Origin of the sequence: Proteus sp. FME41 (assembly GCF_014897315.1) — a bacterium.
GTDB lineage: Bacteria > Pseudomonadota > Gammaproteobacteria > Enterobacterales > Enterobacteriaceae > Proteus.
Genome location: NZ_JABUYL010000002.1, coordinates 1 through 57,671 on the forward strand (window position 1 = coordinate 1; position 57,671 = coordinate 57,671).

The window sequence follows — 57,671 nt, forward strand, 5'->3', positions numbered from 1 at the left end:
TCAAGTAAAACATCACACCCTTGTACAGTAAGATGATAGCGATTGTGTCCATTAAGTAGAGTCTGAGTTGTTTTTTTTAAGTTCATAGCTGAGTTATACAAACACATCCCGTTTGTTTATTATTAACAAACTTTCGGTGTTTATCCTTGTGAAGGAGTTTTAATTGATATAATAACGTTTAATAATTGTAGATATTATTTTTCAATAATTACTTGTAAATCTTGCATAGTATTATTTAATTCTTCTTTTTTTTGTTGCTTAATAAGTTCTGATATTTGATCAACTAAATAATATGTTGGAGGGGGAAATTTAGCTATATCTATAGGAGCTTCTTTTCCTGTCGATAAATCTACAAATATAATTCCATATAAAGGTTTATATGCTATACCTAGTAGTATTATTGTATCTAAATAACTAGATGTTCCTTCAGGTTGCATAATTAATTGCATAGATTTATTTGATTTATGACCAAAGTAGATCATTCTTGATAAAAAATAACTGCTAAAAGGTTCTCGAAGTCCACTCTCTGAGTGCATAAACCATGCACGGGAATCATGTATTTGATCATCAAGCAAACTAATAACATTTTTAAGGTCTACATCTTGAGTTATTTTTCTCATTGATAAAGACATTATTTTTCTAAATATGGTACTGCTAATCGCTTTTAAACTTAGATATTCTTGTCTTTCATCTTGAGTTGTCGCTATGTAGACATACTTATTAGCAGATTGTAATGCGTTTAGTAAATTTGCTTGAGATATAACATCAGATGGAAAAGTAACTTCAGGATCATTTTTACAGTTTTCTAAATGTGTTTGATATATTGATGATCCTTCACCATGCACTTTTTTAAACCATTGTGCTTCTTGTTGACATTCTACTTTTGATTTTTGGTTTATTTTTATTAGAGGCGTAGGTCTGGATACTCCTTTTAAATCTTCTAATTCAAATTTAAATTCTAAAGATGCCTCCCATAACTGACCTCTAGCATTTGTTGCATCAAAAAGTGGTGGCCCTATATTTTTATCACTTGGTTTCCAATTAGAAAGGCCAGTTATTGTCTTTTTTTCTTTATCTCTGAGTGATGTTTTCTCAGCGATATCTTTTGCTTTTTTCTCATATTCTAGAGCTAACACCGCTGTAGCTTGTCTTGAAAATTTAGCATCATAAGGTTCGACTGAAATGTCAGGGTGTTGCGGTGCATTTGTAAAAAATGGTTGATACGTTAAATTAATTTTTTCACTTTGTTTTGTACCATAGCGGCCAATTCTCCAGGCTGTGATTAAAATAAGCTGAATTTCCATAGCATATTCTAAAGTACTCGTTACAAAACGTGGAGGTATAAAACATAAGGTTTCATTACTAGTAGCAGTAATATGATTAGATAAAGCAGGCTGTTCAGGTAAAGTATAGTTTCGCCAAGAATTGAATTTATTAACTAAATCTTCTGATATTGAAAATTCCTCTAGTGTTTCTGTAGATATTGTCCGAAAAAAATATTCATTTTTAATTTCTGGTAATTGTATAAGAATGTCTTCTCTAATCGCTAATGGTGCCCCGGCATCAATTGCTGCGGCATACATATCATGTAATGTTATTTGTGATAATAACTCTTCACTGCCATTTATTGCTTTACCTTGATCACCTGGCGGATAACCTCCACCAATATCAGAGTGTACTCCTGGGTAAATGACTTCAACAGAATTCAAGGGATAATGGCCTTCAGGTGTTCTAATTGAGTCAACAGTAAAACATTGTCTTTGTTCATGGGCAGCAACAAGATGACAAATATTTTTGACAAGTGATGACTTTGGCAACTGTTGTGTACCACTTGCCCAACCATTATGCCCTGTAGCACCAGGAACAACATTAGCTAATCCCACCGCAGCAACAGTGTCAAATAAACCTAGAAACTCAACGGAAACAGGTAAGCTATAAATGGTTCCCAAAGGACACGGCTTTTTCCATGCATGAGGTAACTCTTCAAAATGATAATTTAAAAATTGATTAAGCCAGTAAACAAAAGTGCGAGCCTCTGCTGCACCTCGAGAAAATCCATAAGCGTAAATTTTTAAAGCGACAATATGCGGTTTTACTTTAGATATTTTCCATTTTAGCGGTTTAAGTAAATCGTTTAACGGTTTGACGGGATTATAGGTTTTATTAAATTTACTATATGCGGAACCAACGATTAACCCTAGACTACCCATAGCGACGGCTCCAGTCACGCCATAAAAAATATCCGTAGAGTCTAGATCGGTATTTATCATTGATTCAAAATTTAAATCTGTACTCATTTCTTTAAGTAGGTCTCGTTTATCTGCTAAAGAGAGGCCATCACCTGTTACTGCATGGTAAATTGCATCACAAACTTGAATTAATCCCCAACTTATTCGAGCTTCGCCACCAGTTGCAAAAATCAATCCATCAGAATAGTACTCATCTGTACCGATATCTGGAAAAGGGGTACCAACACCAGGAATATAATAACTATAGAAACCCTTATTCTTAACTTCATTCTTTTCAGGAGAAGAGGCATGATAAAGCTTAGCAACATTAGAGGGATGAGGTGGAGTTGACGCCTCAGTATCATTATAATTATTATTATTAGTACCATCAAAAAATAAACTCACGTGTAATGTTTTACAACATAACGCTTTTTTTTGTTTTTTAGCGTTTTGATAATATTCTTTTTCTTTATTTGTTAGTTTTTCATGATTAGTGCGAATTTGTTCTTTTGTGAGCGCTAAACGCCCTTTTTTAGGAAATAGAGGTGGAGCCCAACAAGGATCACCTTGTGATCTTATGGTTAAAATATCTTCAGTGGCTTCTTTTTCTTCTATCGTTTTAATAAAAATGGAGTTTAATTGTTTGGGCATATTGCAGGCTCCTCCATCTTTGTTGGAACCGAAATAGGGTAATTAGGGTGTCCTGGGGAATAACAAGATAATGTGATCCGAACCTCTTGGCAGGGAAGAAAATGCACTTTAACATCGCAAGGATCGTCATACTCAGGAATTTCTACCATTTTGCTATAATGACGGTAATTGGCTTTATGTAACCTCATATATTCTTTGTAGTAAGGATCATTAAATTCAGGAATATCACCAGGGTAAGCATTGGGATCGACCTCCCATTCCACTTTGACCCATTGATTCGGCGTCCACTTGGCGGGCACGACAATACAACAGGTTCCGCCACCCCCTTTGCCATAATAGCCATTGACCATAAACCAATTTACAGAGGTACCTTTGACATGGTTAAACCCGTGTAAATTCCCAGCAAGGTAGTCATCTTGTGGTTTTTTCTTGGGGAAAAACAGTGAGCTCACGGCAACAATGACAAGAATAACACCAATGACAATAACTTTTTTACGGGTTATTTTTTCGAGCATATTGCAGGCTCCTCCATATCATCGGGTTCATTGACTGGATAGTCAGGGTGTCCCCATGACTTACAAGACAAGGTGATCTTGACTTCTTGGCAGGGAAGAAAATGCACTTTCACATCACAGGGGTCGTTATATTCGGGAATTTCTACCATTTTGCTATAACGACGGTAATTGGCTTTATGTAACCTCATATATTCTTTGTAGTAAGGATCATTAAATTCAGGAATATCACCAGGGTAAGCATCGGGATCGACCTCCCATTCCACTTTGACCCATTGATTCGGCGTCCATTTGGCGGGCACGACAATACAACAGGTTCCGCCACCCCCTTTGCCATAGTAGCCATTGACCATAAACCAATTTACAGAGGTACCTTTGACATGGTTAAACCCGTGTAAATTCCCAGCAAGGTAGTCATCTTGTGGTTTTTTCTTGGGGAAAAACAGTGAGCCCACGGCAACAATGGCAAGAATAACACCAACGACAATAACTTTTTTGCGGGTTAATTTTGGGGACATACTTAGATTTCTCTATTCCTTAATGATATGCATTAATCAATGTGGCAACTCATCACTAAAACTCAACGTAATACCTTCTTCTTCATTAAAATCTAAAATGACATATTGTGATTTTTCAGCATTGGCTTGGCGTAAAAGGAGTTGCTGGCTAAGAATAGGGAGAATTTGTTGATTAAGCAGGCTATCGATATTTCGCGCACCTGTATCGGGTAATAAACAGGCATCTACAATGGTGTCGTAGAGGGTTTCTTCAACAATACCTGTTAATCGATAGTGAGTGTAAAGTCGCTTGATCACATTTTTTAATTTCATCTCAACAATAATACGTAGTGCCGTTGCATCAAGAGGACGGTAAATTAATGTTTGGAAACGAGCCAGTAGTGCGGGTTGAAAATGGTCACGTAAAATAGGGCGAAGCGTTTCTTGTAAATCGCTATCTGTACTTAATGGTGACTCTTCCAGTTGTTGCATTAAATCATCACTGCCTAAATTTGCAGTCATTAAAATAACGGTATTACGAAAATCAATTTCACGGCCTTCACCATCACGCATAAAGCCTCTATCAAATACTTGATAGAAAAGATTGAGCACATCGCGATGTGCTTTTTCAACTTCATCTAATAACACAATGCTATAAGGCCGTTTTCTTACGGCTTCAGTTAATACGCCACCTTGACCGTATCCGACATAACCTGGAGGCGAGCCTTTTAATTGGCTGACAGTATGTGCTTCTTGATATTCAGACATATTAATAGTGATTAGGGATTTTTGACCGCCAAACAGACATTCTGCCAGCGCAATGGCAGATTCTGTTTTACCTACACCACTTGGACCCACTAATAAAAATACCCCTTGAGGGCCGTTTTCAGACACTAATCCTGTTCTCGATGCACGCAGACGTTGTGCTAACGCGAGTAAAGCACTGTCTTGTCCAACAACATATTTTGATAAGTTACTTTCTAGCTCTAATAGGCCGATTTGTTCATCTTTAAGAAGACTTGAAAGTGGAACACCTGTCCAATCAGCGATAACCGTTGCTACTGTGCGAACGTCTACATCAGGGTTTAAAAGTGGTGCATCTTGTTGTAAGTGTGAGAGTTGTTGCTGTAGCCGTGCTGATGTTGCGGTATTTTCGGGATCTTGTCTGCTTTCAATTAGCTGACAGATAATCTCTTTTTCTTGCTCAAAACGCTGTTCTAAGGCTTCAAGTTGAAGTGCTAATTGGGCATCTTGAGAAGATAAATCAGATAACTTGGTTTGATTGGTTAAATTACCAATAGTGATGTCATCAAGTATCGCTTTTTGTTCTAGTTCAAGTGCATAGCGCTTGGCTTTAATGCGAGTGAGTTCTTCAGGTAAGGTGTCTAAACTCATTCGAATACGCGCACTGGCAGTATCAAGTAAATCCACCGCTTTATCAGGAAGTTGGCGACCTGTTAAATAACGGCGAGATAATGTGACGGCTGCTTTTACGGCATCATCAGTGATGTGTACGCCATGATATTTGGCATAACGAGATTTTAATCCTCGTAACATTAAAAAGGCTTTTTCATCATCAGGCTCGTCAACTTTAACGATTTGAAAACGACGTTCTAATGCAGCATCACGTTCAAAATATTGTTTGTATTCTGACCAAGTGGTTGCTGCGATAGTCCGTAATTCACCGCGAGCCAATGCGGGTTTTAATAAGTTAGCGGCATCAGCACCACCAGCTTGATTACCTGCACCAATAATGGTATGCGCTTCATCGATAAAAAGTAGAATTGGTGTGGGTGATTGTTGAACGGCATCGATAACGTTTTTTAACCGCTGTTCAAATTCACCTTTTACTCCCGCCCCCGCTTGTAATAGACCTAAATCTAGAGTGCGTAATGAGGTAGTTTGTAAACTGATAGGAACATTTTTTTCAGCAATACGTAATGCTAATCCTTCAACAAGTGCGGTTTTACCTACACCAGGCTCTCCAACAAGAATAGGGTTGTTTTTACGACGACGAGAGAGAATATCGACCATTTGACGAATTTCGTCATCTCGACCAAAGACAGGATCAATTTCACCCAGCCGTGCTTTTTCTGTCACATCAAGAGTGAATTTATTTAATACTGCTTGTAATGCATCACTAAGAGTGTGACCAATAATGGCGTTATCTGTCGTTGAGGATGGAGTATTGGTTTCATTATGTTGAGTAAGAGGGGCTTCAGGTAAATGATTATGTGAAGCTAACTGCTGAATTTCTGGTCTTTCATCAGATTGAGCATCAAGTAGAGGTCTTAATCGTTGTAGTTGTGTCTCACCTAATGTCATTAAAGGCCAAAGTGCATCGAGTGGAACTAATGCTGGTTGTTTAGTCATCGTATGCAATAAGTGTACACTGCGGATTTGTTCGATATCTTCATCAAGAGAAGCAATGACCCATGCATTTTTAATTAATTCTAATAAGGGTTTGGATAATTGAGGTCGGCTATGTACAGAGCGGGGCAATTTATCAATTGCATCAAGTAAGCTTTGCCAAAGTGCAGATAAATCCCATTCGTAGCGACGTGCTAATACAGTGATATCACTTTCACCAAGTTCTAGAATTTTTAATAGCCAGTGTTCAATAGTGACTTCTGCGTGGGCACGGGTTTGGCATAATGAGGCCGCCGCTTCCAGCGCTTTTGCGCAATAAGGATTTAAGCGACGTAATAAAATGACAGATTGATTTTCCATATTTTCTCCCAGTAATGAAGTCCCTATTGAGGGAATTTAGGTACGCTACCGCCCTTAGCCGTAGACCGAGGCTCATAAGGTATACTCGTCATATTTCAAGTTGTAGCGTTGTTGACTGCACTCACTCGTACTAGTCACATACTTTTGTATGCTCCTAGCAACTCATTCATTTGTCGCCTAGCTACATCTCGAACTATTTAGAGTATTTGCTCGTTGTGCTTTAAATAGTGATCTTGCTATGCCTTGAACTATTTAGAGTATTTATTTGTTAAATTTTGAGTTGTGGTGCTTTACAATAATTGGTAGTTAAAACAGGCGGTTAACCGCCTGTTTATTTTGGTTTTACGCAGTAGCGCGTTCATTCCATGAATCTGAATGAATGATATTTCCGTCTTTGTATGTCCAAGTGATTTTTTCGTAACGCAATTCAACTTCTTCAAGGTGATTGTGTTTTTCTTTAGTCGGATCTTTGATGTTGTGCATCTTAGGAGCCACTTTGACTACCTTGACGTTTTCAAGCGTAGTGTTGAAATATTCAACTTCTTGGCCTGCATCATCGATGCGATACCACTTAAACTCTGCTTTTTTCAACGTTTGCCCAGTTGTAACTGCCTTATATAAATACGGGCTAGAAGCATCAATTTCTTTTACGAAAATAAATGGAGTATGGATACGTGTACCGGTTAATTTTCCGGTATTGTTATCTGTCGGAATATACAAGTTGTGATCCTGTGCGACGACTTCAATGCTGCCTTCACGATCTTGAACATTAACAGAACCTTTGATGTCCGCATTACCGTCGTCTTTCAACCAGAGGTATACAGGAATAGCCATAATTACATCTCCTTTCTAAGGTTTAGTTGCCACCATCCTTCAGTGGCGTAAGGTCATCAGCTAATACCTGACAAGCATCGGCTTGAGGTATCAGGCGAATTTCAACTCGACGATTACGAGCACGACCATCGAGTGTTGAGTTATCTGCAACAGGTTGGTGGTGACCATATCCTTGCACTGCAAAGCAAGATGGCGCGATATCACTGGTTTTAATCATCCAATCACGCACTGCTTCAGCACGTTTAAGCGACAATTTTTGGTTTAAATCAGGATTACCTGTGTTGTCGGTGTATCCTGAAATGACAATTAACCAACCCGGCTTCGCTTTGATATTGATAAGGGCATCAACAAGTATTTTGGTAGCTTCATTTTTTAATTCATATTGACCAGAAGCGAAAAGGGCAAGGCTATCTAATGTCACTATTTCAGGGACTTCTTGCACGATAATGGGGGCTGGTGGCAGTGGTGGTGCCCATGAACTTAATAAGGCATGTAAGTAAGGCAATATGTTATTACCTTGATATAGCGCTAAAGAGTAACGAGCTGGAATACCTTCTCGTTGCCAATGAGAGAGAAAGGCCGCGTCTGAAAGTAGTTGTTGATAAGCCACTTTTTTAGGTTCTATATTTTCATCTGTAATACTTTTAAAGTGGTGAATATCATTGGCTGTATCATAAATTAGTTGTTTATTATGATGATAACTACCTGACAATGCCCCAATAAGAAATAGCCCACAGATCATGCCTACGACACCAAAGGTCGTTTCTATTTGCAGTAAATTGACATCGTGAGTGAGCTTATTAATGAGAACATCTGGTAGTGGTAATTCTTCGTTATTAATTGGTTCTTTAATAACAGCAGGGAAGAGTGTGGTTTTATGATGAATAAATTGAGCCCAGGCGTTATTTGATTTCGTTGGCACAGCAGTAAACTGCATGGCCCAAGCCATAGGAATAAGACTAGGGGCTCCTGATTGTGCAACTGTAAGCTGGGGGATAAACTCGTTTTTAGCCAAAGCAGTAATTGGTCAATCCAAAGTGCCATTGTAAGTTGATTTTCAACGTGATCGGTATTTTGTGATAACCATGTTGAAATAGGCTGTGTTGCTAAATTATCAGAAATAACACGTAATTCTTGCTGATCTTTTAAGTAGGTTATCCACGGTGTTGTGTCATCAAAATGTGAATTCAGATAATTAACTGGAGAATTAAGATAAAGCGTTATCCAAAAAGGCAGTAATTTTCCTACTTTTTTATTGCTCTCATTAATTGCTCTGCGCCAATTAAGTATTTCTTGAGTCACGTCCTCTTGTTGTAAAAGTTGTTCGGGTAATAAAGCATATAGCAGTGATAAACGGCTTAACTGTAGGGGGGCGACATCAACGATATATTGCGTGATATTGATCAAATCAAGAGGTGATGACGCACAAATATACCAGCCTTTAGCTGTTTCCCGATAAATTTGATTTTCTTTAAAAAGAGCGTGTGATTGCCCACAAACAATAACAACCGCACCTTGGTAATTATCAGGAGGGAGTTGATTTGTCAGGGTATCTTTAAGATAAGGTGTATTTTTCTGTTGACGAAAAAGCCAAATACATAAAGTGAGTGTGATGACGCAAATAAAGGCCGTCAGAAAAAAGGAGATCTCTTTACCAAAAGACCAAAACCCCCAAATTAACCACAATAATAAGCTTGCTGAAAACAATGTAATACACTGTTTTATCTTATTTTTTTGCATCACTTTCCTTGGGCTACCCATTGTTGAAGTAAATGTTCTAATGACACAGAAAAACCCCACCACAATGCAGCAATCACGACAAATCCCCCTAACCATCCAAGCCAATACAGATGACGACGATTCATTCGATACTTAGGTTTCATCACTAAAGGTAAATCACTGGTTAGTGCATAAGAGGGAAGTTGAGTATTGAGTAACTCAATAATTTGTTCTCGCTCAGGAGCGTCGATTTGGCGATATTTGCCGACAAAACCGAGTGTAACTACACGATGAAAACAGATAAGCACATCATGGTTTGGCGCAGGTTCATTTAAGAGATTACGCAACCTATCCCAAAGTTTATCGCCCGCTTCTAACGTATTGAAATATTTGGCTTGTAATGGAGATTGTATCCATTGTAAGTATCCATCATCACGTGCAGTTCGATTCATCACGCTTTCATCAATTAAAGCGCATTGCGCATAGAGCATATTTTCAATAGCAGATTGCGAGTAACCTTTTTCTGTGAGGTGCTGGCGTGTTTTATCGATATGTTGACAAACACGACGATAAAACGCTTTGCCATCAGCGATTTCAGCGCCTTGGCGTAACTGACACACCATTAACCAAGTATCAGCAAAAAGGCTATCAATCAGATTATTTTTAGCTATTTTTGTGTTAGTTATCATGAGCGAAGTACCGCAAAAAGTTCGAGTTGAATTTCACCTAATGTTCCCGGTACATAAAAGGCACAATGGCCTGAAGCTAACATGGCTTGGCCTGCTGGATTATTGAGCTCAAGTGCAAAATAGTGGTTCTCTAGACGTAAAGGAATAGCGGCGGGAACATGCGTTAATGGTTGTAGTGGGATACCGTTAAGTGCCACATTAACCACACTAGCAACATCGTCATTACTGCCTGCTTTACAAAGTAACGGGAATTGAGTGATCAATAGGTGTGCAGGCAATGCTGAACGCACTGAAAGATAGAAATCAGCATCTTCACGCAGACGAGGATCATGTAATTCTCCACGCCAGAAAGGCCCTTCTTTATCAAGCGCAATGCTAATCACACGAGAAGGTAAGCTTGCTTCTAACAAGGTGTTAAGTAAATTGAATAACGGTGGAAAAACCAGTTCCGGAAAAGTGTGTTGATAAAGAGGGATATCACTATTTTCATGGTCGAGTGAAAATGTTAGCAGAGCGCCCGCTAAACGAACTAATTCACGATAAAGTAATTCAGGGTGACGCCCCATTGATGACAATAATTCACTTAATACAGGCTCGGCACTATTGATGGCATTTAATAACCAAAAGAGTGATACATCAGCAACAGCAAAATCCGCCATTTGCTCATTATTTTCTCTGCGCATCGTCATTAAGCGACGACGTTTCGCGACTAAACGATGCATAAACTCTGAAAATAATGTAGTTAATTCAGCACTTGCATTACAACTGAGCAATGGAGGTATGAAGTGTTGATCGAGTTCCCATGCGCCTTGAGTGTTACGAATTAATCGAGCAACAGGGCAGGTCATATAGGCACTGTTTTCTTCATGAGCATAACGCAACGTCATACTGTGGCGTAGTACGGCAATATCCGTTTGTTCTTGCCCAATCAAATCTTGTACTTTCATCCATTCTTGATAGAACTGTTGTGGTCTATCTGAACGGCCTTCTTGCATAAGATTGCCACCATTGGCTTGCAATAGAGGTAATGCCAAGACGATATCAAGTGTTTGATGTTGAGAATAATGGCTGAGCTCATTAACGGGAGGAAGATTATCGGCCAGCGCTGTATCAATGAGTGTTCCATCAGGGAAGCGCACAATTAATTTTTGTGCGCTAAGGCGTGAAATAGTTAATGCACTTTCATCAAATTCAGCACAAATCACGCCCCATGTTGATGCAATCGTCATATTGGCGATGGTGCTAATGAGATAGCTGTCCCATCTCGCTTGTTGTTGGAATTGCTGAGGAGCCAAAAAGGCCCCATCACTCCAGAGGGGGCGGTATATTTTCATCCTTGCTTCACCTTATGCTTTCGCTTTTGGCATTTGTGATACTAACGAGAGATCCACATCCATACCTTCCACTTGGAAGTGCGGAACGGCATACAATTTCACTCTGAAAAACCCTGGATTATCTTCAATATCTTCCACCACGACTTTGGCATCACGAAGTGGGTGAGAGGCTTGTAAATCATCACTTGGATCTGTCATTTCAGTGACTAAACCACGAACCCAATTATTTAATTCGAGTTCTAATAAGCGACGATCTTTCGTGGTACCAATATTTTCGCGCTGAATTAATTTTAGATAATGAGCAATACGTGAAAGGAGGAAAATATACGGTAAACGGGCATTGATACGGCTATTTGCTGTTGCATCTGCCGTTTCATAAATAGCAGGTTTTTGTGCAGAGTTTGCAGAGAAGAAACAAGAGTAATCACGGTTTTTATAGTAAGACAATGGAATAAAGCCGAGATTAGCAAATTCAAATTCTCGTGTTTCAGGGATCATCACTTCAGATGGAATTTTAACCTGACTTCCTGTTCCTAAATCATAAAGATGAATAGGTAAATCTTTTACAGCACCGCCAGCCTGAGGACCACGGATTTGTACGCACCAACCATTATTAATAAAGCTTTTAACCATATTGGCAGCAAAAGCAAAGGTCGCATTTGTCCACAAGTATTTCTCATGGTCTGGGCCTTTTACTTCTTCAATATAGTTAAAACTGCGTACAGGAACAGTTTCTGGACCATAAGGAAGGCGGCCTAAAACGCGAGGCATGGTTAAACCAATATAACGGGCATCATCAGAATCACGGAAGGATTTCCATTTAATGTATTCAGCGCGATCAAAGTAGTTGCTGATATCTTTAATTGCCGCGACTTCTTCCATGGAGTCTTTACCAAAGAAGGCTGGACCAACAGAGCCAACAAATGGCATGTGAGCAGAGGCTGAAATTTTTGCAATATTACGTAATAGTGCAATATCTTGTGGGCTACGATCAAACTCATAGTTAGAGACAATGGCCGCAATCGGTTCGCCACCTGGCGTGTCATATTCTTCAATATAAGTGTGGTGATAAAGGCCACTTTGAATGGTTTCAGGGCAATCTTCAAAATCTTGGCGTAAATCGTCTTTGGCAATATCAAGTAATTCAATTTTTACATTTTGACGAAAATCAGTGCGATCAACTAAGAATTTTAATCCACGCCATGCAGATTCAATTTTTTGAAAATCAGCGTGATGCATGACTTCATCTAGTTGTTCACTAATTTGTCTATCGAGATCAGCAATATGATGATCGAGAAGATTCCTATCTAAACGTTCAACTTTTTGACCTGATGATTTTAAGCGGTCGAGAAAAACTTGAACAGCAACAGTGACACGTTCGTTTGTTGTTGTATCGGCCAGAGCACTATTGTCTTGAAAGACATTAATATCACTTATTTGTGAAACTGGAGTGAGGTTAATCTTCTCAAACAGTGAGGTATAAACACCGCTATTGGCGGGCTCATCAAGTACCGTGGTGGTACTTTTTGAAGCATTTTCGCTATTAACTGACATAAGCATAATCCTGTAATGATAAAACCCAATTAGTCTTTTTTCGGTGCGAGTTGAGAGAGCTCTTCGCGTAATTCATCACTTAATGCGGGATCTTTAAGAATATTTTCGAGTTCACGACGAAAAGTGATGTTATCAAGGAGGTTTGATTTCAAATCGCGTAAGAGATTACGCATGGCTAACATGGCTCGTAATTGAGGAATTTGGCGAGCAACTTGCTCTGGTTCAAAATCTGCCATCTCTTTAAATGACAAGTTGATGCCTTCTTCACTTCCATCATTTGCTAATGTGTTTTTTACGGTAAGGTTGACTGAAGGGGATAATTCGGCGAGAACACTATTAAAGTTATTTTTATTAATATTGACTTTTTCTCGTTCAGAAAGAACACGTTTATCCTTTCCATTACTGTAATCACCAATGGCCAATAGTTTTAAAGGCAACTCTACTTTTTTCTGCGCGCCACCTGTGTGTAAGTCGAGTTTTATATTTACCCGAGCTTTAGGCACTTCATTTTGAAAACTATCTGACATAATAAAATCCTTGTATTAAAACGAATAAAGGATCTCTTGAGAGTGGTAATAATAAGTAAATTCACTACCAAGAAATTTAACTTAAGGTGTGATTACTTATATTAAATAATTTTAAATAAATCAATTTATCTTAATGATTTTAAGAAGTATCTCTAAAAATAAAATGTAACAACTAAAATGAGTAAATAATTTATTAGTTTTATATTTCTGTATTTATTTATATTTTGAGTATTTATATAATAATTACAATTTAAATGTTTATATTATTCTGTTATGGGTTGTAAAAAAGATCCTTACTCAGTATTTGTACATAGAACATATCTTTAATAATCAACCTTAGATACTATAACTTTTTTTCTAGTTTATCTGGGTAAGTAATTAAGAGTAAAGAATAAAGAAATAAGAATGTCAGTTAAATAATGAAGAGATATGAGCGTAAATCACTTTGAATCTAATGAGTCAGACATTAATGAGTAATGAAAAAAATATTGGGGGAGTGATAACTACGCGTATGTCGATAATGATATTCAATGGGATATTGCGGATAATGACAACATATTACATGGTATTTAACTGTTTTCTGTTTATGGGCGCTATTACTAAACAGAAGAAAAAATACGTGAAGGAAAAGTCTAGACAATAATGGGGTTCAAGATTATTTATCGCTAAATCTATGACAAAAGTATTAAACAGATAAAACTGTTTTTTTTTGAGATCAACCCCAATAACAGAGGCTAGTTATTATTGGGGAGATTTTTTGGGAATAATAGTTATCGTTTACGACGATAAATGCGATGCTCAATCATCGTGCCAATGATCATTAATGGCGTATTTTCACTGCTAATTGTTGGATAATCACTATTTAATGGTACAAGTTCAAAATGTTCATTACTATTTGCATCAATGCGAGTGGGTCTGTATTTTTTAAATGTTGCCTCTCTTTCATGATTAGCAGCAACAATAAATTCACCCGGATGTGGTTTTATCTCAGGATCGACAATGATTACATCTCCTGATTTAAAATCAGGTTCCATTGAGTCTCCTTCTATTTTTAATGCAAAAGCACTTTGTGAAAGTTCTTGATCTGTCAGAATATATTCAAACTCGCCATCACAGTCTGTAATAGGAACGCTATGTGCTAAATTTCCAGCTTGAACGTAACTTATCAAGGGCAACTTTCTCGTATTGATATCATGAATAGACTGAATATTATCACCCATCATTAGCCAACCCGCATCACACTCTAACGCTCTTGCAATACTAATAATATTACGAGGTTTTTTTGTTGAGCCATCTTCTATTGAGGCCCATGACTGCTGTCGGATGCCTGCTTTTTCTGCGGCTTCAGCCTGAGTAAGCCCTAAGGCATCTCTTCTGGATTTAACTCTATTTGCAAGACTCATGTTTCCTCCTGCTAAAAATAATACAGGTAAAACTGTATTTGAAAAACAGACAAACCTGTTATTTAATACAGCTATACCTGTTAAATAATATATTTAAAAGAAAACAAGCTGATAAATGATAATTTATAAGGAGTCATTTATAGATCAATAAATATAGATTTAACTATTTTTATAGTTTGATAATAACAATTATTTATTATCACATTACTATTCTAAATAAGAATTGTTTTATTATTAATGATACCTAAAATATAAGGTATTGGTCTTTTTTATTTTTAATGAAAAAAGAAGTGAGTAAGTATTATGTAGAAATGATTAAAATTATATCAAATTATCATATGTCTGATAAATCATGTTTTTATGGGAATTAAAACATTTTATCTATATTAATTGAAAAGCTAATTATTTAAATATTTATTTAAATAACATGGCCTTCCTGTTTATAAAATAAAGGAATATTATGAAACTTATTGATGGATTAAAAACAGAATTAAAAGGTTTCTTCAATGAAACATCAGAAAATAACTATGTGAAGATTTTTGACACGCCTCATGTATGGGGAATGCCATTTGGTAAAGAAATTATGCCAAAAGCGATAGAGCGTGAGGCTGAGTTTGAACAGGCTATTACATCTATCTTAGATAAAATGTTGTATCGCTGTGATATTTCATCACTTAATGCCCCTGATGAAGAGTGGCGTAAAATTATTCTTGCTGCAATTGATAAATCTTTTTCTGAAAAGAAAGGGCGTAAAGAACGCACGCAAATTCGATTTTTATTTGCACAAACACCAACAGTTTTATTAAACGGTGTAAAATATTATTTTAGTGGAACACCCGAATATTTAGCATTGAAAAAAGATCTTATTGAATTGATTAAAGAGCGTGGGAAATATTGGGAATGTATTCCAGATATTTGGATTGGTCGCTTTTACCGTATTATTGATGGTTTAAAAGTTTCTTTAGAAAAAAAAGTATTACCTGAAGACTTTATTTCTGAATTAGATACTCGAATGACATGGAATCATACTAAAATTATTGCTGTTGATGGTTGCGAAGCTTTTGTTGGTGGTCATAATTTAAATATGGATCTTTTTAAAAGCTATCCACCAGTGCATGATGTATCTGTTAAAGTGGTTGGTGAATCAGCACTTCATTCCCAATTATTTTTAAATAATATGTGGGATGTAGGTAAAGATTTAATCACAAAAGAATATTTTGATAGTAAAAAAAATGAATGGGTTGACAAAAAAGCAAATTATAAAATTGCTGACCCATTAACGAAGAAAAGTATTCTGAAAGAAATTAAAAAGATAAATGAAGAAAACTTAGCTAAATCGCCGGATGAAGGCTTTTTCAAAACAGATCGTATTTTCTCTGTAGGAAAGTATTGGGAAGGCGCTGATATGCGGGTTGATTATAAGAAAGGTTCCGAAAAGATGAAGGAATATCTTATAAAAAATGCGAAGAAAAAAATCCGTATGTCTCAGCAAGATGTTGTAAGCGCATGGAAGAAAAAATGGAAAGATCACCCAGTCTGTCATTGGATCATTGAAGCGTTATTGAAAAATCCAGAGTTAGAAGTTGAAATTGTGGTTTCACCTTTAGATGCCGCAGCGGGTGCTAACGGTGACCAATATTCATTTGGTTCTGGTGCTCAAAGAACCTTTGAGTTATTTAAATATTACCTAACACATGACATTGATACAGACACAATTATTCCCGATCCCGATAAAATTCGTGAGTCAGCGTTGCGTCGTATTAAAATTGCGCCATTCTTTTTTACCGATAAAGTACCAAAAGCACGACAACTCGAAGGTAAAACTTATAAATGGCCTGATGCAGATGAATCATCTTATACAGCCACACTAAAAGAAGCGCCACTGAGTGAAGATCCCCCTAAAAAAGGTGATATTGGACATCCGTTCTGGTCATTAGTTAATGCGAGTGGTATTTATCCTAAAGTCGCTCCTGCACCAGGGAATCACGCAAAAGTGACTATTATCGATGATGAATTGTATATTGTTGGTTCAGATAATATGTACCCAGGGTATTTATCAGAATTTAACTATCTTGTTGAAGGTGAAGAAGCAGTAAGTACTTTTATTAAAGAGTATTGGGATAAATTGTGGCACTATTCTGAGCCTCATGCATTTAAACATAAATAATTTCGGTATATTGATTTATCGTTATTTAATATGAAAATATAAAGGGGAGCTAATCCCCTTTATATCGCTATTCATAAATAACTAATTTAGCTATTTTAGGTAGTCTAATGGCCAGTGTTTGAAATAAATATGATTAGCTTGCCAATCGACTTTTTCTGTATTGTCGCTTAATAAATGACGAGCCACCGTAAAGGCAAATTCAAAACTTACCCCTAATCCTTTTGCACTGATAAATTTTCCATCGACAACGACATCTTGATCAAGATAATGACCATCATCATATTTGTCCGCCAGTTTATCGCCAGTACTGTAATTACGGCCTTCAAGGAGATGATGTGCCGCTAATACTTTGGCTCCAGAAGAGCACAGCGCGCAAATATATTTATCTTCAGCAATATGGCGTTTGATAAAGCTAATCACTTGTTGGCTAGCACATAAACGATCGGTGCCCTTAGGGCCGCCCGGCATCATTATTGCGTCATAACTGTGTGTCAGCTTTTCAGTTAATAGAAAATCAGCACTGATTTTAGTTTCAAAATAGGTATTTAATGCCAAGGTATCCATACAAGAAAGCACATCAACATGAATATCAAGGCGACGCATGATATCAATAAAAACAACGGCTTCGCCTTCTTCAAACCCATCTGCTAATAAAACGGCAACCTGTTTCATTTTGTTTATCCCTTATTTGCTTTTAGTAATGAGTGGATACTTTGAATATGATTAGCAATAGCCTCTTTATCTTGCTTATCAATCGCCTCTGCTGTGGCGATCCAACTTCCGCCACAAGCGATCACTTGTGGGATAGCAAGATAATCACTGACGTTATTTAAGCTAATGCCACCGGTTGGCATAAACTGAACCTGAGCATAAGGTGCAGCGAGTGCTTTTAGCATTTTTATGCCGCCAGAGGCTTCTGCAGGGAAGAATTTAAGTAAGGTTAGGCCTCTTTCAAGTGCAACTTCAACTTGGCTTGGGTTATTAATACCCGGCACAATATCAATGCCGTTATTAAGGCAGTAATCAACGGTACTTGGGTTGTAGCCTGGAGAAATAACAAAGCTTGCACCCGCTTCTTTTGCCATATCTGCTTGTTGTGTCGTTAATACTGTGCCCGCACATAAAATCAATTCAGGAAAGTGTGTATGCATTAACTTAATGGCTTTAGCTGCCGCTGGCGTGCGAAAGGTAATTTCAGCAACAGGGAGCTGATTTTGGGTTAGTAGTTCACCCAGCCAGATTGCATCTTCAGCGCGATTAATTTGGATCACGGGGATCACTTTCAGTGAGGAAAGTGTATCAACAATTGACTGCGTCATGGTTATCCTTGATATGTGTGTAGAATGAATCGGTGACTTCATGAGGAATAATGGCGCCGTGGTGTTGAATAACGAGCCCAGCTAATGTATTTCCCCATAAACAGCAGGTTGATAAGCTGTGGTTTTGTAACCAAGCAGCAATAAAGCCAGCATTAAATGAGTCGCCTGCTGCGGTGGTATCAATAACTGGCTTAATCGGTTTTGGTGAAATATAACCCATATTTTTGCTATCAGACCAAAAAGCACCATTAGCCCCCAGTTTGACAATCACATTCTGATTACCCCACTGGTGGAGGTGTTGTGCAATGTCTTGTTCTGTCAAAGTAGGTTGTTGCCACAACATCTGTTCATCATCGCCCGTAACTAAAGCGATATCGCTAAGTCTGTACAGTTTTTCAAACCACGCTTGTGCATGAGGTATTGAATCCCATAAACGCGGCCGATAATTTGAATCCACAATTAAGGTGATCCCACGTTGTTTAAGGTGGGTTAATTGTGTGAGTAGAGCCTCTTTCCCTTCAGGCGTTAAAATAGCAAGAGAAATCCCGCTGAGGTAAATCACACTATGCTCAGGCAGTGCATTTAGATGGGCTGAAAATTGGCTATTTGTCGCCATATAACGTGCAGCTGAATTATTACGCCAATAATGGAAACTTCGCTCTCCATTAGCATCAATTTCAATGGCATATAGACCTGGAAGCTTTTCGGGAATAGTAATAACAGATTGGCAATTTATTCCTTCATTTTCCCACGCTTTTTGCATTAAGACACTGTAAGTATCAGTGCCTAAACTTGTCATATAGCGTGGATGCAATGTAGGAATAAGTCGAGATAAATACAGCGCGGTATTTAGCGTATCACCGCCAAAACGCTGTTGTTGTGGCAAAAAAGGTTGGCCACTCAGCTCTATCATACATTCGCCAATAATGGCGACAGTTCTCTTTGTTTTCACAGTTTCCCATCACTTTTACAGACACGAATTTTATCTGCAACCACGGCTTTCATTGCGGCTTTGCCCGGCACAAGGTAATGACGAGGATCACTTGCGTCAGGGTTATCCAAGAAGTACTGTTTAATTGCATTTGAGAAAGCAATTTTAAGTTCGGTTGCAACGTTGACTTTGCAAATACCTAAATCGATACAACGGCGAACATCTGCATCAGGGATACCTGATGCGCCGTGAAGCACTAAAGGAATATCAGTTTTTTGGCGAATAATCTCTAAACGATCAAAATCAAGATGAGGTTCATGTTTATACATGCCATGCGCTGTACCGATTGCAACAGCCAATGAATCAATGCCCGTTGCTTTGATAAATTGTACTGCTGAATCAGGATCGGTGAATAGGGCATCTTTAGCATCAACGATTAAATCGTCTTCCTGTCCACCTAAGCGACCTAATTCAGCTTCTACAGTGCAATCCCAGTGATGACAGAAATTAACCACTTCTTTAACAATACGAATATTTTCTTCAAACTGAAAATGAGAAGCATCGATCATGGCAGATCGCACACCTGAAATAACTTTATGGCAAATATCAGGAATATCTTCATGGTGATCTAAATGTAGAGCAACGGGAATGCGGTATTGTTCTGCAGCCTGCCGACAAATAGAGATCAAATAATCACTGCCGGCATAAGCAAATGTGCTTGGTGTACCCGCTAAGATAACAGGAGATGCCATCTCAGCGGCTGTTTCCATCACAACTTGAATGGTTTCCAAGTTATGAATATTAAAAGCAGGCACAGCATAATTTTCACGCTGTGCTTTATTGAGCATATTACGAGTAGAAACCAGATACATATTTGCCTCTCATCTTTCGTTTAATTACGAATTATAATAAACGAAAGAAATAGAAAGGTAAAAGATCTAAATCACATTTTTATCCCCTTCGCACTGAAAGTAAATGAAAGGTGATTAGAAAAAATGCGCCATTTTAGAACTATAACTGGTGATCCCTTTGCGTAATAAATTATTCTTAGGTCGTCTTGACTGGCCTATCATGGTTTCAGTGACTTTTTGTACTACAGTTTGTTTTTCTAAACGGCGAGTTAATGGCGTTTGCTGAGTGGTATAATCTTCGCAAAAAATAACGGTTACCTCTTGCGTTGCTTTTACTCCAGTGACTAAAGCTTGAATCGCAGGAATTTCGAAACGAAAGTTATCTTTTTCTATGGGTAAAGGAAGCGAAGGTGTTTGCCATAAATTGATACGATCGGCACAATAAAGCGCGATAATGACGGCACGTAATGACCAAAAACTGCTGGCAGGGCCGCTGTAGTTATCCACCAAACGAGGATCGTACGTAAACAATCCTTGTGTTGGTGCACCATTTTTTAATGCACCTTGAGAAATAAAATAACGCAAACTGCTTTCAAAGGCACGCTTGGCTTCACCGACTTTTACTGAAGGGCAATGTAAATCGACACCAGCCAATAATGGCGCTGAAACAGCAAGCCGATAACAGGCACTACGACCAAAAAAAGGAATACCTTTTGGGGTCATAAAATAAAGGTAATGTTGATTAAAAGTATTAAGTGATTGAGTAATAAATGCCGTATCAAATTGAGGATCAATTTGCGCTAACCAATACAATGAATAGTAAAAACCCCACGCATTGTAGTAATCATAATTACCTTTTGCTCCATCACGAAACCATCCATCACCAACATAAAACTCTTTTAATCGTTCATAACGCCAATGGGCAATGGTGTCTTTTCCTGTGAGTGATTTAATAACAAATTGAACGGTAAGAGGAAAGAAATGCCAATTATTATCAACAATTTCACAGTGATTAACTTGTTCAAACCAAGCAATAATTTGTTGTTGTATTGCGGGTGTTAATGTATCCCAAACCCATTCACGGCTTATCCAAAGAGTCAGTGCTAAATCTGCTGCCTCACAAATTCGCTGATCGTAATTTTCAAGTTTTCCCCAATATCCTTTATGAAGCGGATCAGTGCCATGAATAAAGCTTTGTTTGATCATTAAGGGCAAATTAAATACTTGCTGGTTTAAACCCATCAAGGTGCTTTTTTTGCTACTGACAATCCATGCTGCCAATAAAGGAAGAACTCGACTCACTCCTTCAAGGGCATCTGTTCTGACGGTTTGTTGTCCAGGGCTACCAGGATAATAAGCATGGGAGTAACCCCAGACTTGATAATGATGAAAAGCCTGAGTGACATACTGTGTCAACATTTCGCATAAAGAGAAAAGCGACTGATTTTCATCATTAAAAAAATCAGTGATCGTTTTATCATAGCGACGATAAGCCGATTTTCTGACTAATCGTCGAATAATGTTTTCCTTAAATAAGCGTTGGTAGATTTCTACGTTTGGGTGCTCATAAGGGAGTTTGGGACGTGCTGAAGATGCAATTTTAATAGCCATTTTCGTATCTCAGAAAAAAGACGCGTCCTTGCGAAACAAAACGGAAGTTGAATATTAAGGTTTTGCAGAATCCACTAATATTTGATAGTGATCTTGTCCCCAAAGAACGGGCTTTGGCTTATCTTTGATCCACTGGTAATATGCATTTTTTAGCTCTGTCACTTTTTGTGGATTTTGTTTGGCAAGATCAATTGATTCAGCCGGATCGTTTTTATCGTTAAAAAGTTGAGGCTGATTTTTCCCATCATCATAAAAATAAAGTGCCCATTCACCGTCACGTACAGCCCAAGCACCTTTAGAGAGTTTTTCTAAATTGGGATTTGTAGGCGGTGTTTTACGTTGATAGGTTATCCATTGATGATATCCATGCCAAAACTCTTGGTTTTCTTCACTGTAATGTTTAGTGCCAGGACCTGCCCAATAAAGATAATGATGAGGAGATTTTGTTGTTTCACCTTTGAGTAAAGGCATGATGTTTTTCCCTTCAACATTTAGATTGTCAGGAACAGTAATACCTGCTGTTTGTAGTGCAGTTGGTAAAATATCAAGTGCGGAGATCATCTCATCACTTTTTGTACCTGCTGGAATAGTGCCGGGTTGATAGGCAATAAAAGGTACTCTGACCCCACCATTAAACATTTGTCCTTTAAAACCTCTGTCCATCGCATTCATTGGCATTGGTGATTCATTAACTGCGCCATTATCTGATAAGAAAAAGATAAGTGTATTTTCTAGCTCACCGTTTGCTTTTAGTTTCGCAAGAATTTGACCAATCCCTTCATCGGCGGCATTTAAAGCAGCAAAGTATTTATCTGCTTCAACATTACCTGTATTAAATTTTTCCATATATTTAGCAGGTGAAGCTTGCTCCAACGGAATATGGGGAACGCTATAGGAGAGGTTAATAAAGAATGGTTTATCTTTATGTTCATCAATAAACTTTAATGTTTCATCTGTTAAAAGATGTGTCGTGTAGCCCGGCGCTGGAACATTGACCCCATTACGCCAAAATGCAGGTGAATTCCATAACGCTACACCTGATGCATAATAGCTAAAGTCGTAATCGAAACCACGTTCATGGGGGGCATAGCCCGCTTCTGGTGTTGAGATCATATTGTCGTGATAATCGCGAGTTTGCTTACTTTCATTAATTTTCGGTTTGCGGATCACCTTTGCATTATGCCATTTTCCAATACTAGCAGTGGCATAGCCATTTTCTTGGAAAAGTGCAGGCAATAGCTTGATATCTTGTGGGATCCCTAAGATGGCATCATCATTACTGTAAGTACCAAAGCTTGCAGGAGAACGCCCCGTAAAAATACCGGCTCGAGAAGGGCCACAAACAGGATGAGCAACAAATGCATTAGTCATTTTGGCACCATTTATTGCCATTTCACTGACATTTGGCATTGCAATGCGTGCGGCTTCAACCATTTTATTGATGTCGCCTTCATAACGTGGCGGTGTAGGTCTTTGTGCTAATGCATCAACATCTAAAGTATCCAGTACAAAATCAAGTTGCCCTGTTCCTAAATCATCCATCACTATGAGTAAAATATTTGGCTTTTCAGGTGTGCCACCTGCATTGGCAGAGATTGGGATACTTAAGCAGGACGTAGCAATTAGCCCCGCGAATAAGCTTTTTTTAACAAAAGGTAAGGTCACGGATTGTCTCCAGAATAAATAAGATAAAATAAAAATCAGGTTATTTTTGATAATTTCTTTTCATCGCAGGAAGCGCATCACTGGCGAGTCCTCCTTGCGAAATCGCTTGTTGCATTAATTGCATGCCTATCGCGGTATGATGAAATATTTTTTTATAAGAGCGACAGAGATAGTTATGACGATGTTTTTCGCCTTCAATAGCAACAATGCGATGTTTTGGGCAACCGCCATAACATAAGCTTTGTACTTCACACTGTTTACAAAGATTGGTTTGTTTATCGTATTTATTTTGACCAAAGCGTTGTTGTTGTTTTGACGTCACTAAACGCGCGAGACTATTTTGGTGGATATTGCCTAAATTATTAGCAGGGTAAACATAGTGATCACAAGAATAAACATCGCCATTGGCTTCAATGATCAATGCCTGACCACAAGTTTTAGATTGAATACAGGTTGATGCGGGATAGCCCATCCATGTGCCTAATAAACTATCAAATAAGCGAATATAGATTTTCCCGATATCGCCTTGTCGTACCCATTCATCAAATACTTCAGCCATAAATTGTCCGTAGCCTTCAGCTGGAACAGAAAATGGTGCTAATTGTGCATTGGGGCCTGGCGCGTAATGTCCACCGTGAGTATGAGGAAAGCGCCTATCGACTTCAACAATGGGAATAAATTGAAAGAAGGTTGAACCTAACGCTTTTAAGGCTTGATAAGTCTCTTTTCCTTTATTCCAGTTTTGGTCGTTAACAACGGTGAGTGTATTAAATTCGACACCATATTCATTGAGTAGCTTAATTGCTCGTTTCACTCTTTCAAAAGTAGGACTTCCATTGACGGAAATACGATATTTATCGTGAACCGCTTCAATACCATCAATTGAAACCCCTAATAGGAAATGATTATCAGCAAAGAATTTCGCCCATTGGCGATTAATGGCTATCGCATTAGTTTGTACACTGTTTGTAATTGTCTTACCGTTAGCAAACAACTTTTGATATTTGACGACTTGTTCAAAGAAAGCTAATCCTGCAAGCGTTGGCTCTCCGCCTTGCCAAGAAAAATCAATCTGATCGCCACTGTGTGACTGGATATAGTCTTTAATATAACGACGAAGCACTCCATCAGGCATTACGGTATGGCCTGCTTCTTTAACGTCATCTTGAAAAATATTTTCTTTTTCCAGATAAAAACAGTATTCACACTTAATATTACAGTGGTAGCTTGTGGGTTTTGCCATTATATGAAAATAAGCAGGTTGATTTAACGCCATTAGTCATTTCCTGAGTTTCTTTTTTATCCTGTTACATTACGTAAATTTTATCAAAACAAAAGAGATTAAAATCACAAATACGAAATAACGAAAGTAAATGAAAGGTTTTATCGAAAGACTAGAGCTTGAATCTTCGATTAAAATACTTTCGATTTGATACTATTTCATATTCTATTGACTATTTGAGCTATTTTTTTTATTTGTTTTTCGAAAAGAAATGAATGTGGTGAAGCTTTAGTCTGTGTTTTCTTAAATATAGTAGAGTTAAATCTAGATTATGGTGTTTTATCTAGCTATATATGGTGTAATCATAAGTATAGCATTGCGTTATATCATTTTATTTATTGGAAACTGATAGCCTCAAGGCTATGATTGAAATGACACGAAAATAATCGTAAGCAATCGACAATGATTCGAAACTTTGTGAAAGAGATCAAAAGTTTTGTTTTTTTGCATTGTCGGTTAAAATTAGCGTAGTAAACTACATTCGAAATCAAACGAAAGTTATTCTTTTGGTTTCGTAAGGAGACGAAAGTGAAAGCGGCAGTTGAGAGGCGTATGGAAATCTTCGATATGGTAAGCCAACAAGGTAAAGCCAGAGTCGAAGATCTCGCTGAATTATTTAAAGTCTCAAGTGTCACTATCCGCAGCGATCTAAGTTTTCTTGAGAAAAATGGTTATATCGTTCGCTCTCATGGTGCAGCAATTCCGAATACGGGATTTATTGCTGAAATGAGTATCCACGAAAAACGTGGACAAAATGCGGGCATAAAAACATTAATTGGGAAAGCTGCCGCAACGCTGATAAAGGATGGAGACACCGTCATTCTTGACTCGGGGACTACTACTCGCGAAATCGCGACGCATTTAAAGTCGCGTGAAAATGTAGTGGTCATGACTAACGGTCTGGATGTCGCAATGGAGTTAGCAAATACCTCAGGTGTTGAAGTATTAATGACCGGCGGTGTATTGCGAAAAAGTGCGTTGTCTTTTTCAGGCTCTCAAGCTGAAAATAGCCTTAGAAATTATCGTTTTGATAAGGTTTTTCTGGGGGTTGACGGATTCGATTTACGTGTTGGTATCACTACACATAATGAACAGGAAGCCAGTCTTAACCGTTTAATGTGTGATATCTCAGAAACGATTATTGCGGTTGCAGATTCTACGAAATTCAGTAAGCGCAGTTGTCATATGATCAGAGAATTTGGTGATATTGATATATTAGTGACCGATTCGGGTATTCCTGAAGAGTATATTCAGGAACTGAAAGATCACAAAATCGAACTTATTATCGTTGACGATAAGGCATCGTAATTTACTAACTCCATTAGCAGCACCGCCGGTGTTGATTGTGGAGTTAGTATTTAAATGCATCCTTTAGAAAAGATTGTTCAGCAACATAAATCAGGCAAACAGAATGGTATTTATTCTGTTTGTTCTGCCCACCCTTTAGTAATAGAAGCAGCTCTATTGCAGGCGCTGGATAATGATTCCTTTCTGCTGATTGAAGCCACCTCTAACCAGGTTGATCAGTTTGGTGGTTATACGGGAATGACTCCCGCTGACTTTTACCAATATGTCACTGAACAAGCTGAAAATATCGGTTTTCCTGTTGAAAAACTAATCCTTGGCGGAGACCATTTAGGGCCAAATCGTTGGCAGCATCTTAACGCTAAAGAGGCGATGGCCAATGCAGATGTGTTAATTGCGCATTATGTTGCCGCCGGTTTCAAAAAGATCCATCTAGATTGCAGTATGTCTTGTGCTGACGATCCCTCCCCGTTAACTGATGAGATTGTTGCATCTCGTGCAGCACGCCTTGCAGTGATCGCAGAAAATACCGCAAAAGAAACATTTGATATAAGTGATATTGTCTATGTTGTTGGTACGGAAGTGCCTGTACCCGGCGGTGCAGCTGAAGAGCTTGATACTGTTGAAGTGACTTCGCCAGATGCCGCGCGTAAAACATTAGAATGTCATCGCCAAGCTTTTCAACAGGCGGGTGTCGCGGACTGTTGGGAGCGGGTCATTGGCTTAGTTGTTCAACCCGGTGTTGAATTTGATCATACCGGTATCATTGATTACCAATCTGAAGAAGCACAAGCATTAAGCCAAGTGGTTAATGATTACCCTCATATTATCTTTGAAGCACACTCTACGGATTATCAAACTAAAGAGGCTTATCAACAATTAGTTCATGACCACTTTGCTATTTTAAAAGTTGGGCCTGCGCTCACATTTGCTATGCGTGAAGGTTTATATGCACTTTGCGCAATTGAAGAGACATTATTTCCGCAAGAACAGTGTTCTAAATTGCGTGAAAAAATGGAACAACTGATGTGTCGTGAACCGGGCTTTTGGCAAAAATACTATCATGGTGATGAACGTCAACAAGCCTTTGCTCGTGTATATAGTTTTAGTGATCGTATTCGCTATTACTGGCCTGATGCTGAAATTAATGCCGCTATCGACATACTAATGGATAACTTATCCGCTAAACCTATTCCATTACCGTTATTGAGCCAATACCTGCCTTATCAATTTACCCAATTTAGAGAAGGTATGATTGACGGCTCTCCTGAATCTTTTGTTATTGCGAAAATTCGTGATGTGTTATCGGTGTATGCCGATGCGTGCTATGTCCATTAATTGAGGGAAACCATGGAATATTTAAGCTATCAGACCGCTGAATTAGAGCAACTGAATGCATTTTGGACTGCGAAAGAAATTGAGCAACAACCCGAATGCTGGAAGAAAACATGGCTGTCAGTGAAAGAAAAACGTGCTGAAATTGATGCCTTTTTAGATAAAGCACTTGCAGTGCCTCATGCCCGAATTATTCTGACGGGGGCGGGGACCTCTGCTTTTGCTGGAAAGGCATTAGCCCCAATTTTAAGTGGCCATACAAAACGTCGAGTGGATGCGATTGCAACAACCGATTTAGTGGCTGATCCACAAGAATATTTGGCTGAAGATATCCCGACATTATTAATCTCTTTCGCACGTTCGGGCAATAGCCCGGAAAGTGTGGCGGCGCTAGATGTTGCGACCGAATGTTTATCACAGTGCTATCACTTGGTGCTGACGTGTAATCCCAATGGCAAGCTTTATGAATATTGTCAAAAAAACAGCAGTGCATTGGCGTTATTGATGCCTGAAGAGTCAAATGACCGTTCTTTAGCGATGACCTCTAGCTTTTCATCCATGATGATGGCGGCGGTAACCCTCTTTTTAGGTGAAAACGTATTTAGTGAATCTATCGCTCCCTTCTTTAGTGACTATAAAGCGCAGTTTGATAAAGCTAATCAGGTTATTCGTGATAAATACGCCGGTAAATTTAAACGGGTAATTTATCTTGGAAGTGGTGGATTACAAGGGCTGGCACAAGAAGCAGCATTAAAAATGTTAGAGCTAACCGCAGGTAAAGTGGTTGCGAGCTTTGATACCCCATTAGGTTTTCGACATGGACCTAAGTCTATCGTCAATAAAGAAACGTTAGTGGTAATGTTTTTCTCTAATGACCCTTATACACGTCAATACGAGACTGACTTATTACGAGAGGTTATTCACGATAATGCATCAGGTAAGGTGATCGCGATCACCGCACGAAATGATAACGCTTTCTCACCAGAGAGTTTTGTTTATATTCCTGCGTTAGAGAGCTGTTCCGATGTGGCGCTATTGTTCCCCTACTTGATGTTGGCGCAATCATTCGCATTTCACAGTTCCATTGCACTAGGGAATACGCCTGATAACCCGTCTCCGACAGGAGAAATCAATCGTGTTGTACAAGGCGTCACAATTTATCCGTTCTCATACAAAAAAGACGACACACAGTCTGCTTTAAATTAATAAAATATAATAAGAGAGCTAATCATGAACACACCGAATATTGTCTGGACCCGCATTGATGAACGTTTACTCCATGGTCAAATCCGCATTACCTGGGGTAAACATACTGAAGCAAACCTGATTTTAGTGGCTAATGATGACGCAGCAGAAGGCCCTAATGCCGCATTCATGCAAGCTGGAATGAAAGCATCAGCAGGTGGTGAATATGCTGTTCGCTTTTTCTCTATTCAAAAAACGATTGATGTAATTAGTAAAGCCGCTCCTCGCCAGAAAATTTTTGTTTTGTGTAATAACCCGACAGATGTTGCTCGTTTAGTGGAAGGCGGCGTGCCTATTACCCACTGTAATGTAGGCAATATGCATTTTCATGAAGGGAAACGCCAAATCGCAAAAACCGTATCGGTCAATGATACGGATATTGATGCATTTAAAAGCCTTGTAGCAAACGGCGTGACTTGCACAATTCAAAATACCCCCGATCAGACACCTGTTGATGTGCTAGCACTCGCATCAGCTTGATGGTTCCCTGAGCAAAAAAACCTGCATTAGCAGGTTTGAGGATTATTTATGATTTTTGAAGCTTCTTTAGTGGCTTTATGGGCCTTCTTTTGCGGTATCGATAAGTATGATGTCGCGTTAAATATTCACCGACCATTAATTACTGGGCCTGTTGTTGGCCTGATTATGGGGGATATGCAAGTTGGTTTAATTGCGGGGGCAACATTAGAACTTGCTTGGTTAGGCCTTGTGCCTAACGCAGGTGCTCAGCCACCTGATGTGACATTAGGTACGATAGCTGCGGTGGCTTTTGCCGTGATGACAAATCAATCACCAGAAGTTGCAATGGGAATTGGTATGCCTATTGCAGTGTTAATGCAAATGTTGGTGATTGGTTTCTTTGCAATGACCGCTTTCACTATGGGGAAAGCCGATAGATACGCAGAAAGAGCCGATGCGGGTGGTGTTTCACGGTTATTGATTATCACAATTATAGTTCGTTCATTACTCTATGCATTAGTTGCTTTTGTCACAGTTTATTTTGGTGAACATGCTGCTCAGTGGATTGATGACAATACACCAAAAGTCTTGCTTGAAGGCTTAGGTATCGGTGCGAAGATGGTGCCAGCTATTGGCTTCGCCATGTTGTTAAAAATTATGTGGTCAAAAGAAGTTGCAGGTGTGTTCTTTATTGGTTTCGTTATGACAACCTACTTAAAGCTTCCAATTATGGCTGTTGCTATTTTAGGGGCGTCCGCCGCCGCACTTTACTTCTTCTTTAGTGGTAACAACAAAAATACAAGTCAGCAGAATGAGGATTTCGAAGATGGTATCTGATAACAACACCGCATTGAAAACGCAGGATAAACCAGAAACGGGTTCTTTGATTGATGGCATTGATGAGTATCAAGATGCTACCGTCAGAAAAGTAATCACTAAGGGTGATCTTTGGAAGTGTGCATTTCGTGGCTTGTTTATGGAAGGTAACTTTAACTTCGAACGTATGCAAGGAGGAGGATTTGCCTTCTCGATTATCCCAGCATTAAAGAAAATTCACGGGAATAATAAACGCGACTATGCGACATCACTGAAAAACCATCTGCAATTTTTTAATGCCAGTCCAAAGCTGTTTACCTTCCTGTTAGGAACAGCCGTTGCAATGGAAGAAAACAAAGAAAAGCCATCCACTGTTAACGTGATGAAAGTCGCGGGAATGGGGCCAACAGGAGGGATTGGTGATGCTATCGACCATATGACCTTAATGCCTTTGACATTAGCATTGGGTGCCTCTATTGCAATGGAAGGGTCGATTGCAGGGCCTTTTGTTTTCTTTTTCTTATATCAAATTGTGCACTTTTTAGTGTATTTCGGGCTGATGTTTATGGGCTATCGCGCAGGTACTGCGGCGATGGTTAACATGAGCGATGCCACTGAAAAAATGGCTAAAGCTGCCAATATTATGGGTATTTTTGTTATTGGTGCGCTCTCAGCAACCTTTATCAAGGTGCAAACTACCGCCTCGTTAGAGCTTGGGGGGAAGGTCGTTGAATTACAAACCGCGCTCTTTGACAAAATTATGCCGAATTTATTGCCTTTATGCTTAGTTTTCCTGATGTACAAAATGGTTAAAAGCACTGGGTTTTGGGGTAAGCCTCCGGTATTGATTTTCTCAACCCTAGCATTTGGTGTTATCGGGCACGTATTAGGATTCTTATAACCGCGAGCCTTTTTCACCGTCGTTATTGTCAGTCGAAATATATTATTAACTTGCTATAAACGGGCAGGAGAGCTTTCTGCTGCCCGCAAGGAGTTACTCATGATAGGTCTTATTGTGTCAGGACATCTTAATTTTGCTTCTGGTATGGCATCCGCCGTAAAAGCGATTGCTGGCGAGCAAGAAGATATCGCATTTATCGATTTTGTTGAGTCAATTTCTCCTGATGAACTTGAAGAAAAAATGCGTGAAGCGATTAATTCAATGTCATGTCAGCAATATCTGTTCTTAACAGATTTACCCGGAGGAACCCCTTGTAATCGAGCCATGGCAATCATGATGCAGAACCCTGCTGTTGAAGTGTTAGCCGGGGTGAATCTACCGATGATTGTTAATGCGGCTTTTGAACGAGAAGGGTGTTCAACGTCAGAGCTAGTGCAAACGTTACGCGAAATTGGTCAAGACAGTATTCAAAATATTCGTGAGCAATTATCACAAATAGATATCAATGATGCACAAGAAGAAGACGGCTTATGAGTCAGCAATATGCCATTTTAGCAGATAGAACGTTTACGCCTGACGGTATTCGTTATCTGTGTTATGTCCGCATTCAGGGTGAAAATATTGAATCAATCACCACGGAGGCACCAACAGATTGCCCCATTATTCGCCTAAAAGGAAAATCGTTATTACCCGGTTTTGTGGATATCCATATCCATGGTCGTGAAGGTGCGGATGTTATGGATGCAACTAAACAAGGGTTACAAACCATTGCTGATGCTTTAGTGAAAACAGGCGTTGTAGCGTGGGTTGGAACAACGGTTACTGCGCCTATAGATGATATTCGCAATGCATTATCACAAGTACGTACGTTCTTATCAAAGCCACAAACGTCCGGTGCATTGTTGCTTGGGAGCTTTTTAGAAGGACCTTATTTTACCGAGCGCCATCGAGGCTCTCATCCGGTGAAATATCTAAAAGCACCGACAATATCAGAGTTAGAAACATTGCTTGAAAGTGCAGGTGACACATTATTGCGTGTCGCTGTTGCGCCAGAAGCACAAGGTTCAATAGAAGCGATTGATTGGTTGGTCAATCGAGGCATTAAACCTAGTGTGGCGCATACCGCAGCAACGTATGAGCAAGCATCTCAAGCATTTCGGCATGGCGCTGATTGTGGTGTGCATTTGTATAACGGCATGACAGGACTACATCACCGTGAACCGGGATGTTGTGGTGCTGTGTTATATCACGATGTATTAGCGGAATTGATTGCCGATGGCATTCACGTTCATCCGGTGATGATGCAATTAGCGTATCGTATGAAAGGCTACCAACAACTTGCGTTAATTACAGATTGTATGCGCGCAGGGGGATTGCCTGATGGTGATTATACGCTGGGTGCACAAACAGTGAGTGTTACTCAAGGGCAGGCTAAAACAGCAGATGGCTCTTTGGCTGGGAGTACCTGTAGCTTAGATAGTGCATTGCGAAATATGGTGCAACTTGCGCATGTTCCTGAGTGGGAAGCGGTACAAATGGCGAGTGCGATCCCCGCCGAGTATCTCGGTATCGGGGATAAATTGGGATATATCAAAGTAGGGCGACAAGCCAGCTTTGCTGTGGTGGATGAGTGTTTTCATCTCACCGATACATTTATCAGAGGAAATCATATTTACTCTGCATCCAGGGATAATGCATAACATTTTTTAGTTATGCCCCATCAGTAAAAATGAGGTATTTATAATGGAAATTCGTCAGCCAATTCATAGTGAACATGCTAAAAGGCTTGATACAGAAGGACTTCGCAAGGAGTTTCTAATTGAGAACCTATTCTGTGAAGGGGAAATGAATCTCACTTATAGCCATATAGATCGCATTATTGTTGGCGGTATTGTTCCGACAATACTGCCTTTAGCCTTAATGGCAGGTAAAGCGTTAGGCGTTGATTTTTTTTTAGAACGACGTGAGTTAGGTGCTATTAATATTGGCGGTGCTGGCAAAGTAGTTGTTGATGGTGAAGTGTTTGATATTGGTCCTCGTGAAGCGATTTATATCGGAATGGGCGCTAAAAGTGTCGAATTTACCAGTGACAGTGTAGAAACGCCGGCACGTTTTTATATGAATTGCGCACCAGCTCATCATACTTACCCAACACGCAAAATAACGCAACAACAAGCCTCGCCAGAAAAAATTGGGAATGCAGAAAATTGTAACGTTCGGACTATTTATAAATTTTTACACCCTTCTGTATTGCCAACTTGCCAATTATCAATGGGTATGACGGTTCTTGAGCCGGGTAGCTTATGGAATACCATGCCTTGCCATACTCATGAGCGCCGTATGGAAGTGTATCTCTATTTTGATATGAAAGATGACAATGTGGTTTTCCATTATATGGGAGAACCGACGGAAACTCGCCATCTGGTAGTTCGTAATGAGCAAGCAGTGATAAGCCCTAGCTGGTCAATTCACTCAGGTGTGGGGTCTGCCTCTTATACCTTTATTTGGGGAATGGTCGGTGAAAATCAGGTCTTCCACGATATGGATCATGTGGCAATGAAAGATCTGAAATAACCACGAATAGTTACATTTTCTTCTTACCCTACTTATAAAAAAGGTGTGGCAATAAAGCCACACCTGTGAGGTTACTGTTATGAATTTATTCGATTTAAGTGGCAAAGTTGCTATCGTCACAGGATGTAATACAGGTCTTGGTCAAGGGATGGCTATTGGTTTAGCCAAAGCCGGTGCAGATATTGTGGGTGTGGGTATTCAAGATGCACCTGAAACTCGCCAGCAAGTTGAAGCATTGGGTCGTCGTTTCCATTACATTACACAAAATTTAATGAAACAAGATAGATTACAAACGCTGGTGGATGAAGCCGTTTCTGTCATGGGGCGTATTGATATTTTGGTGAATAATGCAGGGATTATTCGTCGAGAAGACCTTTTAGAGTTTAGTGAAAAAGATTGGGATGATGTGATTGATATTAATCAGAAAACACTGTTCTTTTTATCACAAAAAGTAGCTCGCCAATTTGTGAAACAAGGTGCGGGCGGAAAGATAATTAATATAGCGTCTATGCTCTCTTATCAAGGCGGTATTCGTGTACCTTCTTATACGGCAAGTAAATCGGCTGTTATGGGATTAACGCGAGCATTGGCTACAGAATTATCTCAATACAATATTAATGTCAATGCAATTGCTCCGGGTTATATGGCAACGGATAACACTGCCGCCCTACGTGCTGATGAAGAACGTAATGCCGCTATTTTAGAGCGAATTCCGTTAGGGCGTTGGGGCGTACCAGAAGATGTCGCTGGCCCTGCGATTTTCTTGGCTTCTAAAGCCAGTGATTATGTTAATGGATATACCATTGCAGTTGATGGCGGTTGGTTAGCTCGTTAATTTGATGGAGAAATAGGATGGAACACGCTAATACTGAGGCTTTGCAAAGAGAGTTTGTGTTACAAAATATGAAGCGAGTGTATCGCTATCAATCGGCTAATCAAGTTCGCAGTGTTCGTCGCCGTAGTGGTAAAACCCGTTTTATTAAAGATACAGATTGGGAGCGCGGTGTTTTATGGAGCTGTGTGAGTGCTGCATGGCAAGCAACGCAAGATGAAGAGTATCTTAATGGTGTACTTAATTACACTTTACATACTGGGTTTAGAACAGGTCCCAACGCGCGTTTTGCAGATGATCATGTTTGTACACAAGCTTATCTCGCCATTAGCCCGCTTTTTGAACAAATTGAGGTGATTGAGTCCACAATCAAAGCGTTCGATATTATGCTCAATGAGCCTAAACCTGGACGTGAAGATTGGTGGTGGTGTGATGCGCTCTTTATGGCGCCTCCTGGATTTGCGGCATTAGCTGAAGTTACGGGTGAGCGGTGTTATTTAGATTATATGCACACTGCGTATTGGGATGCGATTGAGCATTTACGTGATCCTGAAACAGGGCTTATTTTCCGCGACCATCGCTATATTTCTGATGGTCAAGGCAATGAATTACGAGAAGCTAACGGTGAAAAGGTATTTTGGAGTCGTGGTATTGGTTGGGTTTTAGCCTCGATACCTCGCATCCTTCAATATATGCCTGATGATTATCATGGTCGTGAACGTTATATTGCACTGTTTAAAGAATTAGCGACATCTATCCTAGATTATCAACATGAAGATGGTTTTTGGCGAACCAGTTTACTCGACCCTGATAATTTTCCTGCGCCAGAAAGTTCAGCTACTGCATTATTTTGTTATGGGCTTGCATGGGGCGTTAATCAGGGAATATTAGAGAAAGAAATTTATTTTCCTGCTTTAAATAAGGCATGGTCGGCATTACAAACCTGTATTCATGACAATGGCATGATAGGTTGGGTTCAACTTCCTGCATTTAACCCTCGTGAAGTGAAGTTTGAACATAATATGGATTATGGTGCGGGTGTTTATTTATTAGCAGGAAGTGAAGTTTTAAATATTTTGTAAAATTGCTAGAGCTTTGATATTGACGCTTTGTTATTTTTCTTGCGCTTTACATGCCTTCCGCGCGCAATATTTTCCTATCTAGGATACCGACCAAATATAAGGTCGGTTTTTTTATTTTTAATATAATAAAAGGTAACAATAATCTGTTACCTCTTCTTGTTATAAATTCGGGTGCTTAGATTACAACACAATCATTGAATAAGGAAACTGTGGGGGAACGCTCCCCCACAAGATTAATATAAAGTGAAAGCTATATTAAACTGAATAATTAAATATCTATTCGGTGGTGTGAATAAATAAGATATTCATTCCCCAATAATACGTGGCTTGATATTATCATGGTCACGATCATTAGCCCGATAAAAGAATATTTTTTCATTTCCTCTTGCACTCCGATAAGAATGGAGGCAAAATCAAATTGTTGGGTAAGATTTGGCCTCGGTTAATGTTAATAACATAATCGGGGCTTTTCTCTTTCTGGTGCTTGCAAAATGCTTGAACCAGATTGATCCAAGCACCCGCGCAGAGAATAACAAAATAATCATTGAGCACAACACATTTATTATCAATAATAAATCTATTGATTTCTTCTAATTATTTTTAATAATTAATTAATTCGTTAATTTATTTTTAATAAAAGAGAGTCTAGATATTTTATATCGAGGCTCTCTAGTTTAAAAGTTAAGGGATTACTTAACTAAATTAATAACAGTCGGTGTTGCCTGTATTGTTGTTGTCGTAATAAGAGTGTTTTTATTGTGATGCTTAATAATAACACCGGATTGAGGCATTGCTAATTTCCATATTCCTTTTACGGCAATGGTGCTGTTTATTGGTTGCGATTCTGCTGTAAGCCAATTTCGAGAATAAACACTGACTTCAATTTGATTATTCTTATCATCAACTTGATCTGCTTCAATACCTTGATATAAATTTAAATCAGGATTAACAATGCTTAATGTTAATTGTTGATTTTGTGCTTTAGCCATCACTAATGTTGGTGCATCACTTGATAATAATATTGCATCAGGTGACGCTAATTGAGACGGTTCAAAAAAAGCATAACCCTCTTCTTGAGTTATTTTGTCTTTTACTGCATGAAGTTGATTATTATGTTGCAATACGATGTATTCGGGTGCTTGATGATCTTGTGCGTCAATAGCTATCGTATATTCATAATTAGCATTATTGGGCGCTTTACCGTGTGAAATAACCGCAGTAGCAAATAATTGTTCAGTAGGTTTTGAATCTCTATCATCAACGGATTGTTGTTTTTGATAACTAAATTCTACATTTTGTCCTTTAGCAAGCTTATATAAATTTCCTGCAGGATCAATTAAGGTGTCGGCATTATTTAAGGTTAATTGAGTACCTAATTGGTTTACTTCTTTGTCATTAATTATCACTGATTGTAATTTAGGAACGGCAAACTGGAATAGTGTTGTTTCTGTTGTATGTTGTTTATCATCATTTTCAATACCAGAGCCTAAAGCAATAACGCGATTATCAAATAAGAAATAGGATTTATTTCCTCTTAAGCTCTGTTGCTGATACTTACTGTGACCATACAATTTCATGGCAAACATACTGTTATTATTGAGCGTATTTGCGCCAGAGTAACTTTCTGTTGAAAGTAACATCTCTTCAATGCCAGCGCTGGGTAATTGGTTTAGCTTTGCTTCAAGTTCGTTATAAGGAAGGTGAATAGTGGTTGTACCTGGATATCGATTCCAATCCCATCCAGCATGGCTAAACCCCGATTGAGTTAAATCAGCCGGAATAATTTCTAATTGTCCATATTGTAAATAGCGTCCATAACGATTGTTATTTTCATAACTTTCATTACCAACAAGATAACGACTAAAACCACGCGCTATGGCGAGCCAGCTTTGTTGTGGTGATTGAGTCGATGCTCTTCGTTGTATTGCCATAGATGCATAATTCATTGCCCATGCGCCAACCGGTTCACTTTCAGCGTTAATGCCTTCAAAACGCTCTTTATTGTTTAATTTTGCATAAGCCGCAGCAAGTGAAGTATCTAACTTTTGCTTACCATCTGGGGTTCCTGCTAATGCCATCCATTTAAATGGCGCGATCCCTATTTTATGCAACCCTGTTGGGTGACGACCACTTAATACCACAGGAATTTGCATCTCTTTGGTGTAGATCCGCATTTTTAACAAAACATCTTTTAAACGCTCATGTGCTAAAGTCGATAAGCGAAAAGGCGAATCACTTAATGCATAAACACTCGGTGCTAAGCCACCAAAAGCATCTTTAGCGTAGGCAGGGTAATGTTGTGAGTGATGGAAAATAGAACCATCAGATTTAAAACCGCCAGCCACACCTTTTGAGCTTAGTATGGTTCTATTTAACCAACTTTGCAGTTGTGCTAAGGCTTGTTGACGTTGCTGATAATCAGGCAACATTAATAAGCTTTTTATCATCCACTGCAATTGAGTGTTGAGAATATCAACATTTGCATCAACAATTTCATTCTCTTTTTCGAAAATTCGTCCAGTGGCGTTGTACCACATCATCGCTTGTTGAGTGGGGGCTAAAAGGTTATTTTTTGCGAGAATATGGCGCCCAATAAACCATGCATCAAAAAGCTCTCTGGTTTGATAACCAACATGAGTAATAATTTGATAACCACTACCTTGTGTAAAACCTTGTTCAAGGACGTAACGAGTGCCTAATAAATAATGGTCTTCTAATTTTTTTCTCTCTGTAGCTGATAATGAATTACTACGTAAGTAAATAGCGGTTTGAAGAAGTGTTTTACCCACATCTCTTAGCATATTCGCATCAAGTAATGTGTTTTTCATCTCTTCACTAAATACACCTTCGACTTTCATAAAATTTTGCCGATTAGGGTGATCGAGTGCTTTTCCTGTGATTGAGCCATCAGCGTGTTGTGTTAGCCCTAATTTTTCCCAGAGTACTAAATTCTTATCGAGCATGTCTGTGGTGATTTTTTTATCACTGTTAATTCCCTGATAATACTCAAAACGCTGATAAATCGAAGCCATCTCAACTTGGTCGTCGTGAAATTCAGTATTGAAGTTTAAAGCGGGAATATGGGCTTTAAACATTTGATCGTACATCAATAATGCACTCCAGTTTTTACTGACCATTGTGTTTACTGCATTATTTACGTACGGTGTTTGATAGTCAGGCACGGCCCAGCGATTGTCTAACGGTACACTCATGATGATTTGATCAAAAAAGAGAGTTCCGGCTTGGTTTGGTGCCGTGATCACTAATTGATCAAACTGACCTTTTGCGTCGCCTTGCATATCATGAAAAGGAACGGCAATACCTCTCCATCCCGTAAAATTAAGTTGAGTATCAAAGCGTAACCCAACTTTATTATTTTGTTTAAATTGAAATATTAATGGGGAAGATTGAGGTTTTTCATTATATATCCACATCATAAACGTGAGTGGGGTAGCTGTATTTTTATCATCCTGGTAGTTAACAATATTATTTAGCGTTAATGTTGCTTGTGGTTGATATTGCCATTTGAGTGATTGTTCACCATCTTTAGCATGCTGTTTGCTCAGTGATAATTGATTATTATTCGAAGTGGTAAGGGTATTAGGCAGTTCATTTTCAAAGAGATAAATATCACCGAAAGTTTCATGAGAAAGAGAGGGTAATGCTTGTGCGGGTAATGATAAACAGAAGCTTAATGTAACCGCATGTGTTAAAGGATTTTTTATTAGCATTATCAGATTTCCTGCAAATCAAAAAGGAACGCAAGCGCGTTCCTTTTAATTAAATCAAGGGAGTGGTGAGAGTTTGATTTCTTGTGGAATACCAAAGTAACTGGTAAAAGTCAGCTCAGTATTATCACCTGAAACGTTATATTTCACTTCGCTATTTTTATCAGCAGATTGCCATTTACCATTAACGGTAATATTGATGGCGACAGGGGTTGCTGCTTTTTGGCGAGTCATATTTAAATCAGGTGTCACTGCACTGACAGTGAGCGTATTACCTTGATGATGAGTCATCACAATCGCGGGTTTATCGACTTTTTTGATCCATTTATCTTCAATGGAAGCTGATTGATAAAAAGAATATCCCGTCACATCACTGAGTTTATCGTAAATAATATGAACATCTTTATCTTTACGAAGGATCTGATATAATTCATTGTTTTTACGGAATTTTTCTGCTATTTCTCCCATTTTTTCAGGTGTCGCATCTAAAAAGATCATATATTCATAACTGGAATCTTTAGGTTGAGTGCTGTGATCAATCCATGCTGAACTGAAGTTTCCTTCTGTTGGTTGGCGATTTTTATTTTCAGCCGAAACCTGATGTTGGCGACTGATATTTACTTTTTCAGCTTGGGTAATTAAATAGCCATTACCGTTGCTATCAATTAGCCAATCTCCTTGCTTTAAGCTTGTTTGATAAGGAAAACCTTCAATTTTTTGCCCATTAATCCAAATTGCATTTAATGTTGGCGTAATGGCATGTTGGAATAACGTTGTTTCAACATTTTTATTTTTATCACCACTATTAATATGACTGCCCATAAAAATAAGGTGATTATCTGCCGCTAATACACTCTTTTTTGCAGTGAAGTTAGGATCGAAACGTTCAAGATTGGCAGGATAAATAAGATCGAATGCCATCATGCCATATTTACCTTCAAGGGATGATGTACCGCTAAATCCACGTTCTCCGCGCTGCATTAAGGTATGAGGTTTAGGGCTGTCTAGTTCTTTAAGAGAAAGATGAATAGAGGTTGCTCCAGGCATTCGATTCCAGTCCCAACCTTCTTGTTGATAGCCTTGTGAAAGTTGATCGCCATGACGAACAATTTGAGCTACACCATGACTTTGGTAACGACCATAACGGTTATCTTTGTTATAAATTTCAGATGACCAAACATTGGTGTTATAAGCTTTCAGTGTCACCATTTTATCTTGCCAGCGATGAATACCAAAAGCACCACCATTAAAGGCATAGAAGCCTTGTGGTAAAGCCGCCGGCGCAATAGTTTCCCCAAAAATAGTATTCGACTCATTTTGAGTTTTATCACTAATCGCTAGATAAATAGAGGCGAGTGTTTTATCAGGGGATGGTTTTGCAGACATGGCAAGCCAGTAGTAACCTTGAGCGACTGATTTTAACGAAGGTGAGTTAAAAGGGTGTCGCCCAGCAAGCGGTAATCCGACTTCAGGGTTACTGTAAATCCACGCTGAAACCATCGCTTTTTTTAGGTTATTCCAACCACTTTCACCAACCGCAAACGGGGTACCTCGTAATAAATAAATTAGCTGTGAGGCATTTTTAAAGGCAGGGAAAGAGTAACCCGGATAGTTACCTTCATGTCGCCAAGCGGTGCCGTCAGGGCGTAAACCATCTTTACCACCCGGTGGAACTTGAGTGAGTGCACCTGTAATATAATGACTGAAGGTATTGACTAAATTGATACGTTTTTGATCGTCAGGTTCTAACAATAAGAGCGCTAAATGTTGACGAGACAAAGTATTGAAATAGTCTAAGTCAGAGCTGTCCGCGCTTACTTTCATGTCAAAACTGCTTTTAAACTCTCGTGAATACCACAGTAATGAGTCATAAACTTGAGTTTGTAGGTTTGCTTCTTTTAAGGCATCCGACATTAATAACGTAGAAATATACCACCAACGAGAACTGTATCCCCAGTGATGGGTTGTAACCAATGCACTGCCTTTAACAAAGCCTTGATCTAATAAATGCTTGGTCATTAATAAGTACATCTGCTTTAGCTGAGCCTTTTGTGCGAGATCTTTTTCCAGTACATAAGCACGGCTAATATTAAACATCAATGTTGTGTAATTACCTAAAATAACATAATTATCAAATAGTTGTTTGTCGTGAGGGTTAAGATGTTCTGGTTGATAAATAATGGTTTGTTTATCGGTAATCAGATGTTTGCCTTGTACTGTGCCATCGGTTAACGTGAGAATATTAAGTGCATCAAAATCACTTTTTAGTTTATTGATATTCTCTTCTAGCGCGAGATTAGTCTCTTTTTCACCTCCAACAAATTCATTAATTAGGCGTTGGCGAATAAGGTCAATTGCCGCTAAATTTTCAGGCGTGACAGGAAGTGAGGGGTGTACATTATGAAACTGAATTTCAGGCTCTGATAAGCGTGTTTTTACTTGATCATCAGACCATTGATAACGAGCATCATCGACAGAAAACATAATTCGATCGATATAGATTTCACCTTGCCTCACATTTGAAGGGGCTTTAAAGCGGATGCTATCAACGTTGCCACCCAAAGAACGACCAATACTATCTTGAGTACCGTCAGAAGACGTATTCGTTGCATTTAAGGTCATTTCACGATTTTCAAGATCGTTATTTAAAGAGACGCCCACAGCACGCCAACCTGTAAAATTCAGTTTAACCTTAAAGCCAGCTTGAGCTTCGCTAGTTGCATTGAGTTTTTCCCCAAAATCAATAGCCAAATAACCATTAATGGGTTTTTCATTATAAAGCCAAAATGATAAAACAGGGGTAGATGCACGTCCCCATGCTTTAGAGGCTTCTTTATCGGTCGGAACAATGAGCTTTTTATGTAAAGTAAAGCTACTGCCACCTTTCCATTGCCACAAAAGGGATTGTGTACCCATGATGCTGCGTTTATCAGATAATGTCAGTGTTGAGTTTTTATCAGATGAAAAATCAGCTAATGGGTTATTTTGCGCAAAATGGTAGATTTCTGCCTGCATCAAATTATTAGGATCAAATGCAGGGTTGTTAGTGGCTGCAATGGCATTATAGGGGACTGATAATAGCCCCGTTATAGCAAGTGCAGTAAAGCGAAATATCGGCATTATTTTTCTCCTTAGAAACGCTGGCTAATGGTGAAGCCAATACGTCCTTCATTGAATTTGTTATAACGCTGATATCCCATTGTTGTACCCAAATTTAATGACTGGGTAATATCAAGATTTGCACCTAGCTCAGCACTAATAATGTCGCCACCAACCGTATTTCCTTTAATATCAAAGGTGCTTCCTCCGGTATTAAAATAGGTGAGGCTGTGGCGCTGTTCGATATTATTATCACCCGCGATATCTTTGAAATATCGTAGATTAAGAGAGGGGGTTAATTTCCCGTAAGTAATTTGATAGCTATTCCATAAAGCAACGGAGCCACCCAATTGATTAACGGCATAGCGCTGACCATAAGTGCGCATAGATAAAGCTGAGCCTGTTTCTTCCCATGAATCAATATTGAGCCATTGATATTGGTAAGTCAGCATGGGTTTAATATGAATGAAATCAAAGTCAAAATAAGTGCCAGCATTAATCTGATAACCTAATTGCACGCCAGAATAATCACCTTGTGCTTTGGTATTTCCTTCCCATCCTGTGTTGCCACCAATATCACGCTCGCTATCAACAGTGTAATAACCAATATTTAAATTACCGTTTAGGAACAATGTGTCACTATACCAACCGGTGTAAGGCATAAATTCAAAATGACTAATTTCTTTTGTTGCATTGCGTTGTTTTGCATCTGCTTTGGCATAGTTATAAGCAAAAGAAACTCCGATAAGGGCATCTTGATTAATTTCATAATCAGTACCAATTTGAATACCCGTACGGTAAGTGTTGTAACCGTTAATACCGCCTTGATTGCTCTGAGTACCATAACCGTATAGCACATTGGCCCAGCTATTCCAGCCCGTCTCTCTTTCCTCAATTGGTAATTGGTTGTCATAACGTAAATAACGATGTGCAATATTATTACGCATATCGTCAACCATAATTAATCCCGCTTGAAGATCACTACCATCAGCCACTGGAGCTAAATCATTTGATAAAGTCGCTATATTATTATCATCGTTTCCGGCAGAAACTAATAAACTCAGTGCTTCATCTGAAACTTGGCTACGGGTATTATTAAATTCATTTAATACAGTTGGAATAACAAAATTTGCTGCGGCTAATCCATTTTCACTTACACCACCACGTTCAGCAGCACTGATAAAATTATTCCCACCTTCGTAACTAATACCATAACGAGCGACTAATTGATTCCCACTCACACCGCCACTAATATTAGGCGGTGTCGTTTCTAACCATGAATCTGTTTTTTCTAATAAAGGAGAAATGTCTGGTGCAATGGTATTAGCGTCAGTCACTGTAATCCCAGCTTCATCTTTAATTGCTGAATTGGAGGAGATTAAAACAATATCTTTATTAATGATGTTATCAACACTGGTGCCTTTAAAATCTAATTTGGCTTGGCTGCCTTTCTTAAAGGTGACATCACCGTCAACATGAAGAATAGTTTCATCAGTATTAGTATTATCATCAAGGCGGAAAATAAGCTGACTATTTTCCTTATTCATAAAATTCCCACCCCAATGAATTGTTTTGTCTTTCCCTTGAATAGTTAAATTACCGTGGTTTTCTATTAAAGGAACACCGGTAATTTGGTATCCATCAAATAAAGCATTTTGAGCCCCACCTTGATATGCAAAGTTTATTTTAGTGTCAGCATGACCATTTCCTAATATATCGCCATGGATCTCTCCATTTACATCACTTCTAAAACCAGTTTTCAGTGTTCTAAAATCAATAGCGGCGGTTTTTCCACGAATAATAGCACCGTCTCTGACATAAACGCCGGTGCCTCGTTTAGGAAAATCACCTTCAACCAATATTGCAGTGCCGTTCTCGCTAGTTACGTTTGCACCATTTAAATTGATATTGCTACTGAAAGAAGCGCCTTGATTTATTTTAATCGCACTTGCGCCATCACCCGTTACCGTAATATTTTTTGTTATCGCTTGCGCTTTATATTCTGTAGATGAGCCATTAAAGACAACACCATCACCTTGAGAAACGGTGATATCTTTATTTATTTGAGCGGTATTACCGTCATTAATATTAACAGTTTTACAAATAGTTAAATTAGGATCACATTCTGCTGCCCATGCCGAACTATAAATAGCAGATAAAATAGCAGCGCTCAAAAATAACATTTTTTTATTTTTCACAATATACTCCATGAACAATGATATGATTTTAATTATTAGAATGTCGCCCTGAATGAAACTTTAAAATAATCTTGAGTTGATTTTTTACCGTCATTTTTATTTTCAACTCTTTCATTATAATATTCTGTCATGACTCGCCATTGAGGTGATATTTGATAAGCCATTTGTAAGGTATAACGTGTCATATCTTTTTCGATATAATCACCTTTATTAGTTCTATCCTCTATCTTTCCAAAAATAGATTTACGCATTGATGGTGAAACAATTAATCCTATTGGTGTTGTCCAGTTGACGTACATACGGACTTGCTGATTATGGTTTGTCTCTTTTGTGTCGTATTCTTCATGTCGTATTGCTTGCTTACCACCATCAAAATAAGCAACAGTTGTATTGATATTGGGTGTCACAAAATAACGAATACCTGGTTCAATTTCCCAACCTAAATAATCTGTATTGGTGATACCATTGCTACGTTTATCTTCTTTCTTTTGTAAGCCAAATAGAACACTTCCCGTTAGCACCCAATCTTTATTAATGGGAAATTGGTAATTTGTTTTTGATTCATAAAAATCAATAGTTAAGCGACTGCCATTATCATAATTAGTGAGATCTTGACGTACTTTTAAACCAGGTTGGATCCAACCGTTATTTAATTTAAAACGATAGCTGCCTTGTAAATCATAACGCTGATAGCGGTTTTTATTGTCATGCTCACGTTGACGAAAACCAACATCAAAATACCAGTTTGATTTATCTGGATTGATGTTGAAATCTACACGATAACCCGCATAGTTATTGGGAGTATCATAATCTGCCGTCTCCCAAGAAAACATGGCGTTGACATTTGCTGCTTGAGAATAAAAAGACGTTAAACCTAAGCCAAGAAGAGGTAAGAAAAGAGCAATACGAAGTTTGTTCATAGTATATATCCAATTCTTTATTCGCTTTTATGTGTGTCAATTTTTAGGTGTAGGACATCGTTCCCTTTATTTAAATAAAAGGATTTTTTATATTAGCGAATCGGGTTTATATATAGCGCCATAATGCTATGGCGCAGATATTTTTATTTTTTTTCTTCACATGTTGATAATGTTTTATTTAATTTATTTGTTGTTGCCGTAATAAATTCAGAGGCGCGCCAAGAATCTCCTGTTTTTTCTAGCCAAGGGGTCAATTCTTCTTTAATTAATTTTTCAATTAAAGGCATATTGTCTTTGGCAATATTTTTCATCTGATAAGGATCATTTACATTGTCATATAAGGTATATTTCAATGGCTGACCATCTTGTCTATCTATAACGAGTGTATGTGTTTTGGTCCTGACGCCTCGTTTACCAAATGAAGGTTCTCCATAAGGAATAAAAAGATAGAGCTGCGAGTTTGCTGTGTCGCCTTTACCTGTGACCACTCGGTTTGCCAGATCACTGCCTTCTACAGAATCAGGGATCCAGTCTGATAAACCAAGTAACCCTAAAATAGTAGGGTAAATATCAGGTGCTGACATTAATGCATCGTCAGAGCCTGGTTTAATTTTACCTGGTAATCGAAACATCATCGGAACACGCATAGATTCTTCATAAGGGTTATTTTTTGTTGCTTGCCCATTTGCCCCTAAGCAACTGCCGTGATCCGAGAAGAATACAACGAGGGTATTATCCGCAAGACCTTGTTTCTCTAATTCATCAACGATACGACCAAACTGTTCATCAACACCGTTGACCATCGCCATATATTCTTTGAAATATTGAGGGCCATAACCTTCTTGGTATTCACTATCCCATTGCACATTAGGGCGAGTATTGAGTTCTTTTGATGTTTTACCTTGATAAGTATCGAGGTATTTTTTCGGCACTTGATCATAAGGAGAATGAGGTGGATTCATTGAAACCACTAATGCAAAAGGTTTTGTGTTATCTCTAAATTGATTATTTTCATTTTTGAGAAACTTGATAGCCATATCCGCTTCATGTTCAGGCCCCCATTGATCGATGTAAATAGGCTTATCACGAGGGGTATCGTTTGCCCAATACATTGGTTTTAAATGTAAATCATAGGTGCCATAAGAGTACCAAAAATCAAAACCATGGCGTCTATCGGGGGCGGCCCACTCATTCCAATATCGGCCTTCCATCGGATTATTATAACTTTCAATAAAAGGCTGGTAAGGCGCATCAAGATGCCACTTGCCAATATAACCTGTGCTGTAATCAAGAGATTTTAAAACATCAGACCAACATTTCGCATAAGGAGATAAATCAATACCCACTTTTCCACCATAGTCATGCGCATTACCTGTAATACCATTACGAACAGGGTATTGCCCCGTCATAAACATGCCTCGGAAAGGGGAGCATAAGGGGTAATTGGACGCCATTTGCGTCATTACTTTGGCTTGCTTCGCAAATTTATTCAAATTAGGTGTGATTGATGGATCTTCCCCCATAAACTGTAATGCGTGGGCTCGCATTTCATCAGGAAAAACAATTAATAAATTAGGCGCGTTTTCTGGTCGCGTTGGTTTGTTAGATGTTGAGCTCCCTGAATTAGCAAGAACAGGGGTAGAAACAGACATTGCTGCGCCGCTGGCTGCGAGTCCTTTGATAAAAGTTCTGCGGGAAACAGTCATTGCTCCCTCCTATTTTACGTTTACTTTCGAATTGGTGTCTTTTATCTTATTTATACTTTTGTATAAGATCAAAAAGTAAGTTAACGAAAGATTCATATTTGAAAGGGAGATCACAGAATGATGTCAAATTGTAAGCAATTCGACAGTCTAAATAGGCGTTGAAATATTGTTAAGAATAGATTAATTTTTCCTTATTTTTTATTATCCATTTGATTTTTATTGTTTTTTATTGGTTTTTGTCTGTTTTTGAAAAAACAGAGTGAAGTTCTGATTTTTAGTCATAATATTTTTGAGCAGGCAGTGATGATTATTTTCTTTCGTTTGTTTTCATTATCCTTTAATGACCCACCAAAATTTTCCTTTGAATTCAAAATTCTTAATAGGCTCCATGCCTAATTTTTGGTGTGCTTTGAGTGAGCGTATATTTTCACTATTAACAAAGGCGATAGGATGCCCACCATGCAAAGCGCATATGTGTTGATAAAGATCCTTTAATAACGATTTTCCACGATGTGATTGTTCAATACAAACAGGCCCATAAAACCAGTTATTTTGTGTTATTTCTGGATAACGTCGATTAATTTCTTGGGCGATAGGGGGAATTGAAAAAGAGGTTACTGGGAAACTGAAAACAACAGCAACGATATTCTCTTGATAAAGTGCAACAAGGGTATTTGTACTACTTTGATACATTGCATCAACTTTATTCTGAGGATATTCGCCATATAATCCACCTTGTTGAGATTCTGCATTTGCCTGTAATAAGTGCGTTACTGTGCTGATATCTTTAGATGTCATTTTTCGAAATATATAATTCATTTTTTATTCCTTTGTGTTCTAATTTATACTATTAGTATATAAAAAATAATATATATTACAAAAGGATATTAAAAACACTAAAGGTAATCTTATCTATTCAGTGGCGGTTGGTTTTATTATTCGTTGATTCTCTTATTTTTAATAACGATATTTTTATGAAAAGCAGTAATACTAAATTATTATTACTGCATTATTTATAGTAATATTTTTTTAACTTAAACTATAAAATTATAGAGAAAGAAGAGGGTTACCAACCATAAGCTAATCCGCCACCGATAATAATTTCTTGTTCACTGTTTATCGATGAGTTTAATCTAAATGCTGTATTATTATTTGGTTTATATTGTACACCTCCCGCAAGTGCTGTCCCTGTGCGGTAATTACTGATACCAATTCCGCCACTAAAGGTATGGTGAGCAAGATAAGGAATACTCGTCATCGCAACGGTAGATGCAATACCTGCAAAGACTTTTTTTTCTAACGAAATGATTTTTTTATCTAAATGGGATATTTCATCAGTAATAGAGGCTTGTCTTTTTTTATAGTAGTTATCAAAATCAGTAAGATTGGTTTTAATATTACTGATATCTGCATTTATACTTCTTTTAAGCTGATTAAGTGTATTATTTGTTGTTATTCTGTTTTTATCTACCATTTTTTTTGTTTGAATAAAATTAACCGCATCTGTATTATCTTTGCCTTCGCTAATATTTACTAATCTTGACGTATATTTATTTTCAATATTTCCAAATGAAACGGTATTTTCTTCTGTTGATAATGCATTGTAGCCAATGGCAACAGAGTGCATATTTTTAGCTTGGCTATTTGTTCCTATTGCAATAGAACCATTACCTGAGGCTTTGCTGTTATCTCCCAATGAAACACTGGGAATGTTAATTAAAATAGGTGTTTCTTTATCTTCTTTTATTGAATGAGTGTTTGAATAAGAGAAGCATGGAAATAATAAAATCAGTAAAAATAATTTTTTAAATAGCATTTTATTTAATCCTGTAAAGAGAGTCAGGGGGAATAAAACAATGCTAAATGATTGTTTTTTTCATCTCAAATAAAACATTCTGGAATTACTCTTAAAAATAGTTTTAAATAAAATTCTAAGTTATTTAATGTATAGATAATTATTGTATTCTAATCCTATTAGAAAAATGAGTATGTAGACTTTATGTTTCAAAGGACTGCACCTTAATTAAGATGCAGTTTAGGATAAAAGCTTAACTAATGTTTTTTTCGGAAGGCAAAAGCAACTGAGATTGCTTGTAGTAAACACATTGTTGATGTTTGAGAACGAAAAGTTTTTATTTGAGCTTCTTTTACTGTTAGACAAACATCACTCAAACTAGCCAATGGGCTAATGGGGCTATCTGTCACTACTATCTGTTTTGCTTCTTTGTATGTTGCCATTTCACACATTTTTTGCATTTCATCTGAATACGGGTGGAAATGAATGCCAAAGAGCAGATCTCGATGTGTGATATTTCTCAATTGCTCTTTATACATTCCCCCTAAGCTGTTTACAAAAACGGTTTCACAGGGGATGTGCGAGAGTGCATGAAAAAAATAACTTGCAGCACTGAATGAGTGATGAAAGCCACAAATATAAATTGTTTCAGCATGTTCGAGTAATTGTAATGTTTTATTTAACATTTCTCTGTGAGTCTGATTAGCCAATTGTTGCAATGAATGGCTATTTGCTTGCGCAAATTCTTGCAAAATATAGGCTGGCTCATTCAGATTGGGTGGTTCCTCTTTATATTTCTGTTTATAAGTTAAATTTTCATTTTCATTTACCATTTCATTCATCAAATGATGTTGAAATAACTGTTTCATTTCATTAAAACCATTGAAATGAAATGCATTGGCAAAACGAATTAATGTCGATGGAGGAACATTTGCTTTATCTGCAAGGATTGCAATTGTATCAAATGCCACACTGTTTTTATTATCAAGTAGATAATGTGCAACCTGCTGTAGCCTTTTACTTAATCCATTATAGCGGGAGCGAACTTGTTCCTGTAGTTCATTCAGATTTGTTGCAGTAGACATAGTGCCCTCAATAAAAATACTGCTGTAATTGTAGTGTTTTTTGCGTGGAATTTGAATGTTTTTAGCTAATAGTAATTAAAATGAAATATAGAGTTAATTCCAAGTAAATGAATAACCTAAAGGCAATTATTTGATGTTTAAAACTCTATTTTATTTGTTTGTTATTAATTCAATTATTACCAATTGAAATTAATTTTCTTTATTTGGTGTTGAGTGAAATTATTATTTCATTTAATTAAGATGACATTAATAACAATATCATCTTAATTTAAGCCGTTTTGTTTTATTTAACCTATTTCATTTTATTTTGTTGTAAATTTAGCTTAGTTTGTTTTTTCTTATTGCGGTAGTGTGTATTATTTTAAATATGAAGTTTATTAATATCTTTGTGCGCAATGATTGATATTTATAATACGACGCTTGTTTTATTTGTTAATGATAGTAATTTATCACTATCTTAATTAAAATTTACTTTTATTGGTTGAAATTTTTATATGCAAAACGATCATCCGTGGATTAATTTATTAATGCACTATTTTCATGATCACTACTCAGAAATGATGCCTGTTATTTTTTTTATTTGTATTGTGGGTATTATTTTTGGTGTTGTACGTGAAATGCGTTGGTTATCTGTTTTTTTTACTGTTCCCTTAATTATTATCGTATTCTGTCTAATTAGTTCTAATTTAGGATAAGGACGAAATACAGTTGTTATTAAGGTTAGACAATTGTCGTCTTGACCTTATTTTATGTATGATGCTTTATTCTTCGCTTAATTCATTTCATTATGCTTATTACCTCTTATGCCTTTATTTTTTTAGATACGCTATTTCCAACAATTTCATTGATTAAATAATCAACATAGTAACTAATAAGAGCTCATTACTTATTGATTATTATTGATAAAGATAAGCAAATTATTTGTTGAATATTGGGCTAACATTTTATTTTCAATCCACTAGACTAGATAACATTATTTTAATGAATTAGAAACGATTGGGTTTTTATTATGCAATGGCGAAATAATACGTCTCGCTACGGGCACTTATCACTTCTTTTACACTGGGGCTCGGCACTTACTGTCTATGGCATGTTTGCTTTAGGGCTGTGGATGGTGACACTAGGATATTATGATAGTTGGTATCATTCTGCTCCTGAAATACATAAAAGTGTAGGTATTCTATTATTTATTATTCTGATATTGCGCGTGATATGGCGTTGGATGTCTCCACCTCCTAAAGCCTTATCAAGCTACAGTAAATTGACTCGAATTAGTGCTCATATCGCACATATGCTTTTATATTTAATCTTATTTTCTATTCTTATCAGTGGTTATTTAATTTCAACGGCTGATGGTCAAGCAATATCTGTATTTGATTGGTTTACTGTACCCGCTCTTTTTACAGGAGAAGGCCAACAAGCAGATTTAGCAGGAGATATTCATCTTTATTTAGCATGGGCTGTTGTTTTGTTATCGCTATTACATGCTGCAGGTGCTTTAAAACATCACTTTATTGATAAAGATATTACGTTAAAACGCATGCTAGGAATGCGAACTAAATAATTATATTTATAAAACAAGATTATGGAGATAACCATGTTTAAGAAAGCTTTATTGGGTTTAACTGCAGGTGCGTTGTTATTAAATGCAAGTACCGCTTTAGCAGCAGATTATGCTATAGATAAGCAAGGTCAACATGCATTTGTACAATTTCGTATTCAACACTTAGGTTATAGTTGGTTATACGGCACCTTTAAAGATTTTGATGGTACCTTTAGTTATGACAAAGAAGACCCGTCAAAAGATAAAGTTGATGTTGTGATTAAAACTGGAAGTCTGGACACAAACCATGCTGAGCGTGATAAACATTTACGCAGTGCTGACTTCTTTAATTCAAGTAAATACCCTGAAGCACGGTTTGTCTCAACCCAAGTTACTCGTGATGGTGAAAACTATGTAGTTGCAGGTGATTTAACATTAAATGGTGTGACTAAACCGATTTCATTAAATGCAAAATTAATTGGTGAAGGCACCGATCCTTGGAAAGGTTACCGTGCTGGTTTTGAAGCAACAGGTAAAGTAAACCTGAAAGAATTTAATATAAAATCAGATTTAGGACCAAAATCACAAGAAGCAGAATTAATAATCTCTGTTGAAGGTGTTAAAAAGGCTTAATTAAGTGCTTTTTGTAAGAAAATAAAATCCCTGGTTATCTAGATGATTGATAAACCGATACCTTAGTGTATCGGTTTTTTTATGCGCAATTATGATGAGTTGTTTTATACTAAGACAATAGTTCTTATTTTTTCATAGAGTTAATCAAGGCCTATTTATCAGCTAATCTATTTTATGTAAGAGCAAAAAATAAAAAAGAAGAAGAGTTTTCGCCATTTCATTCATTTATTTAACGGGAATAGAGTCAATAATGAAAATATTACGTCATGCTTTTTTGGGCACTTTACTTATTTCTGGTTTTTTAACAGCAGGTGTGACAGAGGTTGATGCATGTACTCGACTTGTCTATTTAGGCGATAATAATCAAATTATTACAGCTCGTTCAATGGACTGGAAATATGACATAGGAACAAACTTATGGATATTTCCTCAAGGTATGCAACGCTCAGGAGAAGCGGGTGATAATTCGATTAAATGGATATCGAAATATGGCAGTGTTATTGCGTCTGGTTATGATATTTCAACGACAGATGGGATGAATGAAAAAGGATTAGTCGCTAATTTATTATGGTTGGCTGAATCTGATTATCCTGCTTATACCAAAGAAAAACCCGCTATTTCAATTTCAGCGTGGGCACAATATGTATTGGATAATTTTGCTTCAGTGGAAGAAGCTGTAAATGCATTAGAAAGTGAACCGTTTATCGTATTGACGGATAACGTGCCAGGACAAGACAGAATGGCAACGTTGCATCTATCTCTTTCTGATGCCACTGGTGATAGTGCCATCATTGAGTATATCAACGGTAAACAAGTGATCCATCACAGCAATACGTATCAAGTGATGACGAATTCCCCTGTTTTTTCAGAACAATTAGCATTAAATAGTTATTGGCAACAAATCGGTGGAACTGTGATGTTACCAGGGACTAATCGTGCCTCAGATCGTTTTGCCAGAGCATCTTTTTATGTGAATGCTATTCCTAAAGCACAATCAAGTAAAAAAGCGCTTGCCAGTGTGTTTGGCGTGATCAGAAATGTGTCAGTACCTTATGGATTAAGTACTGAGGAATCACCAGAAATATCATCGACTCGTTGGAGAACCGTTGCTGATCATAAAAACCAATTATATTTTTTTGAATCTGCATTATCACCAAATACATTTTGGGTTAACTTAAAGGAAATTGATTTTTCAACCGAGAGCGGAAAAGTGATGACATTAACATTGGGTGAAGAGCAATCAACCATTTATTCTGCTAATGCAACAGGTCACTTTAAACCCGCAGCACCTTTTAAATTTCAAGGATTGGATAACATTCCTTTAAATAACTAATTGAGTATTCACGATATCTAATATGAAACTATCTGCAATACTAAATGTGATAGAGACATCTAAACTGACAAGAAAAATGATGTCTTTATTACTTATCTTAAATGGCATTTTTATCATTTACTCAATTTTGTTGTCCCGTGGTATTTATTTGGATTGGGAAATACATGGTTTTTCTGCGTGGCTTAAATCATTAGGCGTATTAAAGCTGCTTGATATACCTAAGGTGATGTTAGCCTGTGCATTAATGCTACTCTCAATATTTATGTATTTAGGTGCAAGAATAGCATGGTGTGTTTCTTTGATTTTATTAGCCACTATCGTTTTTCTTGATGTTGCGGTTTATCAGCAAATTGGCTTTCAAGCTTATTTTTCTTTTATTTTAGCTATTGGATTATTAATTAGTTGGCGAGCATTTCCACACCATAGTTTAACCAGTGCAGGGTTTGTTGCTTTTATTTGTATCCTATCTTTGCTGTTATTCTCAATGTTGGGAAGCCTTTATATTGGTGATGAATTTAAACCTCACATTACAACGTTAATGGATGCATTTTATTTTTCCATTGTGTGCATGACGACATTAGGATTTGGCGATATTGTGCCTATTAGCACAAATGCTCGTATTTTTACACTTACCGTTGTTATTTTGGGAATAACTGTTTTCACTACATCCATTGTCTATGTTATGGGATTTCTTGCTCGTGGGACTCGCGATATTGTTAAGAAAAGGATCGCTAAAATGCATAATCATTTTATTATTATTGGTTCATCAGCATTAGCTTCTCAATTAGAAAAAGGATTAAGAGAACAGGGAAAACCGGTGATTGCAATTTGTACAGATAAAAGTAAAGCTGTTTATGACGCACAAGCCAATATCATTGAAGGTGATCCAACTAATCTTAAAACATTACTGTCTGCTAATATTAGCAAGGCGAGTTGGGTGGCAACATTATCTGAGAGTGATGCAGAAAATACGTTTATTTTACTCACTATCCAAGAATGTTCTCATGTTAATGCCAAATTAATTACCATTATTAACCAAGATGAAAATAGGGATAAAATCAGTCGGTTACGTCCTGATATGTTGTTTTCTTTAGCGTCGTTAGGTAAAGAAATTATGATGAAAGTTTTATGCGGTGAATCTATTTCTTCATCAGATGTAACTGATTTGCTTTTAAACAAATATTTAAAATCATAATTTTGATAAAACGGTCTTTACGAACGATAATGATTACCATAAGATGTATTTAAAATACATCTTAAAAGAGGTCGAATTATGGAACTTGTTAGTTATAAAACAATGCCAGAGTGGACACGAACATCAATTCCTTTAGCGTTATTAGAGCGCCACAATACAAAAGAGGGGACTTATGCCCAAATGCGTGTTCTGCAAGGTAATATGACATTTGTGGTATTTAATGATGATGGTTCACAAGTTTCTGTGGATTGTGATACGGAAAATCAACCACCGTTAATTCAACCTCAGCAGTGGCATAAAATAGATAAGGCGAGTGATGATGTGCGTTGCCAGCTCTCTTTTTTATGTGCTCCTGATGATAAACTCTTTAAAGAAAATGATTTATCACTACCGCATTCTGAAGTCCGTTACATGGCAACATTTACCCAGCCTTGTAAGGTCTTAGATTTAGGCGCAGGGCGTGGGCGTAATAGCTTTTATTTAGCGTCGCAAGGTTATGATGTCACGGCGTTAGATATTAATGCCTCGCATATCGATGCGATTGAAACCGTGAAAGCTAAAACAGGTTTAGCAGTGAAAAGTGGCTTATACGATATTAATGAGGCCTCTTTAACGGAAAAATATGACATTATTATCTCAACCGTTGTACTGATGTTCTGTCAGCGTGAACGTATTGAAAATATTATTAAAAATATGCAGGAATGTACCAATAATAATGGTATTAATGTGATTGTTTGCCCTGTTGAAACAGCGAATAGTGATCCTGCGGAAATTCCATTTAAAACATTTTTACGTCAAGGTGAGCTATCTGATTATTATAAAGACTGGGAAATCATTAAATATAATGAAAACCCAGGTCAATTACACAAAACTGATGCAAATGGTAATCGTATTGCCTTGAATTTTGCCACTTTAATTGCACGTAAAAAATAATTTAAATTAATTATCTCTTTTTAAATACCTCAATGATTTGGGGTATTTTTTTATCTTCTTGAGCCTGTTTTATTATTGTCGTGATTTATCCTTTTTAAGCTCATTGGCTTTATCTTCAGGTTCTTTATCCTCAGATTTTTGTAATATCCGTTCTAATAAAACGGTGTAAATAGGGCGACCACCTAATAGCTGTGCCAACATAGTGGCTCCTAAGCAAGTGATGATCATCGGAAGAATCAGTTGATAATTATCGGTCATTTCTAAAACTAAGACGATCCCTGTTAGAGGGGCCCTTACTGTTGCAGCAAATAAAGCGCCCATCCCCGCAATGGCAAAAGTACCAATTTGAATTTGGTAATCAGGAAAAAGTAACGTTGCTGTTAATCCGAATGCACTACCAAACAGTGTACCTAATGCCAGTGTTGGTGCGAATATTCCCCCTGGCGCGCCAGAGGCAAAACTAATAATCGATGTTATGGTTCGTAAAACAAAGAACAGTAACAATGCGATAAGAGAGTATTGGCCTGTGCTTAGTGAGGGAATGATGTTAAATCCACCGCCCGTTATTTCAGGAATGATTAATGCTAATAAGCCACAAAGCCCACCAATAATACCCCCCATTAAAACAAAACGGGATGTTTTATCTTGATAAAAACGTTGAAATTGAGTTTGAACATAAAAAAGAAGTTTGCTGAAGATGACGCCAATAACACCAAATAACATACCTAATACTAAATATAACCAAAGGGTATTGAGGGGGGCTGATGAAAACTTACCAATATGAATGACACCGCCTTCACCATTAAAAAGGCGAAAGACAATACAAGACATAATCACACCAATAAAAACGGCTTTAATTGAAATAAGGCTATATTTAAATTGAGGGCGCATCTCTTCAATAATAAATAAAATACCTGCAAGTGGTGCATTAAAAGCGGCTGTTAACCCAGCGGCTGCACCTGTCGCTAATAACGTGTGGCGTGATTCTTTATCATTTATGCGGGAAATGTCATTAACTAGCTGACCAATATTGGCCCCTAATTGAACCGTTGGGCCTTCTCGCCCTAATACCATGCCAGAGCCTAAAGTCCCAATACTGGCAATAAATTTTACCGGTAATACTCGCCACCAACGAACAGGGCGAATATCTATCATGGCACCTTCAATTTCAGGTATTCCAGAACCGCCTGATTCGGGTGAATATTTCTTCACTAAATAGTATCCCAGCATGGCAAGAAGCGAGGAAAAAAGTAACGTACTGGTTGCTAGAATATAAGGATTAGTGAAGCTTTTAATGAGTTCTTCTTGTCTGAAATTAATCACCCAACTTACACTTTTTTCAAATAAAACACCGACTAATCCAGCCAAGGAGCCGACTATTGCAGACAATAGCAGAATTTTCAGTGGTGCAAGGTTAGTTTCTTGCGCTTTTCTGAACAAATTAAAGCGCCGTGCATTTTGGGTGTTCTGTGCTGATTTATGATTATGCATAACTTTGATTTAAGTATTGTAATGATGAACCTAATGATAGCGTAATTTAATAATGAAGTGATATTTCTCACATAACGCCATCAAGTTTAGAGTTAGTTGTTTTTTTTTCTAGCATATTTTGACTTTTTCATCTTTAGTGTAATTGATAACAAAAAATACATATTTAGATAACATTTGGACGAAAAAGGGTAAATTATGGATTTCATCACAAATATGTTAAGCGCTATAAATGGCGTGGTGTGGGGAGTGCCGATGCTTGTTGGTATTCTCGGTATTGGTCTTTTTATGCAGTTTCGGCTTGGTTTTTTACCTATTCGGAAGTTGGGTACGGGGTTTAAGCTTTTATTTGAAAAAAATGATAAAAGAGGTGAAGGGCAAATATCGCCATTTAATGCATTAATGACGGCACTGTCAGCAACGATAGGAACCGGTAATATTGCTGGTGTTGCAACCGCAGTTGTATTAGGGGGGCCAGGTGCATTGTTTTGGATGTGGATGACTGCGTTAGTGGGGATGGCAACAAAGTATTCTGAGGCCGTATTAGCCGTACGTTTTCGTGAAGTAGATAAATACGGAAACTATGTAGGTGGCCCAATGTATTACATCAAGAATGGTTTGGGTAAAAATTGGGTTTGGCTAGGCACTGTTTTTGCTGTTTTCGGAAGCTTTGCTGGTTTTGGTATTGGTAATACGGTACAAGCCAACTCAGTAGCCGATGTATTACAGAGTAATTTTGGAATTTCAACCACCATTACTGCCATTGTACTCGTAGTTTTAGTGGGGGCAGTTTTAATTGGGGGAATTAAACGAATCGCTGATGTTGCGGGTAAATTAGTTCCCATTATGACGGTGGGTTATTTTGGTGCTGGTATTGTTGTTTTGGCACTTAATGCAACCGCTATTCCTGATGCCATTGTGTTGATTGTTAAGTCTGCATTTACGCCAGTTGCAGCACAAGG

The 57,671-nt window shown here is 37.8% G+C and carries 47 protein-coding genes (1 of these 47 running past the window's edge); 19 read left to right on the plus strand and 28 right to left on the minus strand.

The window, feature by feature from the left end; translation table 11 throughout:
• Nucleotides 1–194 precede the first annotated feature (194 nt).
• The 12 genes from INT04_RS02645 to INT04_RS02695 all read right to left on the minus strand — a co-directional run bounded on the left by INT04_RS02645 (nt 195) and on the right by INT04_RS02695 (nt 14,678).
• Complete coding sequence (locus tag INT04_RS02645) at nt 195–2,879, minus strand: T6SS phospholipase effector Tle1-like catalytic domain-containing protein (RefSeq protein ID WP_193014612.1); 2,685 nt, start codon at nt 2,877–2,879, stop codon at nt 195–197.
• A complete protein-coding gene (locus INT04_RS02650; RefSeq protein ID WP_193014613.1) occupies nt 2,864–3,394 on the minus strand; it encodes a DUF3304 domain-containing protein in 531 nt (176 codons plus the stop codon). Before INT04_RS02650 ends, INT04_RS02645 begins: the two co-directional genes overlap by 16 nt.
• The gene (locus tag INT04_RS02655; protein ID WP_193014614.1) at nt 3,379–3,909 is read right to left on the minus strand and encodes a DUF3304 domain-containing protein; all 531 of its coding nucleotides are present in this window, start codon (nt 3,907–3,909) and stop codon (nt 3,379–3,381) included. Before INT04_RS02655 ends, INT04_RS02650 begins: the two co-directional genes overlap by 16 nt.
• Nucleotides 3,910–3,945: 36 nt before the next feature.
• On the minus strand, nt 3,946–6,618 hold the full coding sequence (gene tssH, locus INT04_RS02660; RefSeq protein WP_193014615.1) for a type VI secretion system ATPase TssH: 2,673 nt from the start codon (nt 6,616–6,618) through the stop codon (nt 3,946–3,948).
• A 342-nt stretch (nt 6,619–6,960) separates the two neighbouring features.
• On the minus strand, nt 6,961–7,452 hold the full coding sequence (locus INT04_RS02665) for an Hcp family type VI secretion system effector (RefSeq protein WP_023583757.1): 492 nt from the start codon (nt 7,450–7,452) through the stop codon (nt 6,961–6,963).
• A 22-nt stretch (nt 7,453–7,474) separates the two neighbouring features.
• Nucleotides 7,475–8,194, minus strand: a complete 720-nt coding sequence (locus tag INT04_RS19295; RefSeq protein WP_226893958.1) for an OmpA family protein — start codon at nt 8,192–8,194, stop codon at nt 7,475–7,477.
• Nucleotides 8,195–8,217: 23 nt separating this feature from the next.
• Nucleotides 8,218–9,192, minus strand: coding sequence for a hypothetical protein (locus INT04_RS19300; RefSeq protein ID WP_226893941.1), 975 nt, complete (start codon nt 9,190–9,192; stop codon nt 8,218–8,220).
• Nucleotides 9,192–9,860, minus strand: a complete 669-nt coding sequence (gene tssL, locus INT04_RS02675) for a type VI secretion system protein TssL, short form (RefSeq protein WP_193014616.1) — start codon at nt 9,858–9,860, stop codon at nt 9,192–9,194. The genes INT04_RS19300 and tssL overlap by 1 nt, the downstream gene beginning before the upstream one ends.
• The gene (gene tssK, locus INT04_RS02680; RefSeq protein ID WP_193014617.1) at nt 9,857–11,194 is read right to left on the minus strand and encodes a type VI secretion system baseplate subunit TssK; all 1,338 of its coding nucleotides are present in this window, start codon (nt 11,192–11,194) and stop codon (nt 9,857–9,859) included. The genes tssL and tssK overlap by 4 nt, the downstream gene beginning before the upstream one ends.
• A gap of 12 nt (nt 11,195–11,206) precedes the next feature.
• The gene (gene tssC / locus INT04_RS02685; RefSeq protein WP_193014618.1) at nt 11,207–12,754 is read right to left on the minus strand and encodes a type VI secretion system contractile sheath large subunit; all 1,548 of its coding nucleotides are present in this window, start codon (nt 12,752–12,754) and stop codon (nt 11,207–11,209) included.
• A gap of 23 nt (nt 12,755–12,777) precedes the next feature.
• The gene (tssB, locus tag INT04_RS02690; protein ID WP_193014619.1) at nt 12,778–13,275 is read right to left on the minus strand and encodes a type VI secretion system contractile sheath small subunit; all 498 of its coding nucleotides are present in this window, start codon (nt 13,273–13,275) and stop codon (nt 12,778–12,780) included.
• A gap of 770 nt (nt 13,276–14,045) precedes the next feature.
• Nucleotides 14,046–14,678 carry a LexA family protein gene (locus INT04_RS02695; RefSeq protein ID WP_193014620.1) on the minus strand — a complete coding sequence of 211 codons (633 nt, stop codon included), beginning with the start codon at nt 14,676–14,678 and terminating at the stop codon, nt 14,046–14,048.
• A 460-nt stretch (nt 14,679–15,138) separates the two neighbouring features.
• On the opposite strand from INT04_RS02695, the gene INT04_RS02700 reads away from it, so the two are divergent.
• Nucleotides 15,139–16,845: a phospholipase gene (locus INT04_RS02700; protein ID WP_193014621.1), complete on the plus strand. Its 1,707-nt coding sequence runs from the start codon at nt 15,139–15,141 to the stop codon at nt 16,843–16,845.
• A gap of 90 nt (nt 16,846–16,935) precedes the next feature.
• Here the strand turns inward: INT04_RS02700 and INT04_RS02705 are convergent, their stop codons facing one another.
• The 7 genes from INT04_RS02705 to INT04_RS02735 all read right to left on the minus strand — a co-directional run bounded on the left by INT04_RS02705 (nt 16,936) and on the right by INT04_RS02735 (nt 24,498).
• Entirely contained in the window at nt 16,936–17,517 is a 582-nt protein-coding gene (locus INT04_RS02705) for a DJ-1/PfpI family protein (RefSeq protein ID WP_193014622.1), read from the minus strand.
• Nucleotides 17,518–17,522: 5 nt separating this feature from the next.
• Nucleotides 17,523–18,164 (minus strand): bifunctional 4-hydroxy-2-oxoglutarate aldolase/2-dehydro-3-deoxy-phosphogluconate aldolase, encoded by a 642-nt coding sequence (locus INT04_RS02710; protein WP_193014623.1) that lies wholly within the window; start codon nt 18,162–18,164, stop codon nt 17,523–17,525.
• Nucleotides 18,145–19,116, minus strand: a complete 972-nt coding sequence (locus tag INT04_RS02715) for a sugar kinase (protein ID WP_193014624.1) — start codon at nt 19,114–19,116, stop codon at nt 18,145–18,147. Before INT04_RS02715 ends, INT04_RS02710 begins: the two co-directional genes overlap by 20 nt.
• The gene (locus INT04_RS02720; protein WP_193014625.1) at nt 19,113–19,967 is read right to left on the minus strand and encodes a tagatose bisphosphate family class II aldolase; all 855 of its coding nucleotides are present in this window, start codon (nt 19,965–19,967) and stop codon (nt 19,113–19,115) included. The genes INT04_RS02715 and INT04_RS02720 overlap by 4 nt, the downstream gene beginning before the upstream one ends.
• Before the next feature lie 114 nt (nt 19,968–20,081).
• Nucleotides 20,082–21,557, minus strand: coding sequence for a DUF2264 domain-containing protein (locus INT04_RS02725; protein WP_193014626.1), 1,476 nt, complete (start codon nt 21,555–21,557; stop codon nt 20,082–20,084).
• Nucleotides 21,558–21,611: 54 nt separating this feature from the next.
• Entirely contained in the window at nt 21,612–23,222 is a 1,611-nt protein-coding gene (locus tag INT04_RS02730) for a sulfatase (RefSeq protein WP_193014627.1), read from the minus strand.
• Nucleotides 23,223–23,262: 40 nt separating this feature from the next.
• Entirely contained in the window at nt 23,263–24,498 is a 1,236-nt protein-coding gene (locus tag INT04_RS02735) for an anaerobic sulfatase maturase (RefSeq protein WP_193014628.1), read from the minus strand.
• Between the two features lie 534 nt (nt 24,499–25,032).
• Between INT04_RS02735 and agaR the strand changes: the two genes are divergently transcribed.
• The 11 genes from agaR to INT04_RS02790 all read left to right on the plus strand — a co-directional run bounded on the left by agaR (nt 25,033) and on the right by INT04_RS02790 (nt 35,053).
• The gene (gene agaR / locus INT04_RS02740) at nt 25,033–25,812 is read left to right on the plus strand and encodes a transcriptional repressor AgaR (protein WP_193014629.1); all 780 of its coding nucleotides are present in this window, start codon (nt 25,033–25,035) and stop codon (nt 25,810–25,812) included.
• Between the two features lie 54 nt (nt 25,813–25,866).
• Nucleotides 25,867–27,147 (plus strand): tagatose-bisphosphate aldolase subunit KbaZ, encoded by a 1,281-nt coding sequence (gene kbaZ / locus INT04_RS02745; protein WP_193014630.1) that lies wholly within the window; start codon nt 25,867–25,869, stop codon nt 27,145–27,147.
• 12 nt (nt 27,148–27,159) lie between these two features.
• Nucleotides 27,160–28,350, plus strand: coding sequence for an SIS domain-containing protein (locus INT04_RS02750; protein ID WP_193014631.1), 1,191 nt, complete (start codon nt 27,160–27,162; stop codon nt 28,348–28,350).
• Between the two features lie 24 nt (nt 28,351–28,374).
• Nucleotides 28,375–28,869 carry a PTS N-acetylgalactosamine transporter subunit IIB gene (gene agaV, locus INT04_RS02755; RefSeq protein ID WP_193014632.1) on the plus strand — a complete coding sequence of 165 codons (495 nt, stop codon included), beginning with the start codon at nt 28,375–28,377 and terminating at the stop codon, nt 28,867–28,869.
• 48 nt (nt 28,870–28,917) lie between these two features.
• Nucleotides 28,918–29,685 carry a PTS N-acetylgalactosamine transporter subunit IIC gene (gene agaW, locus INT04_RS02760; RefSeq protein ID WP_069367637.1) on the plus strand — a complete coding sequence of 256 codons (768 nt, stop codon included), beginning with the start codon at nt 28,918–28,920 and terminating at the stop codon, nt 29,683–29,685.
• Complete coding sequence (locus tag INT04_RS02765; RefSeq protein WP_193014633.1) at nt 29,675–30,565, plus strand: PTS system mannose/fructose/sorbose family transporter subunit IID; 891 nt, start codon at nt 29,675–29,677, stop codon at nt 30,563–30,565. The genes agaW and INT04_RS02765 overlap by 11 nt, the downstream gene beginning before the upstream one ends.
• 99 nt (nt 30,566–30,664) lie before the next feature.
• Nucleotides 30,665–31,099: a PTS galactosamine/N-acetylgalactosamine transporter subunit IIA gene (agaF, locus tag INT04_RS02770; protein ID WP_193014634.1), complete on the plus strand. Its 435-nt coding sequence runs from the start codon at nt 30,665–30,667 to the stop codon at nt 31,097–31,099.
• Nucleotides 31,096–32,265 carry an N-acetylglucosamine-6-phosphate deacetylase gene (nagA, locus tag INT04_RS02775; protein WP_193014635.1) on the plus strand — a complete coding sequence of 390 codons (1,170 nt, stop codon included), beginning with the start codon at nt 31,096–31,098 and terminating at the stop codon, nt 32,263–32,265. Before agaF ends, nagA begins: the two co-directional genes overlap by 4 nt.
• A gap of 43 nt (nt 32,266–32,308) precedes the next feature.
• Complete coding sequence (kduI, locus tag INT04_RS02780) at nt 32,309–33,139, plus strand: 5-dehydro-4-deoxy-D-glucuronate isomerase (protein ID WP_193014636.1); 831 nt, start codon at nt 32,309–32,311, stop codon at nt 33,137–33,139.
• Between the two features lie 79 nt (nt 33,140–33,218).
• Nucleotides 33,219–33,974: a 2-dehydro-3-deoxy-D-gluconate 5-dehydrogenase KduD gene (gene kduD, locus INT04_RS02785; protein WP_193014637.1), complete on the plus strand. Its 756-nt coding sequence runs from the start codon at nt 33,219–33,221 to the stop codon at nt 33,972–33,974.
• 17 nt (nt 33,975–33,991) lie between these two features.
• Nucleotides 33,992–35,053 carry a glycoside hydrolase family 105 protein gene (locus INT04_RS02790; RefSeq protein WP_193014638.1) on the plus strand — a complete coding sequence of 354 codons (1,062 nt, stop codon included), beginning with the start codon at nt 33,992–33,994 and terminating at the stop codon, nt 35,051–35,053.
• Between the two features lie 689 nt (nt 35,054–35,742).
• On the opposite strand, the gene INT04_RS02795 is transcribed toward INT04_RS02790, so the two are convergent.
• The 8 genes from INT04_RS02795 to INT04_RS02830 form a co-directional block, all read right to left on the minus strand.
• On the minus strand, nt 35,743–38,784 hold the full coding sequence (locus INT04_RS02795; protein ID WP_193014639.1) for a chondroitinase family polysaccharide lyase: 3,042 nt from the start codon (nt 38,782–38,784) through the stop codon (nt 35,743–35,745).
• 54 nt (nt 38,785–38,838) lie between these two features.
• Nucleotides 38,839–41,901, minus strand: a complete 3,063-nt coding sequence (locus INT04_RS02800) for a chondroitinase family polysaccharide lyase (RefSeq protein ID WP_193014640.1) — start codon at nt 41,899–41,901, stop codon at nt 38,839–38,841.
• 11 nt (nt 41,902–41,912) lie between these two features.
• Nucleotides 41,913–44,078 (minus strand): autotransporter domain-containing protein, encoded by a 2,166-nt coding sequence (locus INT04_RS02805; RefSeq protein WP_193014641.1) that lies wholly within the window; start codon nt 44,076–44,078, stop codon nt 41,913–41,915.
• Between the two features lie 35 nt (nt 44,079–44,113).
• Nucleotides 44,114–44,998: an OmpG porin family protein gene (locus INT04_RS02810; RefSeq protein WP_193014642.1), complete on the minus strand. Its 885-nt coding sequence runs from the start codon at nt 44,996–44,998 to the stop codon at nt 44,114–44,116.
• 143 nt (nt 44,999–45,141) lie between these two features.
• Nucleotides 45,142–46,704 (minus strand): sulfatase-like hydrolase/transferase, encoded by a 1,563-nt coding sequence (locus tag INT04_RS02815; protein WP_193014643.1) that lies wholly within the window; start codon nt 46,702–46,704, stop codon nt 45,142–45,144.
• Nucleotides 46,705–47,034: 330 nt separating this feature from the next.
• Complete coding sequence (locus INT04_RS02820; protein WP_193014644.1) at nt 47,035–47,523, minus strand: N-acetyltransferase; 489 nt, start codon at nt 47,521–47,523, stop codon at nt 47,035–47,037.
• Nucleotides 47,524–47,770: 247 nt separating this feature from the next.
• Complete coding sequence (locus INT04_RS02825) at nt 47,771–48,520, minus strand: YadA-like family protein (protein ID WP_193014645.1); 750 nt, start codon at nt 48,518–48,520, stop codon at nt 47,771–47,773.
• 236 nt (nt 48,521–48,756) lie between these two features.
• Nucleotides 48,757–49,584 carry a MurR/RpiR family transcriptional regulator gene (locus tag INT04_RS02830; RefSeq protein WP_193014646.1) on the minus strand — a complete coding sequence of 276 codons (828 nt, stop codon included), beginning with the start codon at nt 49,582–49,584 and terminating at the stop codon, nt 48,757–48,759.
• A 494-nt stretch (nt 49,585–50,078) separates the two neighbouring features.
• Between INT04_RS02830 and INT04_RS02835 the strand changes: the two genes are divergently transcribed.
• From INT04_RS02835 to tehB, 6 genes are all read left to right on the plus strand, one after another.
• Nucleotides 50,079–50,279 carry a hypothetical protein gene (locus INT04_RS02835; protein ID WP_193014647.1) on the plus strand — a complete coding sequence of 67 codons (201 nt, stop codon included), beginning with the start codon at nt 50,079–50,081 and terminating at the stop codon, nt 50,277–50,279.
• 314 nt (nt 50,280–50,593) lie between these two features.
• A complete protein-coding gene (locus tag INT04_RS02840; RefSeq protein ID WP_193014648.1) occupies nt 50,594–51,148 on the plus strand; it encodes a cytochrome b in 555 nt (184 codons plus the stop codon).
• A gap of 33 nt (nt 51,149–51,181) precedes the next feature.
• Entirely contained in the window at nt 51,182–51,760 is a 579-nt protein-coding gene (locus tag INT04_RS02845) for a YceI family protein (RefSeq protein WP_193014649.1), read from the plus strand.
• A 247-nt stretch (nt 51,761–52,007) separates the two neighbouring features.
• Nucleotides 52,008–53,093 (plus strand): linear amide C-N hydrolase, encoded by a 1,086-nt coding sequence (locus INT04_RS02850; RefSeq protein WP_193014828.1) that lies wholly within the window; start codon nt 52,008–52,010, stop codon nt 53,091–53,093.
• A 79-nt stretch (nt 53,094–53,172) separates the two neighbouring features.
• A complete protein-coding gene (locus tag INT04_RS02855) occupies nt 53,173–54,288 on the plus strand; it encodes an NAD-binding protein (protein ID WP_226893943.1) in 1,116 nt (371 codons plus the stop codon).
• A 78-nt stretch (nt 54,289–54,366) separates the two neighbouring features.
• Entirely contained in the window at nt 54,367–55,221 is an 855-nt protein-coding gene (tehB, locus tag INT04_RS02860) for an SAM-dependent methyltransferase TehB (RefSeq protein WP_193014651.1), read from the plus strand.
• A 72-nt stretch (nt 55,222–55,293) separates the two neighbouring features.
• Here the strand turns inward: tehB and clcA are convergent, their stop codons facing one another.
• The gene (gene clcA, locus INT04_RS02865) at nt 55,294–56,712 is read right to left on the minus strand and encodes a H(+)/Cl(-) exchange transporter ClcA (protein ID WP_193014652.1); all 1,419 of its coding nucleotides are present in this window, start codon (nt 56,710–56,712) and stop codon (nt 55,294–55,296) included.
• A 195-nt stretch (nt 56,713–56,907) separates the two neighbouring features.
• Here clcA and INT04_RS02870 point away from each other — a divergent pair, with 195 nt between their 5' ends.
• Nucleotides 56,908–57,671 carry the 5' portion of an alanine/glycine:cation symporter family protein gene (locus tag INT04_RS02870; protein ID WP_193014653.1) on the plus strand. It continues 637 nt past the right edge of the window, so 764 of the gene's 1,401 nt are visible here — the first part of the coding sequence; the start codon lies at nt 56,908–56,910; its stop codon lies off the right edge, out of view.

Coding starts and splice junctions, on each gene's coding strand:
- INT04_RS02645 (WP_193014612.1), bottom strand. CDS start 2,879: ATGCCCAAACAATTAAACTCCATTTTTATTAAAACGATAGAAGAAAAA.
- INT04_RS02650 (WP_193014613.1), bottom strand. CDS start 3,394: ATGCTCGAAAAAATAACCCGTAAAAAAGTTATTGTCATTGGTGTTATT.
- INT04_RS02655 (WP_193014614.1), bottom strand. CDS start 3,909: ATGTCCCCAAAATTAACCCGCAAAAAAGTTATTGTCGTTGGTGTTATT.
- tssH (WP_193014615.1), bottom strand. CDS start 6,618: ATGGAAAATCAATCTGTCATTTTATTACGTCGCTTAAATCCTTATTGC.
- INT04_RS02665 (WP_023583757.1), bottom strand. CDS start 7,452: ATGGCTATTCCTGTATACCTCTGGTTGAAAGACGACGGTAATGCGGAC.
- INT04_RS19295 (WP_226893958.1), bottom strand. CDS start 8,194: ATGATCTGTGGGCTATTTCTTATTGGGGCATTGTCAGGTAGTTATCAT.
- INT04_RS19300 (WP_226893941.1), bottom strand. CDS start 9,192: ATGCAAAAAAATAAGATAAAACAGTGTATTACATTGTTTTCAGCAAGC.
- tssL (WP_193014616.1), bottom strand. CDS start 9,860: ATGATAACTAACACAAAAATAGCTAAAAATAATCTGATTGATAGCCTT.
- tssK (WP_193014617.1), bottom strand. CDS start 11,194: ATGAAAATATACCGCCCCCTCTGGAGTGATGGGGCCTTTTTGGCTCCT.
- tssC (WP_193014618.1), bottom strand. CDS start 12,754: ATGCTTATGTCAGTTAATAGCGAAAATGCTTCAAAAAGTACCACCACG.
- tssB (WP_193014619.1), bottom strand. CDS start 13,275: ATGTCAGATAGTTTTCAAAATGAAGTGCCTAAAGCTCGGGTAAATATA.
- INT04_RS02695 (WP_193014620.1), bottom strand. CDS start 14,678: ATGAGTCTTGCAAATAGAGTTAAATCCAGAAGAGATGCCTTAGGGCTT.
- INT04_RS02700 (WP_193014621.1), top strand. CDS start 15,139: ATGAAACTTATTGATGGATTAAAAACAGAATTAAAAGGTTTCTTCAAT.
- INT04_RS02705 (WP_193014622.1), bottom strand. CDS start 17,517: ATGAAACAGGTTGCCGTTTTATTAGCAGATGGGTTTGAAGAAGGCGAA.
- INT04_RS02710 (WP_193014623.1), bottom strand. CDS start 18,164: ATGACGCAGTCAATTGTTGATACACTTTCCTCACTGAAAGTGATCCCC.
- INT04_RS02720 (WP_193014625.1), bottom strand. CDS start 19,967: ATGTATCTGGTTTCTACTCGTAATATGCTCAATAAAGCACAGCGTGAA.
- INT04_RS02725 (WP_193014626.1), bottom strand. CDS start 21,557: ATGGCTATTAAAATTGCATCTTCAGCACGTCCCAAACTCCCTTATGAG.
- INT04_RS02735 (WP_193014628.1), bottom strand. CDS start 24,498: ATGGCGTTAAATCAACCTGCTTATTTTCATATAATGGCAAAACCCACA.
- kbaZ (WP_193014630.1), top strand. CDS start 25,867: ATGCATCCTTTAGAAAAGATTGTTCAGCAACATAAATCAGGCAAACAG.
- INT04_RS02750 (WP_193014631.1), top strand. CDS start 27,160: ATGGAATATTTAAGCTATCAGACCGCTGAATTAGAGCAACTGAATGCA.
- agaV (WP_193014632.1), top strand. CDS start 28,375: ATGAACACACCGAATATTGTCTGGACCCGCATTGATGAACGTTTACTC.
- agaW (WP_069367637.1), top strand. CDS start 28,918: ATGATTTTTGAAGCTTCTTTAGTGGCTTTATGGGCCTTCTTTTGCGGT.
- INT04_RS02765 (WP_193014633.1), top strand. CDS start 29,675: ATGGTATCTGATAACAACACCGCATTGAAAACGCAGGATAAACCAGAA.
- agaF (WP_193014634.1), top strand. CDS start 30,665: ATGATAGGTCTTATTGTGTCAGGACATCTTAATTTTGCTTCTGGTATG.
- nagA (WP_193014635.1), top strand. CDS start 31,096: ATGAGTCAGCAATATGCCATTTTAGCAGATAGAACGTTTACGCCTGAC.
- kduI (WP_193014636.1), top strand. CDS start 32,309: ATGGAAATTCGTCAGCCAATTCATAGTGAACATGCTAAAAGGCTTGAT.
- kduD (WP_193014637.1), top strand. CDS start 33,219: ATGAATTTATTCGATTTAAGTGGCAAAGTTGCTATCGTCACAGGATGT.
- INT04_RS02790 (WP_193014638.1), top strand. CDS start 33,992: ATGGAACACGCTAATACTGAGGCTTTGCAAAGAGAGTTTGTGTTACAA.
- INT04_RS02795 (WP_193014639.1), bottom strand. CDS start 38,784: ATGCTAATAAAAAATCCTTTAACACATGCGGTTACATTAAGCTTCTGT.
- INT04_RS02800 (WP_193014640.1), bottom strand. CDS start 41,901: ATGCCGATATTTCGCTTTACTGCACTTGCTATAACGGGGCTATTATCA.
- INT04_RS02810 (WP_193014642.1), bottom strand. CDS start 44,998: ATGAACAAACTTCGTATTGCTCTTTTCTTACCTCTTCTTGGCTTAGGT.
- INT04_RS02815 (WP_193014643.1), bottom strand. CDS start 46,704: ATGACTGTTTCCCGCAGAACTTTTATCAAAGGACTCGCAGCCAGCGGC.
- INT04_RS02820 (WP_193014644.1), bottom strand. CDS start 47,523: ATGAATTATATATTTCGAAAAATGACATCTAAAGATATCAGCACAGTA.
- INT04_RS02825 (WP_193014645.1), bottom strand. CDS start 48,520: ATGCTATTTAAAAAATTATTTTTACTGATTTTATTATTTCCATGCTTC.
- INT04_RS02830 (WP_193014646.1), bottom strand. CDS start 49,584: ATGTCTACTGCAACAAATCTGAATGAACTACAGGAACAAGTTCGCTCC.
- INT04_RS02835 (WP_193014647.1), top strand. CDS start 50,079: ATGCAAAACGATCATCCGTGGATTAATTTATTAATGCACTATTTTCAT.
- INT04_RS02840 (WP_193014648.1), top strand. CDS start 50,594: ATGCAATGGCGAAATAATACGTCTCGCTACGGGCACTTATCACTTCTT.
- INT04_RS02845 (WP_193014649.1), top strand. CDS start 51,182: ATGTTTAAGAAAGCTTTATTGGGTTTAACTGCAGGTGCGTTGTTATTA.
- INT04_RS02855 (WP_226893943.1), top strand. CDS start 53,173: ATGTCTTTATTACTTATCTTAAATGGCATTTTTATCATTTACTCAATT.
- tehB (WP_193014651.1), top strand. CDS start 54,367: ATGGAACTTGTTAGTTATAAAACAATGCCAGAGTGGACACGAACATCA.
- clcA (WP_193014652.1), bottom strand. CDS start 56,712: ATGCATAATCATAAATCAGCACAGAACACCCAAAATGCACGGCGCTTT.